Raw genomic sequence first — 56,453 nt, 5'->3', positions numbered from 1 at the left:
CCTACTGCATGCGAGTGAAGCCGGTGAACGCGGTCATGGCGGGCAGACGATCGCTGCTTCGGTCAAGCACCGCTCTCGCTTGGCCCGTTCCACGAGACCTGAGACCGGAGATGTCCATGATCGGTTATTCCTCCGCCTTGCCGAGCATCCTCTTGCTGGCGACCACCTTCGGGATTTTCCAGCTATGGCAAGGACGGTCGAACGCCGCGTCGGCGAGTTCGCCACCTGCACGCAACGCCGCGATAAATGGAATGCGCGCCTTTCTTGCGATCAATGTCGCCGTCAGTCACTTGCTGCGCACCCACAAGGCCATCGAGACGGGCGAATGGGAAGGCATGATCGGCTATTTCGAGTCCTTTCCACTGTTTTTTATGATCACGGGGTTCGTCTTCTGGGAAAAGATCCTTCAGGCCGGCATCAAGACGGATTGGTTGCGGTTGTATATAGCGCGTCTGTTTCGCATTGGTCCGATGTATTTGTTCGTTGTCGGCATCATGCTGCTTGTCGTCTTTGCGCGCACCGGCTTCGTACTGCGCGAGCCGGCAGGCAGCGTCGCCTACCAGGTGCTGAGCTGGCTCGCCGTGGGCATCGTCGACGTGCCGCATACCGTGAACGGCCACCCGAGGGCTGATCTGATTCTGGCCGGCGTAACGTGGACATTGCGTTGGGAGTGGCTCTTCTACGCGTGCCTGCCGGTGCTGGCCCTGCTATCCGGAAAGAAGACCCGCGTGCTCTTCCCGTTGCTGGCCCTGACCGTCTGCCTGCTGGTTGCGGGGCTGACGAGCCACAAGACGATGCCCATGTTCGCCTCGCTGTACCTTGTCGGGATGAGCGCTGCGTCGCTTCATCATGCGAGCCGCCGGATTCATCTCGACAACCGCATGGCGTCGTCTGCCGCTTTGTTGCTGCTTGCCGCGATGTTTGCTGCGCCACAGGCATTCGAGACACTGTCTCCGATGTCTGTCGCGTACTATGCGCTCCTCTTCTATCTGATCAGCTCCGGCGCTACCGTATTCGGCCTACTGACGAGCCGGTCCGTGCAGATGCTGGGACAAGCGAGCTATAGCATCTACCTTGCCCAAGGGCTGTTCCTCACGCTGTTCTTTTCCATCCCCGCCATCCGCTCGTTTGCATTCACCAGCATGCAGGCATTCTGGCTTGTCGGTCTTGCCTATCTCGTTCTGCTCTGTGCAAGCGCAGCGCTTACGTATCGATTCATCGAATCGCCATGCATCTCGTTCGGCAAGACGCTGAGCACCTCGGTGCACCTGCCGGGGCGGCCGCATCAGCGGGAGATCGACCGCGATGCGTCGCCGCGCCGCGACGAGTTGCACGGCGAGCACGATGGACTCTCGCGGGCGGCCGGTTCGGAAAGTTGACGCGCGCCTCGAGCGCCGCCCTCTCGCACCGCTAGCGCAAGTTCGAGTCGCTGCCGTTCGCCGGGGAATTCTTTATCCTCGTGCGCCTTATTCGCTGACTTCCGCGAGCCTATTCCTCAGGCTCGTTCATTCCAGGAACATTTCCCGGTAAATAAATCCTGATTTTTTTATAAGGATTTCCTTGCTTCTTCATAGACCATTGCTGAAATTTGATTGATATCCGGCGACTTGCCTCAAGCCAATGAATTAGCATCGGCTTGCGCTCTTCAGAATGACCGGTCGTGGCCGTATACCATGGAGGAGCGCGGATCATCGGCAGGCGCCGCCAGCCGCGCTCGTCACGGCTTTATTCCGGCGGCGCAGCGATGTCCTGGCTTAGTATCATCTATCGATATCGCTTGATTGGATGCGATATCGGCAGTCTTAAACGATCGAAAAGAATCAACCGGTATTCGCATTCAGATTCGACGTCGCAGCACAAAAGCGTATCGTGACAAACCATCCGGCAAAACAGAAAACATTACCGATTACTGAACGCGCGTATCAAAACCTGAGTGACACCATCAGGGTTCACTGAACTGCAACAGACAAACAGGTCGTGATGATTTCGTTCGCCGGTTGGTACAGGCGAGGAACATTGCGGCCGCGAGCGCAAACGTTTGCCAACTATCGGCGACGCCCGGAATCGCTTCGTGAATCGACCGCCGGGCGCGTCCCATTCAGAGATGGAGCAAATATGAAGAGATCGAAATCGAGCAAAGTCGATATGCAACGAACTCACGTGAATCCAGACACTTCTGAAACATCGTCCGGACAAACGGATTCGTTCGCGATGCAGGCACACATTGCTGAAGGCATTTCGCGTCGTACATTCCTCTACAGCCTCGGTGCGTTGGCGCTGTCCGCCTGCGGCGGCGGTGGCGGCAACGCCGAAGCGTCATCCGGGTCAGCGCTTGCGGCGGCCGCGTCGCGCTCGGCGGTGTTAAGCGCTACCTCATCCGGCACGTTCGTCCATCCAGGTCTGTTGCACACCCAGGCCGATTTCGACCGGATGAGCCAAAAGGTCGCGGCGAATGGTTCGCCGTGGGTCGATAGCTGGAACCGCCTGATTGCGAACAGTCATGCCAGCCTGTCCTGGAACCCGAGCCCACAGGCGGTCGTCTATCGGGGTAGCGACGGGGTGCATGCGCAGAACTACGCCTTGCTGTTCAATGACATCGCGGCGGCGTACGCATGCGCATTGCGCTGGAAAGTCACCGGCAACACCGCTTATGCCGACAAGGCGGTGCAGATCATGAACGCATGGTCGTCCACGTTGACCGGGATCGGCGGCGATACGAACGCCGATCTCGCGGCCGGCATCTACGGCTATGAATTCGCCAATGCCGGTGAAATCATGCGCACCTATTCAGGCTGGGCGGCTGCCGACCTCGCGCGCTTCCAGAGCATGATGCGCAACATCTTTTATCCGATCAATCACGATTTCATCAACCGGCACAACAATACCGACGTGACTCACTATTGGGCCAACTGGGATCTGTGCAACATGGCATCGATCATGGCCATCGGCGTGCTATGCGACGACCAGGCGTTATTCGACGAGTCCGTCATCTACTTCAAGAGCGGCGCAGGCAACGGCGCGATCCAGCAAGCTGTGTACTACGTTCATCCGGGCTACCTTGGCCAATGGCAGGAATCGGGACGTGACCAGGGGCACGCCACGCTCGGCATCGCGCTCGGGGGAGCGATCTGCGAAATGGCCTGGAATCAGGGAGTCGACCTCTATGGCTACGACAACAACCGCTTCCTGATGGGCGCCGAATACGTTGCGAAAAGCAACCTGATCCAGTCGGGCACGACCTATTACACCGTGCCGTACGTACGCTACAACAATGTCGACAACGTCAACCAGACGGTATTTTCGACTTCGGCTCAAGGTACGCAGCGGCCTTGCTGGGCGCTGGTCTACAACCACTACGTCAACCGCAAGGGTTTGGCCGCGCCTTATACGCAGAAATTCGCGGCACTGGTCCAGCCGGAAGGTGGCGGAGGCGACTATGGGCCGAACAGCGGCGGCTACGACCAACTGGGCTACGGAACGCTGACCTGCACGCTGGACGCGATCGCAAGCGGTGCGGCGCCGAGCGCGCTGAGCGCAAGCGCGAGCGCGGGGCAGGTCATCCTGTCGTGGTGGGGCACGGCGTATGCGACGAGCTATAACGTCAAGCGCGGCACCACGTCGGGCGGACCCTATACATCCATTGCGAGCGGTGTCACCGATCTGCTCAGCTATACGGACAGCGGTCTTGCAGCCGGCACCTACTACTACGTCGTGACTGCGGTGACGTCGTCCGGTGAAACGGCTGCGTCGAACGAGGCTGTTGCGGTCACGGCTGTGCAACTGCAGACCTGGCTGACATTCGACGAAAGCAGCGGCACGAGCGCGGCCGATTCGAGCGGGAACGGACATACCGGTACGCTGGTCGGTGGTGCGAGCCGGGCGGCCGGCAAGAAAGGCAATGCCGTGTCGCTCGACGGCAGCACGGGCTATGTCAGCCTGCCGGGCAACCTCGTGGCCGACGTGTCGGACTTCACGATCGCGGCCTGGGTCTACTGGAACGCGGCGAAGACCTGGGAGCGCGTATTCGACTTCGGCTCAGGCACGGGCCGCTACATGATGCTGACGCCGCGCGCCAATAGCGGGTTCGCACGCTTCGCGATCACACTCAATGGCGGCGCCGGCGAGCAGGACATCGACGGCAACGTCGCGCTGCCCACGGGGCAATGGGTTCACGTCGCGGTAACGCTGTCGGGCAATGTCGGCACGCTGTACCTGAACGGCAGCGAGATCGGCTCCAACACGGCGATGTCGTTTGCGCCGTTCCGTCTGGAAAGTACGAACCAGAACTGGATCGGCCGTTCGCAGTTTTCAGCCGACCCGTATTTCAACGGCTTGATCGACGAGTTTCGCATCTACCGTAACGCGCTTAGTGCTGCGCAGATTGCGGCATTGATTGCCGCGTAGCGACACGCGGGCCAGATGCCGGTGGCGCGGCATCTGGCAACGTTTGCCGTTGGCGGACATGCACCGGACCAGCCTCGGCGCCAGGCAGACTCAATACCCCTCAGGCGCACCCCCGTATGTGCCGCTCGCTCTCACCGGCTTTGTCCGGGTTGCCGGGCGTTGCGGAATCAGCATGACGCACGCAACAATGAAAACCAGCAATATCACCGACGCATACAGCCGACTGACGTGCAGGCCGCCATCGGCGACGGGCTTGTCGAGGAAATCTCCAAGCGTCGCGCCAAGCGGACGCGTCAGGATAAAGGCGGCCCAGAACAGCAGCGTGTGCGAGATACGCTTCCAGAAATAAAGACCCGCCACAATCGCCAGGCCGCCGCCGAAAATCAGCGCGCCGTACTCGTATCCGAGACCCAGGCCGCCGCGATCCGAGCCTGCTACCCAGTCGCCCAGCGCGGTACCCAGCGTCTGCGAAAAGAGGATGGTGATCCAGTAGAACCACTCGGCCTTGGGCGTCGTGATGCTCTGGACCGACACACTGCCCTCCACCTTGTACCAGATGGCGAGGCTCGCAAGCAGCAGTGCCGACACGATGGCGACGCCGCCCGGATAACCTACACCCATCGATCGATCGAAGAAGTCGGCCATGGTCGTGCCGAGCGTCGTGGTCGCGACGATCGTCGCCCAATACAAGGACGGATGAAACCGCTCGGCCTTGATTTGTCCCGAAACGAGTCCGATAAAGATGACCGCAAAAATGGCCGAGCCGATCAGATAGCCCAGGTTGAGCGACATCGTCACCCAGTCGCCGCCCGTTTCTCCAAGCGTAGTTCCGGCAATCTTGACAACCCAGAAGCCGAATGTGACTTGCGGGACTTTGCTGACCGCATGTTCCAATATCTGCCGCGCGTCGCTTTTCATATTGATGAATGCCCTTATTCATAGTTAAACAGAAACCATAACCAAGCATGACAGACAGTCGCTTAACGTCTGCTTAAGGGAGTCAAGGGCAGATTTCGCTTGCTGCAGGCATGGCAGTCATTCCGGGCGGATACCTGCCTGAGCGACGAGCGTTTCAGGACGATGGAGTGCAGGCCGAACACACGGCTCGCCTCATCGCAAAGCCGATTCAGAACGATCCGCTCAACAGCGAACGCTCATGTCGCTGCAAGATAGACGAGACGCTTTCAAGGCCGACTTCAAGGCGGGCAAGCCGCCGCTCAATGCATCGCCGGAAATTTACCCTGTCATGGAGCGCGCAACCGCGGAGCCAATCTCGAGCGGCCAGGCAGGCCGCGCAATCAAAGCCGGCGACCGCGCTCTTCCTGGAAACCTCGGGTGGACTGGGTGCCGAAATACATAACGTTTAGTTTATCGTTATCGTTAAAAACATTAACTATCGCAAATCGTTAGCCGATCCTACTCTCTAATCAACTCCCATCGCACTTCGGTCGCTGCACTCCAGCCGCCGATAGCGTGACCGGAGGGGCGAGGTCGAAGGAGAGGGATCATGAACACCGCCGAGAAGTCCCTGCACTATCTGGTCGACAAGTGGCTCGCACCCGCTGCGTCCATGCGGATCCGCGTAGTGCAGTTTGGTCGTATGCGTGGAGACAGCGGACGCTACGTCCATGTCGAGGCGTTAGCTCCGGGCGGCTCGCGGGCAATATTCTTCTTTCGCCATCGTGACGGCTGCTGGTGCGTATTTCCGCCCCAGACCGCCCGACCCGCGATGAACGGTTACCGGCTAGCCGCTTGAGTTTCGTGCCTGAGTTTCGTGCCTGAGCTGCGTGCTTGAATTGCGTGCTTGAATTGCGTCATGGGCCGGAAAACTCACCGGACGCAAACCGAAACGGCACCGTTATGCACTCGCATAGATGGGCTGCCTCGAATCCGGATCACACCGTGCTGGTCCCGGTAGCTCACAATACCTGCGCGCGTATTCGCTGCTGCGTATTCGTCAGACCAATAACAATCATCATTGAGGGCGGCGAAGACGAAGAGCAACCTTTGTCCGACCGCTGACCCATGCGACACGCGCCTGGCGAGCGTGAACAATCCTGCAGCTTTTTCGATTGCAGCCTTGCAACGTGCGCGGGTAGCAAAGCACCTCGTTGTCACTTACCCTTACGCACGGACTTTTGTAAGGTCAGCATGCAAGAATCCAAAAGACATTTCCGTCGGATAGGAGGGCGATCAGTCATGAACCAGCCCACCATCAATCTGACTGCGCCAATCCTCTTTGCCGACTCTACCGTGTTGTTTTCGGCGTATGGCTTCGGCTGGGGATATTGCGCCTTTGCGCTGCCTAGCGAAGTCGTTTGCAAAGAACTCGGTGCTGCGAACCCGACTCCCAGACAATTGCTGCTCGCCTTCGAGCTTGGCAAGCGTCGGCTGTTGCACGCTGTGGAGGCGAAAGCAGCGCCGGACACAGGCGAACGTGTCACGCTATCGGCCGCTGACCTTTAACGCAGGACTGCAGGACTGCAGCGCCGCGACCTAACGCACGGATCGGCTGCCTACGTAATACGAAAGGAATTAATCCGATTCGAAGCAATGCCGGCGGCTGGATCTGCGAGCTACGGTGCGTCGCCTTTCAACGGTTCGACGAGATCCGGCCCATCGGGTCCGGACCGGTTGACTTTGCGGGACACGGGAAACCACGTGAACGCCTCCGGTGGTTCGGCAGCGCTTAGGGCGAGGTGAACGGCGCGTTCGGCGGAGGTTGCCGGGTCCAGGTACTCGCGGGCGACCTTGGCGGAGAACACGACTGGCCGCCGGTCGTGGACGTCGACCAGCCCGGCGCCCGCCTCTGCCGTCACGATCACAAAACCGTCGCCTTCGCATTGCTCCGTGTCCGGGCGAACATTCGTCAGGCCGGCGACGTACATCGGTTCGCCGCTTTTGGCCTGAATGGCATAGGGCTGCTTGCCGTCGCTCTCCGATTTCCATTCGTACCAGTAGTCGGCCGGCACAATGATGCGGCCGTTTTTCCACATCGCTGCCCATGCCGAACTGGTCGCCTTCTCGACCTTCGCATTGATCATCTGCGGTAGGCCTCTTGCGACGGCCCATGCAGGCCGGTACCCCCAGTGCACCAGCCGTACCGCGCCGTCCGGGTAGATCACGGGCTGGCGACTGCCCGGCGCGGCATTCCAGCTCGGGGTATCGGCGGGTGCCGATTCGTTCAGGAGCGGCCAGCGAGTATCGCGATCGCTGGCGAGAGGGATCAGGTAATCGATGCCGTAGCGGGCTCGAGCATAGCGGCCGCACATGGGATGCTCCCGGTCGTGGGCAGGACGGGTCGAAGGGACCTGCAGCGGATGATGGCACCAACCCGTCATCGCCGTCCATTGCGGACAACACCGAAGTCACCTTGAACGCGCCGCACCAGCGTCACGCCGACGAGCGGCTTGCGCTATGGCGTCGGCCCGCAACAGCCAGTCCCCTCCGAGGTTTTTGCGTGACCATCAAGGCATCAGCACCGTGTCGACGACATGAATCACGCCGTTGGATTGCATGACGTCGCCGATCGTCACGTGTGCGATATCCCCCTTGTCGTCGGTGATGACCCAACCTTTGCTGTCCTTACTGACGATCAGCGAATCGCCCTCGACCGTTTTCAGGTTTGCCTTGCCGCCCCCCTGTTCGACCGCCATGGCGAGGTCGTGCGCGGTGATGCGACCCGGTACGACGTGATACGTGAGCACTTTCACGAGTGTCGGCTTGTTCTCGGGTTTGAGCAGCGTCTGGACTGTTCCGGACGGCAACGCCGCGAAGGCTTCGTTGGTCGGCGCGAACACCGTAAATGGCCCCTTGCCCGACAGCGTATCGACGAGACCGCCGGCCTTGACGGCCGCAACCAGCGTCGTGTGGTCCTTCGAATTCACCGCGTTATCGATGATATTTTTTGACGGATACATCGGCGCGCCGCCGACTTCCACGGTGTTATCAGTGGACATCGATCCGGCCGTAGCGGCCGGCGTCACCACGCCCAAGGTCAGCGCGAGCGCGAGCATCGCGCCGATAGTCTTCATATCGTTGCAGGATTGCATTTCGGTTCTCCCCGAAAGATCGACGCTTCCGGACTGGAAGCAATCGAAGATACGGGTCAAACGAACCGGCGGATGCAGGCGTTTCGATTAAATACGGGTAACCGTATTTCGTGGTTACCTAGTGCGCGAGCATCGCGCCGAGATTGAGTTCATCTGCAACTTTCTTCAATCGCTTATCGCGCGTCCAGATGGTGATGCCGGGTTGTAGGCGCGCGGACGCCAACAGTGACGTGTCGACATATCCGATTCCACGATTGAACAAACCTTCGCGCTCGATCAGATAAAACGTTTCCTCCGGTGTTGCAACTGGCGCGCGCGGCAGGTCGAGCATCGCGCCAAGCACGACGTCACGGTCACGCAGACTACCGAGCGAAATCTCGCCTATCACATAGGGATGAGCAAGCACACGCTCCCCGGCAAGCAGGGTAATCAACATAGGATCAGAAGCGTTGATGTGGTCAATCCAGACCGACGTGTCGACAAGAATCATTCGACGTCCTGCCGGCGACGCAGCGCGCCTTTGATGCCCGGTTGGCTACCGCCAAGATTCGCGAGTCGTTTGGCGGCTTCACGCTGGATCAAGGCCTTTAGCGCTTCGCGCACGAGTGCCGTTTTTTCCTCCACGCCCGTATAGGCTTGAGCCTTGGCGATCAAGTCGTCATCAAGTGCAATAGTCGTACGCATGGGAATCTCCGCAAGTCTGAGCACTAATTATAGCATCGTTTGATGCTTATAATGCTGCATTCTGTAGTCTCGTAATGAGCGCGTTTTGCCGCAACATTCCGATGCAGTTGCGCGCGCGAACGGCGAAAGCCGCCCGCGAGCACAGACCAGATATCGCTTCCTCGGAAAAACCGGCTCGCTAGATTCCCCGCGAAACCAAACACCGACGCTCATCCGGCCGCCGCCCGCGGCTCAACCGTCAACCACGAAATACGGATACCCCTTAAATCCAAACACACGCGACGAACATTGCGGCAAGGCCGCCTCACGTCCCGCCGACAACCCCTTTCGCCAGTACCGGCCCGGTCGGTTGTCCGGTAGGCGACCCGCCGGCCGGCTCCAGCGACACAGCCAGGATCGCACGAGCGTTCAACTGCGCGAGCCGTGCCTGCGGCAGCGATACGATCGTCGGCCGGTCCGCGGCAATGACGCCAAGCGAGACGGGCCGCGCACCCGGCGGGATAATCCATAGTTCGGTGGAACGGTCGGCCACCGCCGGTACGTTGTCTGCGGGAACGATCACCATGCGGGCACGCTGAACGTCGACGGTGGCGGTCCATCCCGCACCCCCGCCTTGCCGGAGGATGCTGGCGACCATGTAGTCGCGATTGCCCGGCGCCGTAACGGGCGCCCGTCCGACCGGCAACACAGACACGATAGCGAGCGCCACAGCCACGACGCTCGAACCGATACCGATCAGGCGCCACAAGCGAACGTTGTCCCATAGCCTGACGCGTGACGCGCGCGGCGCCAGCCGCGCGAAACCCAGTTCGGACTGAATGCGCGCCCACACATGGGGAGGCGCCGCGATCTCGCCGATCTCCTCGCTCAGCGGCATCAAGCGGTTCTGCCAGCGAGCCACGTTAGCCGCCAGACGAGGATCGTGTCGCATCGCCTCTTCGATCTGCCGGCGCTCGGCGGCGTCGAGCACACCCAGGGCGTACTCGGCGCACCGCAGATCGTCGTGGTCGTGTGAAGGCGTATTCATTGCTCGAGACAGGCTCTGAGCTGAATCAGGCTACGCCGGATCCAGCTTTTCATCGTGCCCAGGGGCACGCTCAGGCGCTCCGCCAGCTCGGCATACGTCGCGCCCGTGAAAAAGGCTTCCCGTATGATCTTGCCGTGCTCGGCAGGCAGTCTTTCCAGACAATGCTCCAGACGCCGACTCTGCTGGCTGCGCTCGGCAATTGCGGCCGGTGACGGATGCTCGTCGACGAGGTCTTCTTCCGTCGACTCATCCAGCGATTCCTCGCGGCGGCTGCGCAAGCGGTCGATCGCCCGGTTGCGCGCGATCGTCGCGAGCCAGGTGACGGCGCCGGCCATGCCAGGGTCGAAGATCGCGGCTCGGCGCCATACCGTGACATAGACGTCCTGAAGCACGTCCTCGGCTTCACTGCGATCGCGCAGCATCTTCACGCAAATGCCGAACAGCTTTGCAGAAGTGCGCTGATAGAGCGTAGCGAATGCTGCCTGGTCGCCTTCGCCGGTGCGCAGCAGAAGCCGGTTGAGTTCGTCGCGGCGCCGGGCCTCGAAGTCATCCGTCATACCGTCGCCGGCGGCCGCTGCATGTCCTTGCATAGGCATCGCGTTCTCTGCAGGTTGGCCGTACATGATCGGGAATAGCGGTAGTTTAGCAGCGGAGCGGCCAGTCGAAACGAGTGCGTGCTGGAGTCCTCGCCATCGCATCCCGAGACTCTCCTTGAGCATAAGACCGCGCATTCGATGCGCAATGCACGAAGCGGCAAGTCCTCATCGACCTATACGGATCGAGCGGCACGTCGGATGCAAACTGGCCGAAAAAATTGTTTTCTGCAGGCTGTGGACGCATGGCGACGTGTCGATCCTCGTGGTGCTTGACAGCATCAACGTCTTCCCGACGTTCAGCCTCTCGCTGCTCGGCCTGTGCCTCTACTGGTGGCGGCACCGTGGCGACGGCAAGCATAGGCGCAGACATTTCGCGCTTTCAGCGCTCGGCCTGTCGGTGACCAGCACCGTACTGGTCATCACGCTGATGGAAAAGCTTACCGCGGGTGGTTGGCTCACCGTGCCGGTGACGAGCGGCGTTGTCGCGATCTGCTTCCTCATCAAACGGCACTACAGCGAAACGCGCGCGTCGGTGGCCAAGGAAGATGAGCTGTTTACCGGCGCGCCGCCCGACACCGGCAACGCTTCGCTGCCGGGCGAACCGGATCTCCCGCACCGTCAAATTTAGGAAACTCGGCGTAAACGCAGCGCTAATACTGGGTGGGGGTTTCGTAAAAACGGCGATGTTATATGCGGAGATGGCGCGTGCCGTCGCAATGGCAGTGTCATACGCGGGGATCGCGCGTGCCTGGCAATGGCAGTGGTTACAGCCAAGGGGGACCGGATATGCTGGCCGCACCGCGACGACGATCATCTAGCAAGAGGCGCGCATCTCGCGTTTTGCGGCGCGAGATGCACGGATGGAGTTCGGCGCCGGCATATGCCGGCATTTGCCAGCATGCGTCGGCGCCGAACGGCGAATCTTTGGGTGAAGCGAGCGACCGGGATTTGACTACTGCGTACTCGCGGTTGTCGTTTTCGCCACCGGCGTGTCCTTCATCTTCCGAACCGCGTCAGCCGCCGAAGGCACGAGTTTTTGCGCTGTCAGAGACGCTTCGAAGGCGTCGTGGCGCGCCTGCTTCGCCTGCTCATAGTCGGCGTCCAATTCGACGATCCGGCGGTCGTACCAGCTCTTCACGCACGCCTCGTCGGTGCAGTGGTGCTGCCGCCAGAGCCATTGCTGGGTGCGCGCCGCTTCGAGTGCTGCGGGGTCGATCGTGGTGTCTTTTGCGCGGTGCCAGGAGGCAGCGAGACGGTCGTCGAGTGCCGACAGTGCCGGATCTTGACAGACGATCTTTTCCGACGCGGACGACTTGGCCGTGCACTTGAAGCTCGCCGCGGATGCATCGGCGACGAGCGTAGCGCCCGCTGCCAGCATGCCGATCGACAGCAAAGCCGACGGCTTCGCGAGGCGCTGGAAAGCGCGGGAGAAAACAGTGTTGAAAGTAAACATACCGAGCCTCTGTTCAGGGGAGTCACCAGGCTGAGGCGTGGCGGAAAATCGTCGCGACCTGCCGCCATGCTTTCAGGAATACGGTTTCTGTGCGAACAGGATAGTGCGGGCGCGATTTGGCGATTAAGGGAGAAAAACCCGTGATCCGGAAGTGATTACAAGAACTTTCCACGCGATCCCGGCGCGCCATTGAAGAGGATTGTCCGCGTCACCTGTGGGTGCCTTTTCGGGAATGAAGCGGCCGCTTCACCCGATCGGCGGCTGCGAACGGCCGCTCTCAAAAGTGAGGCCTGTCAGTCAAAAAATCGCTAAAGGTTCAAGCGCCGTTGGTCGTTAACGGGTGTACTACACGGTTAACCTTGCCCCTCCGGCAGCTACATACCCATGAAAGTTTCGACCAAACTGGTTTTGATTGTCTGCACCGCGCTGGCAGGTGTCGTTAGCATCGCTGCGATCGCGCTTTCACAACTCGACCAGGCCCTCATCGAGAGCCGTCAGACGCAGATCGAAGCGCTGCTGACCAAAGCGGAACATCTTGTGTTGTACTACCAGTCGCTCGAGACAAGCGGCAAGATGAACCACGACGACGCGCAGGCCGCCGCCAAAACGGCGCTCGGTCAGTTGAACGCGAACAGCAAGAGCTACTACTGGGCGACGACCACCGACGGCATCAATCTGGTCCACCCGAACCCGAGTCTTGTCGGCACCAAGACCGGTGGCAACAAGACGAGGTCTGGCGATCTCACCGATACGCAGGCCTATCAGCAAGGACTGGCAAAAGACCATTTTGCGCTGGTGGACGTCCTGATCAAGCGCTCTCAAAACGGCCCGCTCGAAGCCAAGCTGCAAGGCGTGGTCGCGATCCCGGCATGGCAATGGTGGATCGGCACGGGCTTCTTCTACGACGACATCAACGCGGCGTACTGGAAGCTCGCGAAAACGCTGATCGCGATCTCGCTTGCGATCTTCGCCGCGGTCAGCGGCATGGCGTGGGTCATGACGCGCAGCGTGAAGCGTGAGCTGGGCGGCGAACCGACGGAGGCCGCTGCGTTTGCGGCGCAGATCGCCTCGGGCAATCTGGCGGCCAATATCAAGCTCGCGCCGACTGACCGTTCGAGTTTGCTGTACGCGTTGAGCGAGATGCGGCAGAAGCTGCGCGAACTGGTGCAAGGTATTCAGCATTCGAGCGATTCGATTGCGACGGGCTCGGGTGAAATCGCGCAAGGCAACACGGATCTGTCGCAACGTACCGAAGAGCAAGCTGCGTCCTTGCAGGAGACGGCGGCGAGCATGGAGCAATTGACGGCCACCGTGAAGCAGAATGCCGACAACGCGCGGCAGGCGAGCCAGCTGGCGGAACTCGCCACGGCAGCCACGCAGCGCGGCGGCAATGCGGTCGAAGAGGTGATCGGCAAGATGCAGGGCATCGCCGACGAATCGCGCAAGATCGGTCAGATCATCGCGGTAATCGAAGGCATCGCGTTCCAGACCAACATTCTCGCGCTCAATGCAGCAGTCGAAGCGGCACGGGCGGGTGAAGAAGGTCGCGGCTTCGCGGTGGTCGCAGGCGAAGTGCGCACGCTCGCGCAACGCAGCGCGGCGGCCGCGAAAGACATCAAGGAGCTGATCCAGTCGTCCGTGGCGCGTGTTGACGACGGCGCGGATCAGGTGGCGGTCGCGGGCGAACGGATGAGTGAAATCGTTCAGTCGATCCGGCGCGTCAACGACATCATGAGCGAGATTGCCGCAGCGTCGCTCGAGCAGAGCACCGGTATCGAGCAGGTCAACCGCGCGGTCTCGCAGATGGACGAAGTGACGCAGCAAAACGCGGCGCTGGTCGAACAGGCCGCAGCGGCTGCGGCATCGCTTGACGAACAAGCCGCACGGTTGCAGACGATGGTCGGCACGTTCCGTCTGCAGTAAGCCAGATACTTCTGCCTTTCGAATCCTGAACAGTTCTTTCCCTATCCCTTTGTAGGATATCTACCCATCGGAGCCGTCAAAGGCGCGCGCGATAATCGGCTAGAACACACCAGCCGGCGCGCGATATCGCCTTCATCATGCCGAGCCTTTTCCATTCGAAGATTGGCGGCATTCTCAGATTGCTTGCAATCCTGATGGCGATATTCGCACCAACGGTTTCGCAGACCCTTTCGGCCGATCAGCGTTTCGACGTGATCGCAGGTGCTTTCTGCTCGCAGCGAAACGGCCCTGACGTCGAAGCACCCCGGCAAGTTGCCTCTCCAGCCTATCAAGGAGTGTCCGACCGATAGCACGCTGATAGAAAACGCTGTACAGGTCCGCTATCCGATGGATAGAATCCTGGCAAATTTTTTGACTACCATGAAGCTCCGCGCTCGCAAACACACTGTCGCATGGCTGGGTCTCGTGGCCATGTGGCTCGTGGTCCTGGCGCCGCTCGTGAGTCAGTTGATCGCAGCAGCCCAGGCGGATGGGCCTTTCAGTGCCGTGTGCTCGGCCGTCAGGAGCGAAGGCTCTGCCCCCGCGCACGATGTATCGTCAGACCAGTGGAGCGCATGCGGATACTGCGACTTTTTCGCGCATCACGTACCGGCCGCCAACGTACCGCCTCCAGAACCGGTTGCCACCGTTTTTGTAGCACGTGCACAGGTATCAAAACCGTCTGAATTTGTCCCTTACGCCGCGTTCCCATCTGGCCGGCCTCGCGATCCTCCCGCCGTTTCCTGACCTTCCCCTTCCCAGACCGCCTCTCCAGTTTGTTCCGTAACCGGACAGGCAGACTCTGTTCATCCCTGCAGGAAACACGTTCGTCCATTCACCCGGCGAGGGTGGTGCGCGCGCGTTCGCATCAAGCGGAGAGGAATCATGTCGATCCACAAGAACACTTTGCTGCGCTATACGTTGCCATGGGCCGTGCTCATGATCGCGCCAGTCGCGGCTCACGCCTGCGCCAGCTGCGGCTGTGCCCTCAGCACCGATGCCGCATTGGGCTATTCCGCCACCCCGGGCTGGCGGATCAATCTCGAATACGACTTCATCAGCCAGAACCAGTTGCGCAGCGGCACTGGCGCCGTGTCGAATACCCAGCCCGCCAGCATCAATGATGCGGGAGGCAGTCAGGAGGTCGAGCGCCAGACGATCAATCGATACCTGACTTTGGGAATCAGCTATAGCCCGAGCGTCAGCTGGAATTTCACTGCGCTGGTCCCTTACGTCGATCGCAGCCATAGCACCTACGGCAACGCGACCACCGACAAGCTCACGCCCGACAACATTAGCGGCGCGACCAGCAAAGGCCTGGGGGACATCAAACTGATCGGCAGCTATCAGGGGTTTCTGCCGACGCATAATCTCGGCGTGCAACTCGGCGTCAAGTTACCCACGGGCCGTTATGGCGGCCAGAACGTCAATACGGGGGCAACCGTGGGACGCAATCCCGTGTTCTTTTCGAGCGGCCCCAATGCGAGTTCGGGTCAGGCGCTCGACACCAGCCTTCAGCCCGGCACCGGCAGTACTGACCTGATCGTCGGCGCGTACTACTATCAGGCGATCAGCCAGAACTTTGACGCCTTCATCAACGGCCAATTCCAATCCGCGGTTGCGGAAAACCTCAACCAGCCCGGCGGCGATTTCCGTCCGGGAAACATAGCCAATGTGAGCCTTGGCCTGCGCTATGAGGCAAACCCGAAGATCGTGCCGCAATTGCAGGTCAACGTTTATCGCAAGAGCCACGACCAGGGCGCGCTCGCCGACACCGCGAATACGGCTGGGACAGTCGTTTATGTCAGCCCGGGCATCACCGTTAGCGTGTGGAAGAACCTCCAGGTTTACGGCTTTGTGCAACGCGCGATATACAGCAAGCTCGATGGCTATCAGCTGTTTCCGCGCTGGAGCGGCAACGTGGGGATCAGCTATGCGTTCTAATCTGCCTCAGGTGTTGCAGGTGCCTCAGGTGTTGCAGGTGCCTCAGGTGTTGCAGGTGCCTCAGGTGCCACGGCCGTCACCGGCACGCACCGGCCAGGACTCGCCGGCGCACGCCGCGCGCCGCACCTGGTTACGTGCCGCTTTTGCCTGTTCCCTGGGCGGGCTGACTTCCGGCTGGTTCACGGAGGCACGCGCCACCACACTGGCCGTGGGTCAGCCTGCTCCGCCCCTCGTGCTGCATACCCTGAATGGGCGCAGCATCGACACCCGCGATCTGCTCGGACAGGTGGTCGTCCTCACTTTCTGGGCAACATGGTGCGAGCCTTGCCGTGAAGAACTACCGCTGTTATCCGCTTACGCCGCGCAGCATGCGGCCGAGGGGCTGCAGGTGCTCGGCTTCAGCCTGGACGGGCCGGATGATTTACAGGCAGTACGACAGACCGCCTCCGGCCTGAGTTTTCCCGTTGGACTACTGGGGAGCGCGTGGGCCGGAGACTACGGGCGCATGTGGCGTATCCCGGTAAGCTTCACGATCGACCGCCTGGGACTTCTGGCCGATAACGGATGGGACGACAAATCCCCCGTTTGGACATCCGAGCGCCTCGCGCGCATCGTCACGCCCCTCATGAGGCAATCCGCGCGTTAGAGGGTGGTGGGCGTGGCGAACGACGCCAAGGATCGCGTGCGCGGAGCCTATCGCCCACCAGCAACAGGCTCCCGTTTCCGTGCAGTCCCGGACGTTGCGCTTGCGTGGCTCACGCCGGCGCCTACACTCGATTCTCCGACGACGAGGGACGCCGCACCCGAAATCCGCCCGTCGCGTCTACACACCCGCCAGCGCCGGCAGCTCCATGTCATGCGACAGGCACTCGCGCCGGCTGCTCATCGGCGTCTGACGTGTCTCGTGGCTCGGGTGCGGCGCGATTTCGACGCGCGTCGCTACGCACACCGGATAGCGTGCGTTCTTCCTCTCGAGAATGGCCCGGCTCAGAAACTCGGCGCTATACGCTTTCAGCAAATGCGCATGGTGCGCTTCGATGTAAGCGGTGATCCGAGCCTGTTCACCGTCGATCAAAGCCAGCAACGCGAGCGTTTGCGCATCCCAACGGAAACGCAGGCCGAGTTCGTCGAAAGCGGTGTTATAGGCGCACAGTTGCGCATGGACTTCCGCATCTTGCGCGCTGTCGCCGGCGTCGAATTGGGAGGGGTTCATGGTCGTCTCCTTGAGGCAGATGGCATGGACCAAGAATAGAAGCGAGCATAAATAAACAACAGTTAAAGTTACTTCGAATAACGATAGCTTTTTGCTTATGCATTTTCGCCACCCCGAACGACGAACCCACGCTCGGAACTGGTCAACCATGTATTAGGGATGCCTAATACAAACCATAAAATGTTTTGACTTTCACTGATTGCTGTTCACGCGCAGCATGCCCCCAGACTCGCCGCACGCACAGCTGCTTTTACCCAGCGCTTTTTCTCAGTTGTCGCGCGATCAACGAGGTAAGGGTTTTCGATAGTGGAATTCCCTCTGGCCGACCATTGGCGCTTCATTGCCGGCACACTAACCGGCGATCAGGCGATTCGATTACTCGAGTCCAACGTGCCGCTCGAGCGCGACGGACGGGACCGGAGTAAGCGCTAAAGCGCTAACTCCGGTCGACAAAGGAGACAGAGACATGGGCTATTCCAACGTAGCCGGAAGAGGCAAGACGGCGTTCAGGCATAACCGCTGGGTGCAACTGGCGATCGGCATCGTGTGCATGGGGCTCGTCGCGAACCTGCAATATGCGTGGACGCTTTTCGTCGTACCAATGGACAACGCGCACCATTGGGGCCAGGCGGCGATTCAGACCGCGTTCACGATCTTCATCGTCACCGAAACGTGGCTCGTGCCTGTCGAAGGCTGGCTCGTCGACAAGTTCGGGCCGCGGCCGGTTGTGATCGGCGGTTCGCTGTGCGCGGCGCTCGGCTGGATCATCGACGCGCATGCGAGCAGTCTCGCCGCGCTATACGTTGCGGCGGTGATCGCGGGTATCGGTGCGGGTTGCGTGTACGGCACCTGCGTCGGCACGGCGCTCAAATGGTTTCCGGACAAGCGCGGTCTCGCGGCCGGTTTGACGGCGGCCGGTTTCGGCGCCGGCGCAGCGGTCACCGTGATTCCGATCGCCAACATGATCCAGCGTTCGGGCTACGAGCACACGTTCATGTTCTTCGGCATTTTCCAGGGCGTCTGCATTCTGCTGCTCGCCACCATGCTGATACGGCCGAAGCCGCCCGCAACCGCGGTCGCGTCCAAACGCGTGGTCGCAACCAGGATCGACTACACGCCTGGCGAGATGATCCGTTCGCCGCTCTTCTGGGTGCTGTACCTGATGTTCGTGTTCGTCGCGGCCGGCGGCATCATTGCGACCGCGCAGCTTGGGCCGATCGCGAAGGAGTTCGGCTTTGCCAAGCTGCCGGTGAATCTGATGGGCATCACCCTGCCGCTGCTGACGATGACGCTGTCGATAGACAACCTGTGCAACGGCTTCACGCGTCCGTTGTGCGGTTTTCTGTCGGACCGCATCGGCCGCGAGAACACGATGTTCATGATCTTCCTCGGTGAAGGCGTCGCGCTGCTGGGGCTCATGCAGTTCGGCCACGACCCGTACGCATTCATGTTCTTCGCAGCCGCCGTGTTCCTGTGCTGGGGCGAGATCTTCTCGATCTTCCCGGCGACCTGCGCGGACACGTTCGGCAGCAAATACGCCGCGGCCAATGCGGGCACGCTCTATACCGCGAAGGGGACCGCGTCGATGCTGGTGCCGATAGCATCGGTGCTGTCGGCGAACGGCGGGTGGAGCACAGTGTTCATTGCGGCGGCGGTGGTGTCGATCGCGGCAGCCGTGTCCGCGAAGTTCGTCCTTGCACCCATGAGAAAGCGCTGGATCGAGCACGCCGGCGCGTCGGCTGCCGTGGTCGTCGCTGAAGCGCGGCTGCAGCCGTTGTCCGGCGGCCCGCGTGAATGAATGACAACGTGAGCGCGTAGCTCACGACCCAACTGGGTTCGCCTGCTGCCGCAGCATAGGCTGCGGCGGCGGCAACCCTGCCCTCGCACCGCGTTCGACGGTGCCGCGAAGCGACCTGCAGCTTGCTGCAAGGTCGCTTTCTGCGCTTGCCCATCTAATAGGTATGGCGCGTGCGGAACGGCACGCGCTTCCCAGCTAAAACCCGTGGATTACACCACCTGGACTAATGGCCGTATGTGATATATGGTATTAAATATATTTAAATGACCCGCTCGCGCGTCCCGAGCAACGAATTCTCTCAAACTGGGAAGCACTGTCCATGGCTGATGCACAAACCGATGTTCTTCCAGCGGCTCCGCCACTGACGCTCGTGCCGATCAACGCGACTGCTTCGCTGCGCGACCAGGCCTACGCCAAGTTGAAGCAGGCCATTGCCGAAGCCGACATCTATCGCTCGCGCGAGGAGATCCGGCTCGACGAAAAAGAACTCACCGAGGCGCTCGGCGTCAGCCGCACGCCGGTTCGCGAAGCGATGACGCTGCTCGAGCAGGAAGGGTTTCTGCGTACCGTGCCGCGCCGCGGCATCTACATCCAGCGCAAGACGAAGAAAGAGATCGTCGACATGATTCACATGTGGGCGGCGCTCGAAAGCATGGCTGCGCGCCTCGCCACGCAGCGCGCGTCCGACTCCGAGATCGCGGCGCTCAGGCGCATGTTCGACGACTTTCGCGACGCCACGCCGGCCGAGCATATCGACGAGTATTCGGAGGCGAACATTACGTTCCATCAGTCGATCGTGCAGTTATCGCAATCGCAGATTCTGCTCGATACGATGAAAAATCTGTTCGTCCATGTCCGCGCGATTCGCAAAATGACGATCTCGCAGAGCGACCGGGCATCGCGCTCGATTGTCGATCACATGCGCATCATCGAGGCGCTGGAGCGGCGCGATACCGAACTGGTCGAGAGCCTCGTGCGACAGCATTCGCTCGAGTTGGCGGCGTTCGTCGAAGCGAACTGCGATTTCCTCGACTGAGCCTGAAATCATCTTCGGCGCGACATAAACGCTTCGCCCAGGAGCCGGTTGCCGCACCTCGTCAGAACCGCCAGGCACTGCAACGCGTTCAGCGTTGCAGTGCTTTTTTTATTCGCCCTCGCACGGTGCCGGACCTCGACAGAGCGCCGGCCAACGTCCTCTTTCGTCATCCCCGCCCGCCAAACCGGTAGCCAAAAATGCAGCGCTCGCCCAATTCCGGCTCCGCCGGCGATTTGTGCGACGCAAACGCCCACACCCCGCCCCAGCCTTTAAATACAAGCCCGCACAGGCAAGCTGCAGCGCAGCAATCCGATCAGCTTCAAAAAACTCGCTTGACTAATACTGTGTGTGGCATATTGTATATCACGAACCACACCACGCCCCAGTCTTGGAGGAGAGACGTCATGGCAGAAGCCGACAGCACCACAGCAGAAGAGACATTGAATCAACAGACCACCGAGACGACCGACGGATTCCACATCGTCATCGATGCGCTGAAACTGAACGACCTCAACACCATCTTTGGACTGGTCGGGATCCCCATCACCGACCTGGCGCGGCTGGCGCAAGCGGAAGGGATGCGTTTCATCGGCTTTCGTCACGAACAGCACGCGGGCAACGCGGCGGCCATTGCCGGCTTCATGACGCAAAAGCCGGGCATCTGCCTGACGGTGTCGGCGCCGGGCTTTCTGAACGGTCTGACGGCGCTCGCCAACGCGACCACCAACTGCTTCCCGATGATCCTCATCAGCGGCTCCAGCGAGCGCGAGATCGTCGATCTCCAGCAGGGCGATTACGAAGAAATGGATCAGCTGAATGCGGCCAAGCCGTACGCGAAGGCCGCGTATCGCGTGCTGCACGCGGAAGACATCGGCATCGGCGTGGCGCGTGCGATTCGAGCCGCGGTGTCGGGCCGCCCGGGCGGCGTGTATCTGGACTTGCCGGCCAAGCTGCTCGCGCAAACGCTGGATGCCGTGAAGGCGCAGCAGTCGCTGGTGCGCGTGGTCGACGCCGCGCCGCGTCAGCTGCCGGCGCCGGAATCGGTCAAGCGTGCGATCGATGTCCTGAAGAGCGCCAAGCGTCCGCTGATCCTGCTCGGCAAGGGGGCGGCGTACGCGCAGGCTGACGCGGAGATTCGCGCGTTCGTCGAACAAAGCGGCATTCCGTATCTGCCGATGTCGATGGCCAAGGGTCTGTTGCCCGATACGCATGAGCAGTCGGCGTCGGCGGCACGCTCGTTCGTGCTGCAGGAAGCCGACGTCGTCGTGCTGATCGGCGCGCGGCTGAACTGGCTGCTGGCGCATGGCAAGGGCAAAACGTGGGGCGCGGAGCCGAAGAAGTTCGTCCAGGTCGACATTTCGCCGACCGAAATCGACAGCAACGTCGCGATTGCCGCGCCGGTGATCGGCGATATCGGTTCGTGCGTCGCGGCACTGCGCGCCGGGCTCGATGCGGGCTTCGCGAAGCCGGGCGCCGAATGGACCGGCGCGATCGCCGAGCGCAAGAACAAGAATCTCGCCAAGATGGCCGCGACGCTCGAGAAGAACCCGTCGCCGATGAATTTCCACAGTGCGCTGCGCGCGATCCGCGATGTGCTGAAGACACGCCCGGACATCAACGTCGTCAACGAAGGCGCGAACACGCTCGACTACGCGCGCAGCATCATCGACATGTACGAGCCGCGCAAACGCTTCGATTCGGGCACGTGGGGAATCATGGGCATCGGCATGGGCTTCGCGATCGGCGCGGCGGTGACGAGCGGCAAGCCGGTTGTCGCGATCGAAGGTGACAGCGCGTTCGGATTCAGCGGCATGGAACTCGAAACCATCTGCCGTTACGACTTGCCGGTCTGCACGATCATCTTCAACAACAACGGCGTGTATCGCGGCACCGACGTGAACCCGACGGGCGGCAAGGACGTCGCGCCGACCGTGTTCGTGAAAGGTGCGCGCTACGACAGGATGATCGAGGCATTCGGCGGTGTCGGCTACAACGCGACCACACCGGAAGAACTGACGAAGGCGCTGCTCGAAGCGATCGCATCCGGCAAGCCGACCTTGATCAACGCTGTGATCGATGAAGCGGCGGGCACCGAAAGCGGCCGCCTGACCAATCTGAATCCGCAAAGCGCGGCGATGAAAAAGTAATCCAGAGCAACCCAGGAGATATCAAAGTGACCAAACCACTCGACGGCATCAAGATCATCGACTTCACCCACGTTCAGGCTGGTCCCGCGTGCACGCAGTTGCTCGCCTGGTTCGGCGCCGATGTGATCAAGGTTGAAAGACCCGGTTCGGGCGACGTGACGCGCAACCAGTTGCGCGACATCCCCGACGCGGACGCGCTGTACTTCACGATGCTCAACAGCAACAAGAAGTCGCTCACGTTGGACACGAAAAAGCCCGAAGGCAAGGAAGTCCTCGAAAAGCTGATCCGCGAATCGGACGTTCTGGTCGAAAATTTCGGCCCGGGTGCGTTGGACCGGATGGGCTTCTCGTGGGAACGCCTGAACGAACTCAATCCGAAGATGATCGTCGCTTCGGTGAAGGGCTTCAGCGACGGCCATCACTACGACGACCTGAAGGTCTACGAAAACGTCGCGCAATGCGCAGGCGGCGCGGCGTCCACCACCGGCTTCTGGGACGGTCCGCCGACCATCAGCGCCGCGGCGCTCGGCGACAGCAACACCGGCATGCATCTGGCGATCGGCATTCTGACCGCGCTGTTGGGGCGCGACAAAACCGGCAAGGGCCAGAAGGTCGCCGTGTCGATGCAGGACAGCGTGCTGAACCTGTGCCGCGTGAAGCTGCGGGATCAGCAGCGGCTGGAGCGCGTGGGTTACCTCGAGGAATATCCGCAATATCCGCACGGCGAATTCAGCGATGTGGTGCCGCGTGGCGGCAATGCGGGCGGCGGCGGTCAGCCGGGCTGGGTGCTCAAATGCAAGGGCTGGGAAACGGATCCGAACGCCTACATCTATTTCACGATCCAGGGCCATGCGTGGGAGCCGATCTGCCGGGCACTCGGCAAACCCGAGTGGATCGATGACCCGGCCTACAAGACCGCTGAAGCACGTCAACCGCATATCTTCGAGATCTTCGGAACCATCGAAGCCTGGCTCGCCGACAAGACCAAATTCGAAGCAGTCGACATCTTGCGCAAGTTCGACATTCCGTGCGCGCCCGTGCTGACGATGAAGGAACTGGCCAACGATCCGTCATTGCGCGCGAGCGGCACGATCGTCGAAGTGCCGCACAAGAAACGCGGCACGTATCTGACGGTCGGCAGTCCGATCAAGTTCTCGGATCTGAAGCCGGAAGTCACCGCGTCGCCGCTGCTCGGCGAACACACGGACGAAGTGCTGGCGAGCCTCGGCTACAGCAAGCAGGAAATCTTCAACCTGCGCGAAGTCAAAGCGGTTTAACGGTGTCACGCAGGCCCGGTTGTACGCTCGGGCCTGCGGATACACCGCCCCGGGCGGCGCCGTGTCCGATTCAAGAATCCACCTTTTACATTCGGGGGAATGCCATGCAAAGCGCCATCGACTTCCAGCAACTCGTCAACGCAATCGGCGACGCGATCATCATTTCCGACGCCGGCGGCAGCATCACATTGTGGAACCCCGCGGCCGAACGCATGTTCGGCTTTACGCAAAGCGAGGCATTGGGAAAGTCTCTGGACCTGATCATTCCGGAACGATTGCGCGGCCGCCATTGGGACGGCTATCACAAGACCATGGCAACGGGCGAAACCCGTTATGGCAACGACGTACTGCGTGTCCCCGCCGCGCATAAGGACGGACGGTCACTATCGATTGCCTTTACGGTTGCGTTGCTGCATTCGCCGCAAAACGAACTCACCGGCATCGTCGCCGTGATCCGCGACGAAACCAGCCGCTTTCAGGAAGATCGCTTGCTGCGCAAGCGTCTCGCGGAACTGGAAGCATCTGCGGGCGCGTGAGCGGCCGCACAGGAGAATTCCGATGCACGTAGAAGTACTGGGGAAATACCGGCTCGAGTTGTCCGCGAGGCAGTGGATCCACCACGGCGGCTGGGCCGCCTATGTGGCGATTCGCACCGTCGAAGAAGATCACCTGGCACAACCCGACCTGCTGCCGTATCAGCAGGTCGTCGATGGCGCTGTCTTTGAAAGCGAAGCGGCGGCGATTGCCGGCGCGCGCCGCGTCGCTATGGCGCTTCTTACTCCCCCGAGCCGCACACGCTGACGCTAGCCGGGCAAAAGACGCCCCGGCAGATCGGAGCCGCGACACGACGAGCGCGACATTCCATAGCGCGATGTCACGCAAGCCAGTGCCCGGAGGTCAAGGTCGCCACGCAAGGGCGGTGCCTGGTCGATAGCGCGCACGAGCCGACGTATCGTCTTCGATCGCCGCCGCCTCGGGTTCCAGCCCGCCAACCGCCGGTGCCTGGCGCTCGCCGATAGCGCCCTCCGTGGGGAAGGGCCGAACCAGGCCGAAGTCCGCTCATGCTGGTCGGACAGTGTGCGGGCCGCTATGCATTTGCCACCAGCAGTTCTTCCGCATTGTTCGGCGGGCGCAGATCATCTGTCCTGCCCGCGAAGTAGCGCCGCGTAAGATCGGCCGCCGAGACGTGCCGTGCTTCTCTAAAGCCGGCTTCGCGGGCCAGCGCCATGATCTCCGGCGGGGTGAAGAAGCTCAGGAAAGGTGTCCCGCTTGCTCGCGCGCCCTTCTCCGCCATCTCGAGCCCGGGACGTACCTCGGGGTCCGCCAGTTCCAGCGGGAGCAGGAACGTCATGGCGAGCGTCGATCCTGGCGCGAGGGCCGCGACCTGGCGCAGCGTGGCCGCGTTCGCATCCTTGGTGAGATACATGCTGACGCCCGTGGAGACCACGATTGCCGGCTTGCTGTCATCGAAGCCGGCAGTCACGAGCCCGTCCCGCCAGGTCCCTCCCGCCTCGAAATCGACCGGCACGAAGCGCAGCCAGTCCGGCACGCCGAAGCCGAGCTCGATCAGGCGCTGACGCTTCCATGCCTGGGGACCTGGCCGGTCGATCTCGAACACCCTGAGGCGGGACGCGATCTCCGGCCTTCGCTGTGCGAAGCTGTCAAGGCCCGCGCCGAGGATCACATACTGACTAAGCCCGCGGCTGGCCTGTTCCACGACCAGGTCCTCAATGAAGCGGGCACGAGCCACGATTGAGGCGCGGAAGGGACGCGTGAACTGCGGGTCCATGTCGCCGCGGCGGCGCCAGCCCTCGTCCGGGGCCAGCAGCTCGAGGCCGATTTCGTCTTCCAGCACATGCGGCGGGGGGTCGGCTTCGACATGCAGAGCGCGCCACAAGGCGACTCGCGCTGCTGTGCTGTCTGGCGCTACATCTCGCTTGTCGTTCATGACTTTCGATCCCGTTTGTTCGTCCCCGCCTGAAGCCGGCCTACTGGTACTGCGTCACGCCATGCAAGAAAGCGTGGTTGCTTCGGCCATTTGGTAATTCTTTGGCGATCGACAGAGAATGTGTCATACCGCATCAGCATGTGGGTATGCGGTGAGCAGCAAGAATATCACCCGCTCGAACTCGGCGACGGAGCGCGTCCGTGCCTACGTCCGCTGGTAACGATTGAGCCGACGTTCGAATATTCATCTCCACCTATTGCGCAAGAACGATCAAATGGCCTTCGCGGCAAGGGCATATAGTGCGTCCTGAACCCTGACATGAAAGTAACGAATCCTGCCGCGCAAGCAGGCCGGTTCATCGATGTCGAATAGTGATGAGGATAACGATATGAGCTTCAAGAACGCTCGTGAAATGACACTCGCGTTGCAAGCCCGCGAGATATCAGCCGTCGAACTGTTTGACGAGGCCGTGGCTCGTATCGAACGTTACGACGCCAAGACGAATGCCGTCGTGGTGCGAGACTTCGAGCGTGCGCGTCTGGCCGCGGCAGCGGCCGATGCCGCCCTCATGCGAGGCGATCGCCGTCCGCTGCTCGGCGTGCCGATGACAGTGAAGGAGTCCTTCAGCATGGCGGGCTTGCCGAAGACCTGGGGAGTGCCCGGCACCGAGACAATCAGGATCGACGAGGACGCGGTCGCCGTGCGACGCCTCAAGAATGCAGGCGCCGTCATCCTGGGGAAGACCAACGTCGCAACGATGCTGGGCGATTGGCAAACCTACAATCCCGTGTACGGCGTCACAAGCAACCCCTGGGATCTCACACGCACGCCCGGCGGCTCGTCCGGTGGCTCGGCGGCCGCGTTGGCCGCCGGGTTCGTTCCGCTCGAACTCGGCAGCGATATTTACGGCTCCCTGCGAGTTCCGGCACATTGCTGCGGCATCTATGCGCATAAGCCCAGCCACGGCCTTGTGCCTCTGCGCGGCGCTGGCCCGCCAGGCAGTCCGATGTTATCGGTGAGCGTCGATCCCGACCTCGTCGTGGCGGGACCCATGTCGCGCAGCGCCGGCGATCTCGCGCTGGCCCTCGATGTGCTGGCCGGCCCCGACGACGCACAAGCGGCAGCCTACCGCCTCGAGCTACCTCCCTCTCGCCATACCCGACTTGCCGACTTCAGGGTGCTCATGCTCGAAGACCATCCGGTGGTGCAGATCTCGAACGAGGTACGCGCGGCAATGCGACGTTTTCGTCAGCAGCTTGAGGGAGCCCGTTGCACAGTGGGGACCGGGAGTGCCTTGCTGCCCGATCTGGGGCTCGTGATGCACACCTTGGGCCAGCTATTTTTGTCATTCATGGGCGCAGACATGCCGCTTGACGATTATCGTGCTCTTCAGGAGCAGGCCGCCGGCTTACCCGGAAGCGACACCAGTGACGCGGCGATGGAGTTGCGCGGCCTGGTGCTCAGCCATCGCGACTGGATTGCTGCCGACCGCGCCCGAGTCGCCCTGATGCATCAGTGGCGTCAGCTCTTTCGGGAATGGGATCTCGTGCTTTGTCCGGTACTGCCGACACCGGCCTTCACGCATGACCATTCCGACATCCGCTCCCGCCGTTTGGAAATCGACGGCAGGCAGACTGCCTACACTCATCAGGCCCTATGGCAGAGTCTCGCGACCTTGACTGGATTGCCCGCGACCGCGTTTCCAATCGGCTTGGGCGAAAGCGGCTTGCCTATCGGGCTCCAGGCGATAGGCCCCTACCTCGAAGACCGGACCCCCATCGCCTTTGCTGAACTAGCCGAGCGCGAGTTTGGCGGATTCGTGCAGCCCCCGGCCTTTGCCGAATCGTGACGTACTCGGGGACTGGATACGGTGGACGGCGCAGTCTCGACGATTTCGCGCCCGGAAGCGCCGGAACACGAAACACCGTATGCGTTCCGCGTGGCCTGGCGCAGACCGCCGACATCTAAACATTGTTAAACAATTTGCCATGACCCGGACGCAAACCTCGCATAGGATATTGACGGCACACGTATCGGAAACGGTACGGTGTTTCCCTGAATTACCAACCTGTTGGGAGCATCCAGAATGAGCATCTTCGGCGATATTGTGAACAAGCTGTTCGGCAAAGCAAAACCGGACCAACCACCGCCTGCGGCGGAGCCGACACCGGATCCCGCGGCAGCCCAGGCTGCCGCCCCGGATGCCACGCCTGCACCTGCGCCTTTGACTGACGTCGACGTCGAAGCCGTGATGGATCAGCTTGTCAGTGAAAGTGGGCAAACGCTGAACTGGCGCACGTCTATCGTTGACACCATGAAGGCGCTCGGCATCGACAGCAGCCTCGAACATCGCAAGCAGCTCGCCCAGGAACTCAAGTACGACGGCGACATGAACGACTCGGCGAGCATGAATATCTGGCTGCACAAGCAAGTGATGCAGGCGCTGGCGGCGAACGGCGGGAAGTTGCCGCCCGACCTCGCCGCCTGACTTCGCTTTGGGCGAGCATCTCGCCGGGGGTCTTTCGCCGTTTGCCTCGTCAATTGAACGGGCTGAACCCTGAAAGATCCGTGAACCCTGTATAGGTGCGCAATATGTTTGCATATACAGTTCCGGAGACCGTGATGGAGCGTCTGGTGCGGCAACGACAACTTCCCGGAGACCGTAGGGCGTGTCCGTAGGCGCGCCGGCTACAAACGCACCGTTACACGAAGGTCACCGACTGGCGCCGCCGACAGCCTGTATGATGGCGGCGGCGCCGGACCGAAAGCCCGCGCAGGCGGCCCGCGCAGATCGCGCACCGGTCGCTGCCGCTACGCGGCGCCAACTCATCCATTCACGATGCCTCTGAGGAAGACCGCCATGACGGCCGCAACGCAATTCGATCAGGTTTCCATTATCAAACGAGCCAACGTCTACTTCGACGGCAAGTGTGTCTCGCACACCGTCCTGTTCGCCGACGGCACGCGCAAGACGCTCGGCGTGATCCTGCCCGGCGCGCTCAACTTCGGCACCGACGCGCCGGAACTCATGGAGGTGCAGGCCGGCCAATGCCGCATCCGCCTCGCAGGCAGCGACGAGTGGAAGACGTACGGCGCGGGCGAGTCGTTCTCGGTGCCCGGCAAGAGTCGCTTCGATATCGACGTGATCGAAACGCTCGACTACGTCTGCAGCTATCTGTAACGACGGACGGGCGCAGGGCGCCCGGCGGTAGACACTTCGAAAGTACATCTCGAACACCGGAAACAACAGGCACGCGATATCGGAGAATTCTGGAGGATAACGAACTACGTTGATCGAACTACCCGCCTGGACCTCGACAATGTGCGCCCCTGTTATGAAGCTATCGATTCGGATTTGAATCGCGTCCTGTTACCGGAAATTTTTATTCGCACACCAGAACCGACCGACGCTCCATGTCCTGCCGGAGCAGCTCTCGCTTGTGAACATCGCGGAGAGCGCACGTCGGAGGATCGGACTGTATCCCGTCGGTGCAGCTCTCCCGTCCCTCCAACTCATGCCTTGACAAACTGCAGGCCGCCAAAATTCTGGATGGTGGGAATATCGACCTTCGTGTACGTGTCAACCTGGGTGACCGGCGCCACCACGATGGCTGGGCTGGCGAAACCGCCGCCATAAGCAGCGTTGACGTTTCCGAGGTTGTAGTTGTTACCACCGCGTACAGCCGAAAGGGCCTTGGCGGACAGTTCTTCGGAATGTGCGAGGTCTTTGATCATCAGCGCGGTCATGGTAAATCTCCTGGGTTTGCTTCGGTTTGGAAATACGCGATTCTTTGCAAGCGGTGGAGAGTCCCCGTAGGGCGAACGGTGTCACCGATCGGAAGGACTCTCCAATCTGCTTAACTCACAGTGCAACAAACTGCAGGCCACCAAAATTCTGGACGGTCGGAATTTCGACCTTCGTGTGCGTGTCGGTCTGGGTAACCGGCGCCACCACGATGCCCGGGCTGGCGAAGCCGCCACCCACCGCAGCGTTGAGGTTTCCGACGTTGTAGTTGCTGCCGCCGCGTACAGCCGAAAGGGCCTTGGCGGAAAGTTCTTCGGAGTGTGCGAGGTCTTTGATCATCAGCGAGGTCATGGTAAATCTCCTTGGGTTTGCTTCAATCTGGAAAAGCGCGATTCGGTGCAAGTGGTAGAGAGTCCCCGGAGAGGGGTGAACGGCGTCCCCGGTCAGAGAGACTCTCCGATCCGCTTGACTCACAGCCCGACAACCTGCAGGCCGCCGAAATTCTGGATGGTCGGAATCTCGACCTTCGTGTGCGTGTCGGTCTGGGTGACCGGCGCCACCACGATGCCCGGGCTGGCGAAGCCGCCGCCCAACGCAGCGTTGAGGTTTCCGACGTTGTAGTTGCTGCCGCCGCGTACAGCCGAAAGGGCCTTGGCGGAAAGTTCTTCGGAGTGTGCGAGGTCTTTGATCATCAGCGAGGTCATGGTAAATCTCCTTGGGTTTGCTTCAATCTGGAAAAGCGCGATTCGGTGCAAGTGGTAGAGAGTCCCCGGAGAGGGGTGAACGGCGTCCCCGGTCAGAGAGACTCTCCGATCCGCTTGACTCACAGCCCGACAACCTGCAGGCCGCCGAAATTCTGGATGGTCGGAATCTCGACCTTCGTGTGCGTGTCGGTCTGGGTGACCGGCGCCACCACGATGCCCGGGCTGGCGAAGCCGCCGCCCAACGCAGCGTTGAGGTTTCCGACGTTGTAGTTGCTGCCGCCGCGTACAGCCGAAAGGGCCTTGGCGGAAAGTTCTTCGGAGTGTGCGAGGTCTTTGATCATCAGCGAGGTCATGGTAAATCTCCTTGGGTTTGCTTCGGTTTGGGAAAGAGCACTATTCGTTGCGCTCACAGGCACAAACGCATAGGGTGTGCCAAGCTCAAATCGCGAACCGGGGAAATTCTTCTAACCACATGAAAACAAAGACAAATAAATATTTCGCATGAGTCGTTTCGAAGCTTTCGAAGGGCTGGAGAAAAAAAGATGTCCTGCCGTGACAAACATATCCCCCAGTGACTGTTTGTTTTGGGACAACAGGTCTGCCCAAGTCGAGTTCAGATGACATGACGGCGCTTCCCGGTCCTCCCGGCGAGCGTCGCGTGCAAGTCAAACGCCGATGCGTGTCGGGTATGCGGCTTGTGCGGGACCGCGGGCGGCACGCCTGACAAGATCCCATTCGACGTTCCCTACGGCGCGACGATTAGCCTGGATGCCGCGAAGCGGCTGCTCGCAATTGCAGAAGCCGAAGCGAAGAAACACGACTGGAAAATGAGCATTGCTGGCGTCGACACGCATGGCGAACTCCTCGCGTTCGAACGAATGGACGATGTCCAGTATGGGTCGACCACGATCTCACAAAACAAGGCTCGCACGTCGGCAAGATGTCGACGTGAAACCCGGGTCTACTACAACCAGTTTGAGACGGGACATGCCTACGTGAGCACGCTCGATGCGGGGCTGGTGGCGTCGCCGGGAGGGTTTCCACTCGTAGAAGGAGGAAAGCTCGTCGGCGCGATAGGCTGTAGTGGCGGCACAGGAGATCAGGACGCCGCAGTGTGTAAAGCCGCCGCGGATACGATCAAGTAATGCCGACTGAGTCGTCACCGCCCTACCCCATCGCCACAGCGGAAACAACTATGCACGTCGCATGGAGGGCGCTCAAGACGTGATGCGTTGACACCTGGGCGCGCGAGCCGTCGCGGCTGACGACCGTCGGCTACGGTATCGGTCAATTTCAGATGGCAACTGCACGGAATATCAGGAGTCGATGGCACGACCGATGTGTTGCCGACGCGAATCGCAGTCCGTGCTTGTCAGATGAAACCTGACGCTTATACTTCCAATTGCCTGAAGGTAGTCCACTGCGCGGTATGCCTGGCTCTGCACGACGGCATGATCCCGCGTCCGAGTCGGCCGATTCACGCGTCAATCGCTCGGCAATGCGAACAACCACAGCAATATTGTCGGAGACGGGCACATGAGTACGACTATCTCCATCGAACAGCCGCCCCGCCTCATCGGGACCGTGACCAGGATCTACTCGGCTTTGTTGGTCATTGGTTTTGCGCTTGTTCCCGCCTACCTGATTGCTTATCTGGCTTTCTTTCAGGACCCGAGCCTGAAGTTCGAAAACCACGTGTTCCACGAAATCGCGATCGCGGCGGCGACGCTCGAGGGGCTGTTTGTCACCTATGTGACCTGGCGTTGTTATCTGTCCTCGGGTGAACCGCTGTTGCGGTGGCTGACGTTGGGCTTTCTAGGCTTTGTGCTGATCTACGCGCTGCACGGCGCGTTCACCGGCATGGCTCACCACAATATCTGGCTGTTCCTGCTCTACGGACCGGCATCGCGTCTGGTGATGTCGGTGCTGCTGCTGGTCGGGCTTCTCTCGTATCACCGCGCGCCGGACGCGGTCGAGCGGCGCTCGAAGCCGCGCCCCTGGCTGACCGCGATCGCCGCGTTCGCCCTGATCGACCTGGCCGTTGCACTCATCGCGAATTCGCCGATCGCGGGCAACCTGGCAGTGCGACTGTCGATGGAGGGCGGGGCGCTCATCTTCTCGACGCTGAACGTCATGGCGCTGATGCTCCGTCGCATTCGCTCGCCGCTGATGGTGATCTACGGCATCTCGATCACCTTCTTCGGGCTTGCGTCTCTCGCGTTCATTCTCGGCAAGCCCTGGAATCACATGTGGTGGCTGGCGCACGCGATCTTCGCCGCCGGTTTTTTCCTGCTGAGTTACGGTGTCGTTCAAGCATTTCGCACGACGCAGTCCTTTTCGGCGATCTACAGTCAGGAAGAGCTGATGGCTCGCCTCGCCGAGGCGATGGCACGCACAGAAAGCGCGCTGCAGGAGCTGCAACGCACCAATCACAAGCTCGAGCACCTCGCCGCGACCGATCCCCTGACGGGTGCCGCGAACCGGCGCGAGTTCATTCAGCAAGTGGAGGCGGAAATCGCGCGTGCCAAGCGAGGCGGTGCGCCGTTCTCGCTGCTGGCGCTGGATCTCGACCACTTCAAACTGATCAACGACAACTACGGGCATCAGGTGGGTGACGAGGTGTTGCAGCGATTCGTGCAGAAATGCCTCGATGCCATTCGCCCCTATGACGGCGTGGCGCGGGTCGGTGGCGAAGAGTTTATGGTGCTGCTGCCCAAGGCCGCGCTGGACGTGGCCCGTTCGATCGCGGAGCGCGTCCGGGGCGCCGTGGCTACCGAGGAGCTTTATACGGCAGCTGGGCGGGCTGTCGCCGTTACCGTCAGTGTCGGCATCTCCGAATTCGGCCGCGACGGCGACACGATCGACACCCTCTTACGAGTCGCCGATGAGCGGCTATATCGGGCCAAGCACGACGGCCGCAACCGCGTGGTGGCTGGATAGAGGCGTTTAACCAGACTCAGGGAATTCCTCCGCCGCCACGCAGCCAGCCGAAGCAAAAGCCGGGTTGCAAGCAAGATCGGATCTGCGGCAAAGTCCGCATCTTATTTGGCTTCGCCCATTCAAAGCGGAGGACGGTTCAGTTCGACCCATCGCTGCACCGAGGGTCTCTCCCACTGACGCGCGGCATAGTCTACTAACCTTGTTGGTACCGGATCGCCATTCAGGATGAGGCGATTGAGCATTAACGCCAGATCCGTATCGGCGATGCACCACGTCCCAAACAGATTTGCTGTATCTCCGGAAAGCAAGGCGTCAGCCGCAGAAAACAACTTCTGTACCGCTGCGACGGCCGCAGGGGTAAGCGCCGCACCGGGCGATCCGTAGAACACCACCTCCGTCGAGCGCTCCTGCCGGATGGGCATCAGGTCACTGCGCAGCCAGGCTTGCACCTGGCGTGCCCTCGCTCGAAGATATCTATCTTGTGGATAGACGAGCGTTTCCGGAAATGCATCGTCGAGATATTCAGTGATTGCCGACGACTCCGACAAAGCGAAGTCCCCATGCATCAGCGTGGGTACGCGCTGCGTCAACGACTTGGCTGCATAGCTCGCTTCATGATTGGCGCGACTCCCGAGATCCACGGTTGCAAGGTCAAACGACATACCAGGCATGAAGCGCGCAACGTTCGATCGCGTGCGGTATTCCTGAATGATTCGAAAATCGGTGCTGTCCTCAGGGTTTTACGACGGAATATTTCTTCCTGCCAGCCGTTTACTCATCTGCATCCGCGTTTGCCATCGGACGATCCAGCTCCGTTGCGCATGAAATGGAGCACGCCTCGCTTGCCACGCACCCGCCGGCAAGGGATCGGTATTTGCCCGGTTTGCAAGATTCGCCCCACCGTTGCCGACGCTGCGCGACGTGCATTCCGTTCGAGTCGCAGGACGGCGGTGCTGGTGCCCATCGCATAGGCACGGGGTGAAGTTCGCTAGCGGCGGCCGGCACGCATTGCGTGCAGCGACAACAACGCGCCAGCCCCGCGGCTTTCTTGGAGAGCCCAGTCATGAACCCCGTCGTAAACGGCTTCAATCCGACAATCGACCGGCAACCCTGCCAGCGCGTTGCCCGGTCAAAAGGCCGCACGCTGAAACACCTGCTGCTGGCCACGCTGTTCGGCGTCAGTTTCGCCCTTTCCCCAGCGTGCTCCGCCCTTGCCGGCGAGCTCACGCCGCTGCTCCCGCCGTCGTTCGTCACCTCGTCGACGGTGCCGGCCAACGGTGATCTCAATCCGTACGGCGCCGCCTTCGTGCCCGCTGGATTCCCCCGTTTCGGCACGATCGCCACAGGCGACCTGCTCGTGTCGAATTTCAACAACGCGCAGAACCTGCAGGGTACCGGCACGACAATCGTCAAGATCGTGCCGAACGACAAGCCGGTCACGTTTTTCCTGGGTGCACCCGGCCTCGGCCTGAGCACCGCGCTCGGTGTACTTAGGGGCGGTTTCGTGGTGGTCGGCAGCGTACCGACCACGGATGGCACCTTCGCCACGATCAAGCCCGGCGTGCTGCTGGTGCTGAATCGAACCGGCGGCATCGTCGCGCAGTGGACGCCTGCAACGGCGAAGATCGACGGGCCCTGGGATCTGACGATCTTCGATCAAGGAGACCATGCGAAGATCTTCGTTTCGAACGTGCTCAACGGGACGGTTGTGCGCCTCGATGTGAGCGTCGGCGACGACGGCGTCCACCTCAATCGCGCCACGCAGATCGCCTCTGGTTACGCGTTTCGCAGCGATCCGGCGGCATTGGTCGTAGGTCCGACCGGACTCGCCTACGATCCGCAGCGTGACGTACTTTATGTCGCGTCCACTGCCGATAACGCGATCTTCGCGGTATTCGGCGCGGCCAATTCGCAGCACGACGGTGGCAAAGGAGCGCAGATCTTTGCAGACAGTGCTCATCTCCACGGCCCGATCGCGCTAGCCCTCGGACCGAACGGCCATCTGTTCGTCGCGAACGGCGACGCGGTCAACAGCGATCCGAAGCAGCCGAGCGAAATCGTCGAATTCACGCCGCAAGGCCGCTTCGTCGCGCAGCTTTCCATCGACCCGGCTCCAGACGGTGCATTCGGACTGGCGTTCACGCAGCCGCGTCAAGAGTTCGTCAGCTTTGCTGCGGTCGACGACAACACAAACACCGTGACCGTCTGGAAGCTGCCTTTCGAGAATGCCGGCCAATAATGCGCGACGCAACGGCTTTGGCGCCCCCTTCTCTCGCGCCAAACGTTTGCGCCAGTCAGTCTGCATGACGCCACCACGCCTGATCGTTCGCGCGTGCTAGAGCTAAAGGTTTGCGTCCTGCATGTCGTTATACAGTCAAACAAATCGGGACCATCGGACAGCCTCGCGCCTCGGGAAGGCGCGGGCTGAACGAGGAAATAGCTCTTCGGGGGAATGAATCTTGAACCATCAACGATCGCCATGGTCGCGGACAGCGGCTCCGGGCGAAATCATCTATTCCGAAGGCTTCGCGGGCGACGCCGTTATCTACGTCATCGCCGACGGCAAAGTCGAAATCTCCACGCAATGCGACGAAAAGAAGGTCATTCTTGCCACGCTGGGAAAGGGCGAGTTTTTCGGCGAAGCGGCTTTGTTGCCGGCCGAACCGCGAGCGCACACCGCGAAAGCGCTTAGCTTCTGTCAATTGACCGTCATCGCGGCAAACGTGGTGGAAGAGGAGCTCGAGCGCGTATCGCCGCTGCTTCGCCATATCGTGCGCACCCTGATTCGGCGGGCGAAGAAGAAGGACGATGTCCTTGCCACCTATACGCATGCGGATTTCCTGCCTGGGGTGCTCTCGTATGCTCACGTTCTGGCGCTGATGGCGGGTAACGAGAACACGGACAGACTGGATGGACGCATGCGCCGCGCTCAAGGCGAAGAATGCTCGGTGCCCTTGCCCGACGTCATCAAGAAGTGCCACGCGATCGCAGGCCATTCCCGTCCGCATGTGATGGCCATACTCAAGCGGATGGAGAAACTCAACCTCGTTACGCTCGCACCGGGCGGATCCGAGCGCCTGAACAACACCTCGGCGCGCTATTCAGCGCAGGACGGCGCAACGAGCCGCCAGCTTGTCACGTTCGATCCTGTACGGATCACGGAGCGGGCTCAGCAGGTGGCGGACCACGATCTCGACATCTCGATCGGCAGTGAACTGGAACTGATCGAACTGGCCGACCTGGAAGCCCTGATCGGCGTCGAGAAGAAGCTGATTCTCAACAAGCTCTCCCACGGGGAAATTGCCGAAGACATCTTCGCGTTTCGCAAGACCAAGGTATTGAATTACGTCGAGGAAAAGGGCGTCACGTATTTTTCCCGGCGAAATTCCCGTGCGCCGGGCGACCTGAAATCGCTGGACGATCTGGAGTTTGTCGACCAGCGAGCCTTGTTCGAAGCCGTGAGCGCTTTCGATACCTACGACCTCGCGAAACTGCTCTCCACCCTGACGGATCAGCCTGTCGCCGAGCGCCTGCTTTCGGTGATGACCGAGGCTAGAAAAAAGGAAGTGTCGTGGGTCATGCGGCGTGACATCAAGATCGATCCGATCGAAATTGCCGAGATCGAGCTGCGCTTCCTCGAGACCGTGCGAGCGATCAAATCTCCGGCGGCCAATCCAGCGCCGCTTTCCAGGCTGGATGCCTGACACCCGGTACACGGACAACACGCTGTTTTCGCTTCGTGTCCAATGGCTGGGGCAGCCGTTCGAGAGGATGTATGGATCTTTTGACGCTATTTGGCGCGTTGTTCGGCGTGACCGCCATCGTTGCCGGATTCTCGCTCGAGGGTGGGCACTTCACCTCCCTTTTTCAGCTGGAGGCATTTGTCATCGTCCTGGGCGGGACCCTCGGCGCGGTGATGATCCAGAATACCTGGGCAAGGTTTTATGACGGCATCAAGCAGTTGCGCCTGGCTTTTGTGAAAGCGCGGCAGGTCGACCGGGAAAGCTTGTCCGTCCTGCTCGAGTGGGGCGATCAGGCGAAACTGAACGGCATGCTGGTGTTCGAGTCGATAGAGGCCGGCGGAATCAATCCTTTTGCCAAAAGAGGCTTGGAGCTTCTGGCAAACGGCGTATCGACCGCCGTGCTCGAAGACGCCTTGCAAAGAGAACTCGATGCGTATGAGCGCAATCACATGGCGGCTGCGCGGATATGGCAGCAGGCAGGCGGCTACGCGCCGACGTTCGGGATCCTCGGGGCCGTGCTCGGCCTCATTCAGGTCACAGGCCATATGCTCGAGCCCGCGCAGCTCGGGCAAGGTATCGCCGTCGCTTTTGTAGCTACGCTTTACGGCCTCGCGTTGGCCAACCTGGTCTTTCTGCCGTTGTACGGAAAGATAAGGGCGCAGGTGGATAGCGAGTTGCGCTTCAGGCGCTTATACGTCGACGGCCTGCTCGCGATATCACGCAAGGAGTCGCCCCACACGATCGAAACCAGGCTGGCGGGCGACGTCCGCGAAAGATCGGCTGAGTTGCTGGGATAACCGGTCTCGCCCGGTTGGCGAATGTTGCCTGGACGCCCATTCAAACGTAATCTGGAAACAGACGTCTCGTGTATGAACACCTCCTTGGGTAACAAGCGCCTTGCGTCAGATAAAGCCGGCTATCAGAAAGGCGACGATGCCGAGGAGGAGCAATCCGGGCGCTGGCTGATTTCCTACGCCGACCTCATCACCACGCTCATGGTGTTGTTCCTTGCGCTCTATGCGCTGCAGTTGGCGAAAAATAGAGAGCTTGAAATAAAGACTCTCGAACGTCACGCGGTAAAGGAAATGAAGGGCGCCGCTAGTGCCGACGCTGCTGTTGCCGCGCCCGCAGCGCCGGATGCCGCAAGAAGGCAGCTTCTTTCGTTGTTAGAACCGCTTCGAGAGAAACAGCAGATTACGATTTCGAATGCCACACAGGGCGTTGAAATCGCAATCAACGCGAAGGTTTTGTTCAATTCGGGCGACGCGCGTTTGTTGCCGGAATCTTTCGACGTGTTGAACCAGGTCGCCGTGGTGCTGCGCGACCACTCAAAGAACAACATCCTCGTAGAAGGTCACACGGACAGTCTGCCGATATCAACCGCGAAATACGAATCCAACTGGGAACTGTCGTCGGCACGGGCAGGCGCCGTGGTTCGATTCTTTGCCGACAAAGGGATCGAAGCGCACAGGATGGCCGCGATCGGCCGGGCCGATAACTTTCCCTTGATCATCGGAGACGCGCCGGCAGCGCGAGCTGCGAATCGCCGCGTGACCATCCTCGTGGAATATTGAGTCGCCTCAGACTGGTCGGTAGACCGCGAGCTTGAGCACCCCGGTCGTCGTGTGTTCGATCCGCATGTCAATAACACTCGATGATCTTCTGAAGCTCTGCGGGAGAGGCCACCAGCCGTTGAAGCCTCACAGTCGCCGCGGCCGCATCGCCCCGTTCGAGCAGCGCAGCAATCGACAGCAGCTCGCCGAGTACGCCGTCACCGTTCAGGATGGCCTCGCGGATGGAATCAGAAACGGGTAACTCATCGACAAAGGCGCGCAGTTCCATGTGACAGGCCACATGGAGTAGCGACAACATGCCCGTAAGATAGGCCGTGGCCACCAGCGAACGCGGTCCGTCCGTCATCGCGTCGATCGCCTGTTCCATGAAATGTGCCCGTCGCTGTGCGAGCAAGGCGAGCGGATCTTCATCGACCGGAAGCCCGTCCCGGTTAGCGTAAAGCAGAAGTCCGCACCACTGCAGAAGCCTGCTGCTGCCGGCTATCGAGAGAGCCTGCTTCAGCGACGAAATGCGCTCCGCTTTACCGTTAGGCTGTTCGCTGCTGTTTGCCAGCCGCAACAGTTGGGCGACCAGCATGGGCGTCTCTTTCAGCGCCCGGGCAATACTATCCAACGGGGCATCGCTGCCGACCAGATCGAACACATGAAGGATGGCCTTCACCGGGGGCATCGAGCGCTTGCCGGAAAGAATCTGCGGCTTCGCGAAATAATAGCCCTGCAGCAGATCACAGCCGAGGTGGCGGGCAAGTTCCGCGTCCTCCGCTTGCTCGACCTTCTCGGCAAGCACGACCTTTCCCGCACGTTTGAGCTGGCTGACCAGCTCCGGCAATTCGGCGCGCTCCACGAACGGCCAGTCGATCTTGACGATGTCGACGGACGGAAGAAACCACCGAATATCGCCGGTCATGGTCCTGACGTCGTCCAGCGCCAGCTGGAAGCCCGCGCCTCGTAACTCGCTGCATCGCCGCGCGAGGGCCGAACTCGGTTCGACCGACTCCAGTATCTCCAGGACGAAACGTGAAGCCGGCAGCACATCGGGGTAGTTCGAGAACAGAAAATCGTGTGGGCAGTTAAGAAAGGCGGCCTTGTTCCCGACCAGCCGCTCGAGACCGATCGAGCCCACTGCGCGCTCCACCACCGCTGTCGTGCAGCGCAGGTCGTCGTCGATCCGGCCCACACCGGTAGGCCCGTCCCTGAACAGAAGTTCGTACGCGACAACGCGACCGGCCCGATCCATAATCGGTTGACGCGCCACAAACACAGCCGTGTCACCTGGCGCTACGGCCTCGACGGGTACGCTGATCAAAACTGGCTCCGGCTGGAAAATCTACGGTAGATGGGGCGACGTGTTTCTGCCATCCTTCGTCGACCCGCACGCGAGAGGACTGGCACATGAATCTGGTCGGCCCATTTGCAAAGTTAGTATGGTAACCCGCTGACCAGGAAGGCATGTAAGAGCCGGTAAGGAACCCGCTCTTACGACACTTGTTCCCGATCCTGGTCATGCCCGCGGGACATCGCTATAGCCACCCGGGAAGCAGAAGGTACGCTACGGGTGCACACGAATCTTCGCATCATATTCCGAAATCAATTTTTCCCGCCACCCATGATCCGTCTGAAACTATCGCTGCGAGATTGCCAAAGGCGCAGAAACGCGTTCAGTGATTCGGCCGTCAACGGCCGGCATTCCAGCAACCGTCACTGACCACTGCTTGACAGGACGCCGCGCTACGACGGCCATTGGAAAACCAGATCGGCGCGCGCTCGCGTCGACTCAATCAAGACCGCGTTGACCTCGTCAGTTTGCTGAACCCAGTTTCTGGCAGCGTCTTCATCACGGCCGAACATCATATGGCGGCCAACCAGCCGCTTCCTCCGCAACGCCGGATCGACATCGACATACCATGCTTCGTCGAGCAGTTCACGAACGCCCTTCCAGTGTCCGTGCTCCAACAATAGATAGTTGCCTTCGGTCACGACCAGCGGCGTGTCCGGCATGACCGGGATGGCCCCGGCAACGGGTTCCTCGATCTCGCGGCGAAACGTTGGGGCGTAGATACATTCGTCGTGACGTTGTGCACGCAAACGGCCCAGCAAGGCAACGTAACCCGCACTGTCGAACGTATCCTCAGCACCCTTGCGGGACGCGCGGCCAAGACGCTCGAGTTCGACGTTCGCAAGATGAAACCCGTCCATCGGCACGACAACCGCGCGGCCTGGCAGTGCGTCGAGAATGGCCTGCGCCAGCGTCGATTTACCGGCGCCCGGCGCACCGACCAGCCCAAGGATGCGGCGCCGACCGTCAGCGACAAGCTGCTGCAGCCGAACAATAAAGTGATCCTCGATCATCAGGACAGTCCTAAATGGATTTGGGAAAGGCGTGCTGGGCAGCGAGACAGGTCACGCTTTGCACGGATGTCTCGCCGGGGCGGGCTGCAAGATGTGCAGAGGTTGGACTTCCTGGTTTGCGCCGCGCGCCCAGCACGGCGGCGCAAACGCCCTAATGGTGAGCCTTTGCTTTGGCTGCCGCGTTGATGCCGCCAGCCATGAATGTCTGCGCATGGATTGCCAGATCCATGCTGTCGTCCCACAGGTTTCGCCAGATCGCCAAGGCGTTGGACAACTGCTCGTTCACGACGGTGGAAGAGAAGCTCTCGAACGTGACGACGCCTTGGTAGTCGATCATCGCAAGCGCATGGAAGAACTGCGCAAAGTCGATGGTCCCGGAGCCGAGATAACCCCGATTGCTTTCGCCGATATGAACGTAGCCCAAATGTTTTCCGCACGCCAGCACCGGCTGCATGAAGTCCGATTCCTCGATGTTCATGTGATAGGTGTCGAGATGAACGACGACATTCGGCGCGCCAACGTCATCCAGCATGGCGAGCGCTTGCGATGCCGTATTGAGCAGGTTGCTCTCATAGCGATTCACCACTTCGAGCCCAAGGGTGATGTTCTTCTTCAGTGCGAAGTCGGCGATGCGCTTGAGCGAATCCACCGCATTGCGCCGCCCCCGCGCGGTAAGCGGTTGCCCATACTTCGCCATTGCGCCGTACAGGATGCCGCCGAAGTAACCGCCCCCCAGTTCCGCGGTGATGCTGATGCCCTCTTCCAGCAACGCGAGACCGCGTGCGACCGTCGCCGGATCATCGCTGGAAACGTCGGCATCCAGCGTGAGGCCGCGCGAGCAGCCCACCTTGAGTTCATGCTCCTGAAGAAGGTCGCGAGTCATCGCGAGGTCCATGACCTTGGGTCCGTGCAGCGACAGTTCGACGAGGTCGAAACCGGCGGCTTTGGTCTGGGTGATGACCTTGCGGGTCGACTCCGGCGTCAGATCGCCGGCCCAGACCAATGCGTGAACACCTAACGGATTCATTGTGCAACTCCTCCCGAAGCGGTCACGCGACTGCGGACCAAGGACTGAAAAAAGCCATTCGCCCACGCCCAACGGATGAGCATCACGGCAAGCAGAAACACGCCCCACAAAGCGGTGGCGAGGTGCTGGTTGGCGCCGAGCAGGTTGAGACCCGAGGCAATCACCTGCAGGATCACAAGCGCGATCACGACCGGAACGACACGCCCGAAGCCGCCAAACGGATCGACACGGCCAAGGAAACAGGCGAGCACGGCGATCAGCAGGAACGCTTCGCCATGACCCACCCGCACCGAATTGAAGCGGGCTGCCATCACCACCCCAGCGACACCGCACATGAGACCGGACAGCATGTAGATTCGCGTGACGGCGCGCGTGGTGGCGATGCCGGAATACCGGGTTGCCTCGAGGTTGGATCCAATCATGCGCGTGGCGAAACCAAGCCGCGAACGCGTCATCACGACGTGCCAGAGCGCTGCGCATCCAGCGAAAATCCACAGCGGCACTGGAACGCCGAGCAACACGCCGTTGCCCATCTCCCGCACAAAAGGTGGGAATCCGGAAATGTCGCCGCCGTGGGTCAGGAACTCGCCCAGTCCGCGCAGGAAGATCATCATCGACAAGGAGACGAGAATCGGGCTTGCACCGGTTCGCGCAATGATGGCGCCCATCACCCATCCGGAAGCCGCACCGGTGGCCAGTGCCGCGGCGATCCCGAGAATGATGGCTCCCGCGCCGGCATCTGCGCCACCTTGCGAATGAATCACCCAGGCCATCGCCAGGCCGGCGATGTTGGCAGTGAAGGTCACCGCCAGGTTGAAGCCGCCCGAGATCAGCGGCATCAGCATCGCGAGCGTAAAGAGTCCCAGTTCCGGCAGTTGAAAGGCCACCGAGACGAACGTGCTGGCGGAAAAGAAGCGATCGGAGGCAAAGCTCATGACCGCGATCACGAAGGCGAGGAAGCCGAGCAGGCCGACGACGTCGGCGGGCACGAACGGTACGCCGGAACGTTTGGATGACGAAATTTTCATGATCAGGCCTTTGCGCTTTGCGGCGTGAACCGCGATCCGACGAACCTGGCGAAGCCGCCGCTCGACACCGTGATGGCAAGCAGAATGATGGCGCCGATGATCATCTTGAACGCGTACGGCGAGATCCCGAGCAGGTTCAGCCCGTTCGCGGTGATGGCGGTCAGCAGAATGCCGAGGATGGCGCCGAGGATCGTGCCTCGTCCGCCGCCCAGTCGCGCGCCGCCGAGAACCACAGCGGCCAGCACGTCCAGTTCACGACCGTACAGCGCGTTGGGCACCACCTCCTGTACGTAGTGGGCCTGCATGAGCCCGGCGATTCCGGCCATCATGCCGAGCCAGCCAAACGCCACGTAATGCATGGTGCCGATGTTGATGCCGACGCGGCGGGCTGCCTCCGGGTTGTCGCCCATAGCGTAGAGCTGCCGGCCCGTGGTCGTGCGACGCAGCAGGAACCAGGTGGCCGCCACCATGACGATCATCACCGCAACGGGTAGTGCGAGATCCGCGATGCCGCTCGAGGTCTTCAACTGGATGAGTGAAACGCGCTGCGTCCACCAGTCAGGCAGGTCGTAAATCGATACGCCGCCGGTCAGGAACATCAAGCCGCCGAAGAACACGTTGAAGGTCGCAATCGTCACCACAATCGAGACGATGCGGAACCTGTAGATGATGGTGGCGTTGATGGCGCCAAGCAGAAAACCGAACACGCCGGCCGTGACGAAGCCGATCGCCCAGTTGCCGCCACCGAGCCGCATCACGGTCATCGCCGTCAGATACTGGACCACGGATGCGCCCACTGCGAATGAGATGTCGATCCCGCCGGCGATGAGCACAACCAGCAGTCCCACGGCGAAGATGATATTGACCGAGCTTTGGTTAACAAGGTCGAACAGATTGGGCAGCGTGAGGAAAGTCGTCGTCGATACGCCGAGACCGATCACCATCACGGCGATGAGGAGTATCAGCAGGGCCTCGATCGAGCCGATCCCCCATTTGCGCAGATCAGGCATGGACGTCTCCTTCGATTTGGTCCATGGTTGTTGCGCTCGGCACGTATTGCGCCACAATGCGGCCATTGCGCATGTGCAGAATGCGGTCCGAGTTGAAATAGACTTCCGGGATCTCATCGGAGATCAGCAGGATGGCCATACCCCGTGCAGCGAGCTGATGGATGATGTCGAAGATGCCGGCCCGAGCGCCCACATCTACCCCTACCGTGGGTGAGTCCAGAATAAGCAGCTTCGGATTGGTCGCCAGCCACTTGGCTAACACGACGCGCTGCTGATTACCCCCCGACAGCGTCGACACCGCGTCTTCCGGCTTGCCGATCTTGATTGCCAATTTCTTGACCCAGTCCTGGATCAGCGCGCCGCGCTTGCCGGGATCGATCAACCGGGCCGGACCTAGCAGGTCGTCCAGCACCGCGGCTACGGTGTTGTCACCGATCGACTGCGGCTGCACGAGGCCAAGCTGAAGGCGATCTTCCGAAACGTAGGCGATGCCCGCCCGGATCGCCTCCCGGTTGGAGCGCAGCGACAATCGCGCTCCGTCGAGGCTGGTCGCCCCCGCACTCGGCCGCGACATTCCGAACAGCGACAGCGCAAGTTCCGTTCGTCCCGCGCCAAGCCGGCCGGTGAGGCCCACGATCTCGCCTTTCCTGATGCAGAAGGAGACTTCCTCATATTCACGCGGCCGTGTCAGACCCTCGACTTGCAGCACGACCGGCGCGGCGGAAAAATCGGTGGTCCGCACCGCATAGTCGAATGTGCGGCCAGTCATGAGTTCCGTGAGCCGTGTTTGCGTCATGCCGGCGGTGGGGAAGGTACCGACATACTGGCCATCGCGCAGCACGGTCACGCGAGTGCATACGTCGAGCACCTCGGCCAGCCGGTGGCTCACGAAGACAACTGCGATGCCATCGGCCGAAAGCCGCCGCACGATCGCCAGCAGGGCCCGGGTCTCGGCATGGGACAGCGACGCTGTCGGTTCGTCCATGAACACCAGCCGCGCGTCGGCTACGAGCGCCCGGGCGATCGCCACGATCTGTCGCTGGGCGATCGACAGGGAACGCACTGAGCGCTCGAGGTCAATGTCAACGCCAAGGCGCTCAAGGATGCGGCGAGCCGCAGCCTTCATCCGGCCGTAGTTGACAAGGCGCGGACGAGACCCGAGATTCTGTTCGAAAGCGATGTTCTCAGCGACTGTCATCTCGGGGAAAAGCGCCAGGTCCTGCCAGATCACCTGGATTCCGAGGTCGCGGGCCTTTGCCGGGTCCAGCCCCTCGATCGACTGACCGTCGAGCAGCATCACCGCATCGGCTTCCGGTTGATAGACGCCGCTGATGACCTTGATCAGCGTGCTCTTGCCGCAGCCGTTCTCGCCCGCAAGGCAGAGGACCTCGCCCGGCATGACGTCGAACTTCACGGCCTGCAGCGCCTTCACGCCGCCAAAAATTTTGGAGATGTTGTCGAGCTTGAGCAGCGCGGTCCGTTCGGCGACGGCTGCAGCCGGTACCTCGCTCGCGAAACCCCGCTGCCACGCGGGGTGATCCTTTGAAGCTGCTGTGATCATGGGAACGCTCCACAATACTGCCGACTTGCGGCCTGCCTGATCCGACGTAGTCTCTATCGGCCGGTGAAGCGCGCTCTCGCGGCTCTTCACGCGTTGCTCGATAACGTCGCTCAGAGGCCGGACTGGGCGAGTTCGTCGACCGTCTTCGCATTGAGTTCCACTAATTGGTCGACAATCAGGTTATGGCCATCGGGATGGACGACGCCCAGACCCGGGATGTTCGCGCCGTCCTTGACCGGTTGCCCCTTTGCGACCATCACACCCAGCGTCACGAACACTTCGCCCGCCTGTTCGGGATTCCACATGTAGCCGCCAGTCAGGACACCGTCGTGCACAAGACGCTTACCCTGGCCGGGCGAGAACGGCCCCAGCACCAGCACCTGTCCCTGCGCGTGCTTCTCCGCGACTGCGCGCGCCGCCCCGATCGGGCCCTGGCTGCCGAATGCAAGAATCGCCTTCAGATCGGGATGCGCCCGCATCAGGTCGAGCGCGGTCTTACGCGATGCGTCGACGTCTTCAGCCACGCCATAACGGTCGCCGACCAGCTTCATGTCGGGATAGTTGGCTTTCAGATAAGCCATCGCGGCGTCGGCCCAGGCGTTGTGAAGCGGCACCGTCAGCGACCCCACGAAGACAGCGTACTCGCCTTTGCCTCCCACGGCGGTTGCCAGTTTCTTCGCGTACGCTTCGCCGAAACCCTTGGCCGAGGCGAGTTCGAAATCCCAATCGACATTCTTCTGCTTGGGCGACTCGTGCGTGATCACCTTGATGCCGGCCGCTCGTGCCCGCTGCAGCACGGGCTCCAGCACTTCGGCGTCGTTCGGCACCACGCCGATGACATCGACGTGCTGAGCGATCAGATCCTCGACCGCCCGGACCTGCAGCGCCGGGTCCGCGCTGGTGGGTCCAACCATGAAGGCCTTGACGCCGAGTTGCTCGGCGCGCTTCTTGATCCCCGCCTCCATTGCGTTGAACCATGGGATCCCGCCAATCTTCACGACGACGCCGATGACGGGCTTATCGGGCGACGCCGAAGCCAGACTGCTCGCCAGAGCCAATGCGACGACACCTGCGCACAGGGTGCGCACCAAGTTCTTTGACATGTCTCCTCCGCTGAACCGCCGGCACCCTCGCCAAACGTCCAAGTAGGTAGTGGAAAGATCCCCTGCTAATAGACCTATTGTTTGCTAAATCCATTTAGCAGAAGGTGAAGAGAATGCTGAATCCATTCAGCTAGACGGTCAACGTAGCAAATACCCTAATATGGCGTTCTGCTACAGGAAGGTCTACCGTCTGCAGAACGTGAACAAGAGATGCTATTTGGAGTGACCGGGAGATGGCCCGCAGCAACCCTGGACGCAAGTCCACCATTTACGACATCGCCAAGGCGACCGGCTCCTCGACGGCCGCGGTGAGCATGGTGCTGAACGGCACCTGGGCGCGCTATCGCATCAAGGAAGAGACCGCTAACCGCATCCTCGCGAGCGCACAGCAGCTCGGCTACAACGTCAATATGAAGGCCCGCGGACTGCGGCTCTCCCGCTCCGGACTGGCCGGCATGATCCTCCCGCACTATCGCAACCGTTTCTTTGCAGGGCTTGCCGAAACCTTCGAGGACCACGCCAGGAGCCGGGGACTTTGCCCCATCGTCGTTAGCACTCAACGTGATCCATCCGTGGAGGTGAGCGTCACGGAGACGCTCGTCTCGCAACGGGTCGAGTTGCTGTTCATCGCCGGCGTGCTGGACCCGACGCCTCTTAACGCCATGTGTTCGGCCGCGGGCGTTCCGTGCATCAATGTCGATCTGCCTGGCGAAGCTGCGCCGTCGGTGGTGTCCGACAATCGCGGCGGCGCTCGCGCGCTCACCGACGTGTTGATCGACAAGATGCGGGCGCGCGGTGACGCTCCCGAAGGACTGATCTTCCTGGGCGGCGTCGCAAATGAATACGCGACGGAGATGCGCATCGCCGGGTTCCGCGACGCGTTCGAAGGTCGGCAGATACAGCCGGCATCCGATGCGGTGGAGTGCTTCGGATATGACGCGTCTTCTGCCCGGCAAGCGCTCGCCCGGCGCTACGAGCGTGCGGGCCGTCTCCCCGCCGGCTTGCTGATGAACTCGATTACCGCGTTCGAAGGTCTGGTTCAGTTCGCGTCGCGACTGCCGCGAGACGCCTGGCAGTCCACGGTGGTCGGGTGCTTTGACTGGGATCCGTTCGGCGCGCATCTGCCGTTCGAAGTGACCATGATGCGTCAGGACGTGGAGAAGATCATTTCAGAGGCGTTCGCATTGGCCGACACTTATGACGCGAATGCTACGGGTGCCAACCCTCTTGTGATCGTGCCGACCGGCTTCGGCCCGATGTCCGGCGAGGACGATCCAGCGATCGAGACAGCTTAAGACCGCTGGGATTTTCGTCGCGTATCGCCCGCAACAATAGACTCGATGGTTCGTTGAGCGAGTGAGGAGCCAGCACGATGAGAATCGCGCTGAAGCTCGCGCTTGCCAATGCCAAACCGCTCAGAGATGTCGACCGCGAACGGCGCCCGCCAACCGGCAGTAACGCCACTTTTTTCCGTCGCCGACAATATTTCTGATCGTGAATCGTCTACACACTTATGGAACCGCCGCGCACCCCGGACTCGATGATCGAACGAGATAGCGACATCACTGCAACTGTTTTGCGTGAGCGTACAAAGCTCGGCAATTTCATCCGGCGTCGCGTGCACGATCCGAGCGAAGCCGAAGACATCTTGCAGGATGTATTTCGGGAGTTCGTGCAAGCCTATCGGCTCCCTGCGCCGATTGAACAAGTTAGCGCATGGTTGTTTCGCGTGGCGCGAAACCGCATCATCGACCGCTTTCGCAAGCGGAAAGAGCAAGCGCTGACCGAAATGGAAGACGCCCCCGACGACGCCGAGTATCGGCTGGATCTCGCGCTGCCGGCCACCGACGCCGGTCCGGATGCCGTCTATGCAAGGTCTGTGCTGCTGGAAGCCCTGCAAGACGCGCTCAACGAATTGCCAGCGGAGCAGCGCGACGTCTTCGTTGCTCACGAACTCGAAGGGCGCAGTTTCAAGGAGCTGGCATCCGGGAGCGGTGTCGGCGTGAACACGCTGTTGGCACGCAAGCGTTACGCGGTTCTGCATCTGCGCGTCCGCTTGCAGGCCGTGTATGACGATCTGGATATCTAAAGGAGCAGGTAGATGAGTTTCAGACTGAGATGCTTCGGCAAAGCACTGTTGGTTCTGGTGGGCATTGCCGTGCTGGGATGGATGGTGATGCTGCTATGGAATTGGGTTGTCCCGGCGCTATTCATCGGCGGCCGTTCGATCGATTTTCCACACGCGTTGGGCCTGTTGGTCCTGAGCCGGATTCTCTTTGGTGGATTTCGAGGTCATGGCGGTTGGCACGGACGCAGGCATTGGCGTCGGTGGGAACGCATGACGCCGGAGGAGCGCGAAAATTTTCAGAAGAGCGTACCGCCCGCTAACGGCAAGCCCCAAGAGGATCGCGCATGAGCAATGCATCGGCCGCCGCTTGCAAGCAAACCGCAGGCGTGATTGTTCCCGTCGTCAATTTGAAGCGGTGTGAAGGCAAGGGCGATTGCGCAGTAGTCTGTCCCGAGCACGTTTTCGACATCCGCCGGATCGACACGGCCGACTACCAGCAGTTGGGAGCGCTGCAGAAATTCAAGCTGCGCGTACACGGAATGAAGGTCGCGTACACGCCGAACGCGGATGCTTGTCGAGCATGCGGATTGTGCGTGACAGCATGCCCGGAGCGTGCCATTACGTTAGCGAGAAGCGGGATGCTATGAGGCAGAAAGCCCTCACCAGGAGGGCTTTCATGTTCACGACTGGTTCCAGCTTGATTGCAGCGCCCCTCTCGTGACGCCGTAACAACCAACAGTGCGATGCTTTGCGACGCCCGTGAAGAAGCAGGCAGCTTCACCGACGCCGATCGGGCAACCATCGAATCGCGGTCGATCCGTATTTTCACTGACCGTTTATGCTTCACACTTCGCCGTGCAGCGCCGCCGCGAAACCGTCGACCAGCGTCGACATGCCGCGCCGGTACAACATCGCCACCGCCGTTGAATTGTCGGTGCCGGAGAGTGAGACGAAGCGCACGCCTGCGGGCGCAATCGAGCGCATGCTGGCGGGCACGAGCGCCACGCCCAGACCTGCCTCGACGAGGCTCAGCAGCGTGGTTTTGCGCGAGGTCGCGCGCGCCGCGCGCGGAAAAAAGCCGTTGCGCATGCACAATTCGGCCACGCGATAGCTGAGCCCGCCGCGCTCGCCGTGCGGCAACGAAACAAATGGCTCTTCGCGCAACGCGGCCACGGCCACTTCGCTCAATCCACTCAGCCGGTGCGAGGCCGGCACCGCCAGCATCAATTGCTCGGTGTAGACCTCTTCGACCCGCACCCCGGGAAACTTGATGTGGACCGGCAGACGCACCAGGCCGATATCGCTGCGGCCCTCTTCGATGTCTTCGCCCTGGTGCTCCGACGACATTTGCGAGATTTCCAGCGAAGCACCGTTGTTGCTCAGATAGGACTGAATTCGCTGCATCAGCGGGCTCGCGAGCGCCACCGAACTCGAATGCAGCACACGGATCACGCCTTGCTCGCCGCGATCGGCATGCCGGGTTTGCACCAGCGTTTCATTCAAATTGAATAACAGACGTTTCGCGCCGTCGTAAAACGTTTTGCCGGCCGGCGTCAGTTCGAAACGGCGCGCACCGCGTGTCAGTAATTGCACTTGCGCTGACGCCTCGAGTTCTTTCACCTGCCGGCTCAGGGCCGACTGCGCAACAAATAGACGTTCGGCGGCGAGGCTGTAACTGCCCGCCTCGACGATTTCCACGAAGTAGCGTAGTTGTCGCATCGACACCATGGTCTATGCCTTTTTTAGATATTTGATTGCGTATTTTATATTGGTCAGCCTCCGAATGCATCGATATATTGGTTTACCGCTCGCATCAAACCTTCCGGAAAATTATGCGGGAGGCGAATCGGCCGCCTGATGCCGTCAGAAGCGGCCAAAACGGCACTACGCAAAAATGACTAATACGTACCGCTCGCTTGAATGCGAGCACCACGTTTGCGTTCGCTGTTGAGCCGTTGACGGTTTATGCACGATTCATAACCCGTGCATTCAAAGCCGCACAAAATAAATATTCCATCATTATCAGAAAACGAGAGACCAAAACCGTGCTGACCAATTTGACCACCTCTCACCTGTCCATTATCTGGCTGGGAGTCGCATTATCATATGTGGTGTTCGGTATTGCGGGTTTCGGCACCGCGCTGGTGGCAAGTCCATTATTGGCACAATTCATGCCAGTTTCCCATATCGTGCCCTTGCTGGCGTTGCTCGATTTTTTCGCCGCATCGACGAATCTGGCACGCGACGGCCGCAAGGCTGAATTCAGTGAACTGAAACGACTGGTACCGTTAATGATGCTCGGCAGCGGAATTGGCGCACTGATTCTATTGTTCACCAAACCCGACATCTTATTGCTGCTGCTCGGCGTATTTGTGATCGGTTATTCGGCTTATTCGCTGAGCGGCTATAAACCCGTCAGAAAATTCGGGCCGGCTTTCTCGGTGCCGTTCGGACTGGTGGGCGGCGTGTTCAGCGCGCTCTTCGGCAGCGGCGGTTTTATCTACGCGATCTATCTGCAGAGCCGGCTGGACAGTAAGGAACATATCCGCGTCACGCAATCCACATTGATCGGACTGTCGACGTTGACCCGGCTAGTGATTTTCCTGGCGGCCGGCGTGTATGCCGACGTCAATCTGCTGCTGCTAGCCGCCGTGCTTGCGCCGAGCATGCTCGCCGGCGTCTGGCTCGGACGGCACATCACGCTGAAACTGTCGCGCGAACAGTTCGTGCGACTCGTGAACATCGTGATCTTCGTCTCCGGCATTTTTCTGATCGCCCGGTATTTCTCGTAGCCCCGTCTCGCAGCCCTTAGCCCAATCTCCGTCTCGCATTCCTGACAGGCGCGCAACGCCGCTTCAACGCGGCTATATCAACCTGTCGTCAGTCACGCACGCATCAACCTGGAGGAGCCCATGAGTCACAACACATCTGCCGCATTGAAGCTGGAAATAGCGGAGAAAAACGAGATGTTCACCGCCGCCGATTATCTTGCCAGCATCGACGACGGTCGCGAGGTTTTCATTTACGGCGAGAAGGTGCGTTCGGTCACGACCCACCCGGCGTTTCGCAACAGCGCGCAGTCGATCGCGCGACTGTACGATGCACTGCACGCGCCCGAATCGCGCGACACGATGACGACGCTCGACCCGAACGGCTACCGCACGCACCGTTATTTCACGCCGGCGCGTTCGTCCGAGGATCTTCTGAAAGCGCGCGACGCCATTGCTCACTGGTCACGGCTGTCGTACGGTTTCATGGGCAGAACGCCGGACTACAAGGCAGGCTTCACTGCGACACTGCTGTCGGACCCGGACTTCTACGACCCGTTTCGCAACAACGCGGTGCACTGGTACAACCAGACCTCGCGAAACGTGATGTTCATGAACCACGTGCTGGTGAATCCGCCAGTGGGCCGCGCGAAAACGATCGACAGCATGCGCGACATCTACCTGCACGTGGAGAAGGAGCGCGACGACGGGATCGTGGTGCGCGGCGCGAAGATGGTTGCGACCAGCGCGGCCATCTCGAACGCGACCTTCGTCGCGCAGAACAGCGCGACGCAATACACCGAAGGCCGCGAGGAGGATTTCGCGCTGTGCTTCATCTTGCCGATGAACGCGCCGAACCTGAAGATCGTCTGCCGCCGCTCGTTCGAAGCCTCCGCGCTGAGCCCCTTCGACAACCCCTTGTCGAGCCGCTTCGACGAAAACGATTCGGTGCTGATTTTCGACGGGGTATTCGTACCGTGGGAAAACGTGCTCATCTATCGCGACATTCCGAAGGCGCGCAGCTTCTATTCCGCGTCGGGCTTTCTGAACCGGTATCCGTTGCAGTCGGGCACACGTCTCGCGGTCAAGCTCGACTTCCTGTGCGGCGTGCTGATCAAGCTGCTCGAATCGAACGGCACCTATGAGTTCCGCGGCGTGCGCACCAAGGTCGCCGAAGTGGTCGGCTGGCGCAATGCGATGTGGTCGCTGACCGAAGCGATGTGCCTCGCGCCGGAATCGCGTAGCGACGGCTCGGTCGTGCCGCGTCTCGAAGCCGCCGCAACGGTCCGCTATTTCGGCGCGCAGATCATGTCGCAGATCAAGCCGATCTTCGACACGATCCTGGGCGGCTCACCCATCATGCAGGTCGCGAGCTACGCGGACATGAAGAATCCCGACCTGCGCGGCCTGATCGACACCTACTTCCAGGGCACCGATTCGAACGCCGAAGAGCGGCTGAAACTGGTCAAGTTGCTGTGGGACGCGATCGGCAGCGAATTCGGCGGCCGCCACGAGCTGTACGAGCACAACTATGCCGGCAATAACGAACAGGTACGGCTCGACATGCTGAACCACTCGACCGCGAGCGGCGCAATCGGCAAGTGCAAGGCGCTGGTGGACAAGTGCCTCTCCGACTACGGCGTCGAGGGCTGGCGCAATCCGGCGTGGCACTTCGACGGCCAGCGCGAAGCCAGCCTCATCGTCTAACCCCAAAGAGAGCAAATCATGATCTACGGTGGTAAATGGGATCGCGACGGTCTCGACTACAAGGCGTTGCGCAATCGGTGGCACGTGGTCGCGCGCGTCGACGAAGTGCGCGACGGCACGCCGCTACCGGTACGTCTGCTTGGCGAGGACCTCGTCCTGTGGCGCAGTCCGACTGGCATCAATGCGTGGAAAGACTACTGCGGGCATCGCGGCGCGAAGCTATCGCTCGGTTGCGTGCGCAACGGAGAGATCGAATGCCCGTATCACGGCTGGCGCTATTCGGAAAGCGGCCAGTGCGTGAAGGTACCCGCCCATCCGGATCATGAACCGCCGCAGCAGCGGCTCGTCTATCCGCATCGCGTCACCGAGCGCTATGGTCTCGTGTGGGTCAGTCTCGGACAACCGGAAGGCGACGTGCCCGCGTTTCCCGAATGGGACGACCAAAGCTTTCGCAAGGTGTACGCCGGGCCATATCGCTACCGCGCGAATGCGCTACGCTCGGTCGAAAATTTTCTCGATGCGTCGCACTTTCCGTTCGTGCATGCCAACCTGAACGGCGATCCGGAAAATCCCGATTCGATTGCGGACTACGAGGTCTTCAAAGGACCGCAAGGGCTGACGACCTCGGAAATTTCGGTGTTCCAGCCGTACGGCGATCATCGCGGGATTCCGGTGACGGCGCGCTACACGTATCACGTGTTCCAGCCCACCACCGCGTATTTCACGAAGAAGACCGGCGTCACCGAACGCTTCTGCACATTCCTGAACGCAACGCCCGCCGACGAAGACGAAGCGGTGCTGTACCTGATCGTCGCGATCAATTTCGGTGCCGACTTGACCGAAGAACAGATTCTGAGCCGCCAGGACCGCGTATTCGAACAGGACCGGCGGATCGTCGAATCGCAACGTCCGTACCGGCTGCCGCTCGATCTGCGCGAAGAAATGCACGTTCGCAGCGACCGGCTCGCGGTTGAATACCGCCGCTGGCTGAGAGCGCTCGGCGAAGCGGCGCTCGCCGTCAACACCACCACGATTACGATTCAGCCGGCGCCGGCCGATTCGTCGCGGAGCACTTCCTATGCTTGAACACTCCCTTGAAAGCGCGCCGCAGCACGCGCTGCCGCAGCCGCAGCCGCACGACGCGCCGCTGACTACGCTAAGCCTGCTCGCCGAGCGCGAATCGAATGCGCGCACTTATGCGCGATCGATCGACCGCGTGCTGACGAAGGGCGAACTCGCCGTCGTCCATGACAGCGAAGGCCGCCGCTATCTCGACTGTCTCGCCTGCGCGGGAGCCCTGCCGCTCGGCCACAATCATCCGTACGTCATGGAACGCGTAAACCGTTTCCTTGCGTCGGGTCACATTCTGCAGGGGCTCGACATCGCGACACCGGCCAAGTCTGCGTTTGTTGACGAACTGTACCGGGTGTTGCCGCCCGCCTTCGCGGCGAACGCCAAGGTGCAGTTCTGCGGGCCGAGCGGCGCCGACGCGGTCGAAGCCGCGATCAAGCTGTTCAAGACCGCCACCGGTCGCCGCTCGGTGCTGGCGTTTCACGGCGCCTATCACGGCATGACGATGGGCGCGTTGAGTCTGATGGGCAATGTCGAGCCTAAACGGGCGGTAGCCGGCCATATGTCGGAAGTGTTCTTTCTGCCGTATCCGAATGCGTACCGCTGTCCGTTCGGTGTCGGCGGCAACGCAAGCGATACGCTGTCGTTGTCGTACATCGACCACCTGCTGTCGGACCCGGAGAGCGGCATCGCCCCGCCCGCGCTGATTATTCTGGAGGCGGTCCAAGGCGAAGGCGGCTGCATACCGGCCAGCGCCGCCTGGCTTAAAGGTCTCGCGACACTGGCCGCGCGCCATGCGATCCCGCTCGTGATCGACGAGGTGCAGACCGGTTTCGGGCGCACCGGCACGATGTTCGCGCACGAACACGCCGGCATCGTGCCGGATGCGATCGTGATGTCGAAGGCGGTGGGCGGTGGCTTTCCACTCGCGCTGGTCGCTTATCACCGCCAGTACGACAGCTGGAATCCGGGCGCGCACGCCGGTACCTTCCGCGGCAATCAGATCGCGCTGGTGTCGGGCGCGGCCACGCTGCAGTATCTGCGCGAGAACGACCTGCCCGCCGCCGCGGCGCGACTCGGCGCGAAGCTGCGTGCCGGACTCGGTGCGCTGCAGCAGCGCTTCGACTGCATTGGCGACGTGCGCGGCCGCGGTCTGATGCTCGGCATCGAGATCGTCGATCCGCACGGCCCGCGCGACGCACGCGGCCTGCCGCCCGCAAACGGCGCGCTTGCCAAACGCATTAAGCGCGAATGTCTGCAGCAAGGGCTGATCATCGAAACCGGCGGACGCCACGGCGCGGTGTTGCGCCTGCTGCCGCCGCTCGTGTTGACCGACGCACAAGTCGAAGAGATCCTGACGCGCCTGAATCTGGCCTTCGCCGAGTGCACGGCGCCGGTCTGCCAGAACACCGGCACACGGCCTGCGGAGGCACTGTGAACCGCACCGCTGTCCCTTTCACCGCCACGCAGCAGCCGATGCTCGACGTCATCGGCATCGGCTTCGGTCCCGCGAACATCGCGCTCGCCGTCGCGCTCGAAGAACTCACCGAAGGTCTGCGCGTGCAGTTCCTCGAGAAACGCAGCGGCCCACGCTGGCAGGAAGGCATGCTGCTCGAGGAATCGGATATCCAGAATCATCCGCTGCGCGATCTGGTCACACCGCGCAATCCGCGCAGCCGCTACTCGTTCACGAATTTCCTGTTCGAAAACGACCGGCTATTCGAGCATCTGAACCTCGGCCTGCCGTTTCCGCTGCGCATCGAATACGAACAGTACGTGCGCTGGGTCGCGGGCTTTTTCGCACACCAGGTGCAGTACGACGTGAACGTGAGCGCCATTGAACCGCTCGTCGATTCCGGCACCGGCATCTTGCTAGGTTACCGGGTACGCGACGCGGCAGGCCGCGAATGGTGCGCGCGCTCGGTGGTGGTCGCACCCGGTCGAACGCCAAATGTGCCGGCGCAGTTCGCGCACGTCGACAGCGAACGCATCGTGCATCTGAACGACTATCTGTTTGCGTTGAAACGCGCCTGCGAAGGCGGCCGCAAGCCACGCGTCGCCGTGGTGGGCGGCAGTCAGAGCGCGGTCGAGATTCTGTTGCACGCACACGGACTCGGCTCGTGCGAGAAGGTGGTCGGCATCACGCGCAATTTTGGCTTCCGGCAGAAAGACACGAGTCCGTTCTCGGACGAAGTGTATTTCCCGCAATTCGTTCAAACCTTCTTCTTTGCCGATCAGCCGACCAAAGACCGCTTGCGCACCGAACTCGAGCCGACCAATTACTCGTCGGCGGACAAGGACGTGGTCGAAGCGCTGTACCTGAAGCTCTACGCGAACCGGATCTTGCAGCGCGACTCGCTCGCGGTGCGCACCAATACGGAAGTCAGCCATGTCAGCGCCGATGCGCCCGGGGTGCAGTTGACGTTGCGCGATACGGTGACCGATCGGCGCTTGGCCGAGGAGTTCGATCTGGTTGTGCTCGCCACGGGTTTTCTCGACATCGGCAGCGGTCCG

The 56,453-nt window shown here is 61.1% G+C and carries 56 protein-coding genes and 2 pseudogenes (1 of these 58 only partly in view); 35 read left to right on the top strand and 23 right to left on the bottom strand.

Annotated features, from left to right (window positions below):
- Window positions 1-116 precede the first annotated feature (116 nt).
- Together DLM46_RS10710 and DLM46_RS10705 are read left to right on the top strand one after the other, a co-directional pair.
- Entirely contained in the window at window positions 117-1,379 is a 1,263-nt protein-coding gene (locus DLM46_RS10710) for an acyltransferase family protein (RefSeq protein WP_165847947.1), read from the top strand.
- A gap of 832 nt (window positions 1,380-2,211) precedes the next feature.
- A complete protein-coding gene (locus tag DLM46_RS10705) occupies window positions 2,212-4,404 on the top strand; it encodes a LamG-like jellyroll fold domain-containing protein (protein WP_115100935.1) in 2,193 nt (730 codons plus the stop codon).
- A gap of 90 nt (window positions 4,405-4,494) precedes the next feature.
- Here the strand turns inward: DLM46_RS10705 and DLM46_RS10700 are convergent, their stop codons facing one another.
- Window positions 4,495-5,322 carry a COG4705 family protein gene (locus DLM46_RS10700; RefSeq protein ID WP_115100742.1) on the bottom strand — a complete coding sequence of 276 codons (828 nt, stop codon included), beginning with the start codon at window positions 5,320-5,322 and terminating at the stop codon, window positions 4,495-4,497.
- Between the two features lie 238 nt (window positions 5,323-5,560).
- On the opposite strand from DLM46_RS10700, the pseudogene DLM46_RS40165 reads away from it, so the two are divergent.
- From DLM46_RS40165 to DLM46_RS10685, 3 genes and pseudogenes are all read left to right on the top strand, one after another.
- Window positions 5,561-5,722 (top strand): annotated as a pseudogene (locus DLM46_RS40165) (peroxiredoxin-like family protein); the annotation flags it as partial.
- A gap of 189 nt (window positions 5,723-5,911) precedes the next feature.
- Window positions 5,912-6,160, top strand: coding sequence for a hypothetical protein (locus tag DLM46_RS10690; RefSeq protein WP_115100741.1), 249 nt, complete (start codon window positions 5,912-5,914; stop codon window positions 6,158-6,160).
- A gap of 443 nt (window positions 6,161-6,603) precedes the next feature.
- A complete protein-coding gene (locus DLM46_RS10685) occupies window positions 6,604-6,870 on the top strand; it encodes a hypothetical protein (protein ID WP_115100740.1) in 267 nt (88 codons plus the stop codon).
- Window positions 6,871-6,980: 110 nt separating this feature from the next.
- Here DLM46_RS10685 and DLM46_RS10680 read toward each other — a convergent pair whose 3' ends face one another.
- The 6 genes from DLM46_RS10680 to DLM46_RS10655 all read right to left on the bottom strand — a co-directional run bounded on the left by DLM46_RS10680 (window position 6,981) and on the right by DLM46_RS10655 (window position 10,724).
- Window positions 6,981-7,676 (bottom strand): SOS response-associated peptidase, encoded by a 696-nt coding sequence (locus DLM46_RS10680; protein WP_115100739.1) that lies wholly within the window; start codon window positions 7,674-7,676, stop codon window positions 6,981-6,983.
- A gap of 195 nt (window positions 7,677-7,871) precedes the next feature.
- A complete protein-coding gene (locus tag DLM46_RS10675; RefSeq protein ID WP_208866261.1) occupies window positions 7,872-8,456 on the bottom strand; it encodes a fasciclin domain-containing protein in 585 nt (194 codons plus the stop codon).
- A gap of 118 nt (window positions 8,457-8,574) precedes the next feature.
- Window positions 8,575-8,946: a type II toxin-antitoxin system VapC family toxin gene (locus DLM46_RS10670; RefSeq protein ID WP_115100738.1), complete on the bottom strand. Its 372-nt coding sequence runs from the start codon at window positions 8,944-8,946 to the stop codon at window positions 8,575-8,577.
- Window positions 8,943-9,140: a type II toxin-antitoxin system VapB family antitoxin gene (locus tag DLM46_RS10665; protein ID WP_115100737.1), complete on the bottom strand. Its 198-nt coding sequence runs from the start codon at window positions 9,138-9,140 to the stop codon at window positions 8,943-8,945. Before DLM46_RS10665 ends, DLM46_RS10670 begins: the two co-directional genes overlap by 4 nt.
- A gap of 304 nt (window positions 9,141-9,444) precedes the next feature.
- Entirely contained in the window at window positions 9,445-10,071 is a 627-nt protein-coding gene (locus DLM46_RS10660) for an anti-sigma factor (RefSeq protein ID WP_244306064.1), read from the bottom strand.
- A gap of 92 nt (window positions 10,072-10,163) precedes the next feature.
- The gene (locus DLM46_RS10655) at window positions 10,164-10,724 is read right to left on the bottom strand and encodes a sigma-70 family RNA polymerase sigma factor (protein WP_341868586.1); all 561 of its coding nucleotides are present in this window, start codon (window positions 10,722-10,724) and stop codon (window positions 10,164-10,166) included.
- Window positions 10,725-10,995: 271 nt separating this feature from the next.
- On the opposite strand from DLM46_RS10655, the pseudogene DLM46_RS10650 reads away from it, so the two are divergent.
- Window positions 10,996-11,370: pseudogene (locus DLM46_RS10650) on the top strand (amino acid transporter); the annotation flags it as partial.
- A gap of 345 nt (window positions 11,371-11,715) precedes the next feature.
- Here the strand turns inward: DLM46_RS10650 and DLM46_RS10645 are convergent.
- On the bottom strand, window positions 11,716-12,216 hold the full coding sequence (locus DLM46_RS10645; RefSeq protein WP_133300323.1) for a lysozyme inhibitor LprI family protein: 501 nt from the start codon (window positions 12,214-12,216) through the stop codon (window positions 11,716-11,718).
- A 384-nt stretch (window positions 12,217-12,600) separates the two neighbouring features.
- On the opposite strand from DLM46_RS10645, the gene DLM46_RS10640 reads away from it, so the two are divergent.
- The 5 genes from DLM46_RS10640 (at window position 12,601) to DLM46_RS10625 (ending at window position 16,768) form a co-directional block, all read left to right on the top strand.
- Window positions 12,601-14,139, top strand: coding sequence for a methyl-accepting chemotaxis protein (locus DLM46_RS10640; protein ID WP_115100734.1), 1,539 nt, complete (start codon window positions 12,601-12,603; stop codon window positions 14,137-14,139).
- Between the two features lie 137 nt (window positions 14,140-14,276).
- Window positions 14,277-14,489: a DUF2946 family protein gene (locus DLM46_RS41110; protein ID WP_341868585.1), complete on the top strand. Its 213-nt coding sequence runs from the start codon at window positions 14,277-14,279 to the stop codon at window positions 14,487-14,489.
- 37 nt (window positions 14,490-14,526) lie between these two features.
- Complete coding sequence (locus tag DLM46_RS10635; RefSeq protein ID WP_341868584.1) at window positions 14,527-14,925, top strand: DUF2946 domain-containing protein; 399 nt, start codon at window positions 14,527-14,529, stop codon at window positions 14,923-14,925.
- Window positions 14,926-15,117: 192 nt separating this feature from the next.
- Window positions 15,118-16,122, top strand: coding sequence for a transporter family protein (locus tag DLM46_RS10630; protein WP_425273978.1), 1,005 nt, complete (start codon window positions 15,118-15,120; stop codon window positions 16,120-16,122).
- A complete protein-coding gene (locus DLM46_RS10625; RefSeq protein ID WP_115100732.1) occupies window positions 16,112-16,768 on the top strand; it encodes a TlpA disulfide reductase family protein in 657 nt (218 codons plus the stop codon). The genes DLM46_RS10630 and DLM46_RS10625 overlap by 11 nt, the downstream gene beginning before the upstream one ends.
- 177 nt (window positions 16,769-16,945) lie before the next feature.
- Here DLM46_RS10625 and DLM46_RS10620 read toward each other — a convergent pair whose 3' ends face one another.
- On the bottom strand, window positions 16,946-17,335 hold the full coding sequence (locus DLM46_RS10620) for a hypothetical protein (protein WP_115100731.1): 390 nt from the start codon (window positions 17,333-17,335) through the stop codon (window positions 16,946-16,948).
- 466 nt (window positions 17,336-17,801) lie between these two features.
- Here DLM46_RS10620 and oxlT point away from each other — a divergent pair, with 466 nt between their 5' ends.
- The 6 genes from oxlT (at window position 17,802) to DLM46_RS10590 (ending at window position 24,394) form a co-directional block, all read left to right on the top strand.
- Window positions 17,802-19,133 (top strand): oxalate/formate MFS antiporter, encoded by a 1,332-nt coding sequence (gene oxlT, locus DLM46_RS10615; protein WP_115100730.1) that lies wholly within the window; start codon window positions 17,802-17,804, stop codon window positions 19,131-19,133.
- Between the two features lie 319 nt (window positions 19,134-19,452).
- On the top strand, window positions 19,453-20,169 hold the full coding sequence (locus tag DLM46_RS10610; protein WP_115100729.1) for a GntR family transcriptional regulator: 717 nt from the start codon (window positions 19,453-19,455) through the stop codon (window positions 20,167-20,169).
- A 404-nt stretch (window positions 20,170-20,573) separates the two neighbouring features.
- Window positions 20,574-22,316: an oxalyl-CoA decarboxylase gene (oxc, locus tag DLM46_RS10605; protein WP_115100728.1), complete on the top strand. Its 1,743-nt coding sequence runs from the start codon at window positions 20,574-20,576 to the stop codon at window positions 22,314-22,316.
- A 26-nt stretch (window positions 22,317-22,342) separates the two neighbouring features.
- Complete coding sequence (gene frc, locus DLM46_RS10600; RefSeq protein ID WP_115100727.1) at window positions 22,343-23,593, top strand: formyl-CoA transferase; 1,251 nt, start codon at window positions 22,343-22,345, stop codon at window positions 23,591-23,593.
- 104 nt (window positions 23,594-23,697) lie between these two features.
- Window positions 23,698-24,129: a PAS domain-containing protein gene (locus DLM46_RS10595; RefSeq protein ID WP_115100726.1), complete on the top strand. Its 432-nt coding sequence runs from the start codon at window positions 23,698-23,700 to the stop codon at window positions 24,127-24,129.
- Between the two features lie 22 nt (window positions 24,130-24,151).
- Complete coding sequence (locus tag DLM46_RS10590) at window positions 24,152-24,394, top strand: hypothetical protein (protein WP_115100725.1); 243 nt, start codon at window positions 24,152-24,154, stop codon at window positions 24,392-24,394.
- A 286-nt stretch (window positions 24,395-24,680) separates the two neighbouring features.
- Here DLM46_RS10590 and DLM46_RS10585 read toward each other — a convergent pair whose 3' ends face one another.
- The gene (locus DLM46_RS10585) at window positions 24,681-25,541 is read right to left on the bottom strand and encodes a class I SAM-dependent methyltransferase (RefSeq protein WP_115100724.1); all 861 of its coding nucleotides are present in this window, start codon (window positions 25,539-25,541) and stop codon (window positions 24,681-24,683) included.
- Window positions 25,542-25,929: 388 nt separating this feature from the next.
- Here DLM46_RS10585 and DLM46_RS10580 point away from each other — a divergent pair, with 388 nt between their 5' ends.
- From DLM46_RS10580 to ppnP, 3 genes are all read left to right on the top strand, one after another.
- A complete protein-coding gene (locus DLM46_RS10580) occupies window positions 25,930-27,390 on the top strand; it encodes an amidase (protein WP_244306063.1) in 1,461 nt (486 codons plus the stop codon).
- Window positions 27,391-27,627: 237 nt separating this feature from the next.
- Entirely contained in the window at window positions 27,628-28,029 is a 402-nt protein-coding gene (locus DLM46_RS10575; RefSeq protein ID WP_115100722.1) for a DUF3597 domain-containing protein, read from the top strand.
- A gap of 372 nt (window positions 28,030-28,401) precedes the next feature.
- The gene (ppnP, locus tag DLM46_RS10570; RefSeq protein ID WP_115100721.1) at window positions 28,402-28,722 is read left to right on the top strand and encodes a pyrimidine/purine nucleoside phosphorylase; all 321 of its coding nucleotides are present in this window, start codon (window positions 28,402-28,404) and stop codon (window positions 28,720-28,722) included.
- Between the two features lie 332 nt (window positions 28,723-29,054).
- Here ppnP and DLM46_RS10565 read toward each other — a convergent pair whose 3' ends face one another.
- The 4 genes from DLM46_RS10565 to DLM46_RS10550 all read right to left on the bottom strand — a co-directional run bounded on the left by DLM46_RS10565 (window position 29,055) and on the right by DLM46_RS10550 (window position 30,343).
- Window positions 29,055-29,288, bottom strand: coding sequence for a hypothetical protein (locus DLM46_RS10565; protein ID WP_115100720.1), 234 nt, complete (start codon window positions 29,286-29,288; stop codon window positions 29,055-29,057).
- A gap of 115 nt (window positions 29,289-29,403) precedes the next feature.
- A complete protein-coding gene (locus tag DLM46_RS10560; RefSeq protein ID WP_115100719.1) occupies window positions 29,404-29,637 on the bottom strand; it encodes a hypothetical protein in 234 nt (77 codons plus the stop codon).
- Window positions 29,638-29,756: 119 nt separating this feature from the next.
- Window positions 29,757-29,990: a hypothetical protein gene (locus DLM46_RS10555; RefSeq protein ID WP_115100718.1), complete on the bottom strand. Its 234-nt coding sequence runs from the start codon at window positions 29,988-29,990 to the stop codon at window positions 29,757-29,759.
- A 119-nt stretch (window positions 29,991-30,109) separates the two neighbouring features.
- Window positions 30,110-30,343 carry a hypothetical protein gene (locus DLM46_RS10550; protein WP_115100718.1) on the bottom strand — a complete coding sequence of 78 codons (234 nt, stop codon included), beginning with the start codon at window positions 30,341-30,343 and terminating at the stop codon, window positions 30,110-30,112.
- A 342-nt stretch (window positions 30,344-30,685) separates the two neighbouring features.
- On the opposite strand from DLM46_RS10550, the gene DLM46_RS10545 reads away from it, so the two are divergent.
- Window positions 30,686-31,135, top strand: a complete 450-nt coding sequence (locus tag DLM46_RS10545; RefSeq protein WP_115100717.1) for a GlcG/HbpS family heme-binding protein — start codon at window positions 30,686-30,688, stop codon at window positions 31,133-31,135.
- A gap of 391 nt (window positions 31,136-31,526) precedes the next feature.
- A complete protein-coding gene (locus tag DLM46_RS10540) occupies window positions 31,527-32,930 on the top strand; it encodes a GGDEF domain-containing protein (protein WP_115100716.1) in 1,404 nt (467 codons plus the stop codon).
- A gap of 119 nt (window positions 32,931-33,049) precedes the next feature.
- Here DLM46_RS10540 and yfcF read toward each other — a convergent pair whose 3' ends face one another.
- Window positions 33,050-33,640, bottom strand: coding sequence for a glutathione transferase (gene yfcF / locus DLM46_RS10535; RefSeq protein ID WP_425273977.1), 591 nt, complete (start codon window positions 33,638-33,640; stop codon window positions 33,050-33,052).
- Window positions 33,641-33,993: 353 nt separating this feature from the next.
- On the opposite strand from yfcF, the gene DLM46_RS10530 reads away from it, so the two are divergent.
- The 4 genes from DLM46_RS10530 (at window position 33,994) to DLM46_RS10515 (ending at window position 38,247) form a co-directional block, all read left to right on the top strand.
- On the top strand, window positions 33,994-35,169 hold the full coding sequence (locus DLM46_RS10530) for an NHL repeat-containing protein (protein WP_244306059.1): 1,176 nt from the start codon (window positions 33,994-33,996) through the stop codon (window positions 35,167-35,169).
- A gap of 220 nt (window positions 35,170-35,389) precedes the next feature.
- On the top strand, window positions 35,390-36,634 hold the full coding sequence (locus DLM46_RS10525) for a Crp/Fnr family transcriptional regulator (protein WP_115100714.1): 1,245 nt from the start codon (window positions 35,390-35,392) through the stop codon (window positions 36,632-36,634).
- A gap of 71 nt (window positions 36,635-36,705) precedes the next feature.
- Window positions 36,706-37,470, top strand: a complete 765-nt coding sequence (locus DLM46_RS10520; protein ID WP_115100713.1) for a flagellar motor protein — start codon at window positions 36,706-36,708, stop codon at window positions 37,468-37,470.
- Between the two features lie 72 nt (window positions 37,471-37,542).
- Window positions 37,543-38,247 carry an OmpA family protein gene (locus DLM46_RS10515; protein WP_115100712.1) on the top strand — a complete coding sequence of 235 codons (705 nt, stop codon included), beginning with the start codon at window positions 37,543-37,545 and terminating at the stop codon, window positions 38,245-38,247.
- 67 nt (window positions 38,248-38,314) lie between these two features.
- Here the strand turns inward: DLM46_RS10515 and DLM46_RS10510 are convergent, their stop codons facing one another.
- From DLM46_RS10510 to DLM46_RS10480, 7 genes are all read right to left on the bottom strand, one after another.
- A complete protein-coding gene (locus tag DLM46_RS10510) occupies window positions 38,315-39,553 on the bottom strand; it encodes an EAL and HDOD domain-containing protein (protein WP_133300322.1) in 1,239 nt (412 codons plus the stop codon).
- 422 nt (window positions 39,554-39,975) lie between these two features.
- Window positions 39,976-40,596 (bottom strand): nucleoside/nucleotide kinase family protein, encoded by a 621-nt coding sequence (locus tag DLM46_RS10505; RefSeq protein ID WP_115100710.1) that lies wholly within the window; start codon window positions 40,594-40,596, stop codon window positions 39,976-39,978.
- 151 nt (window positions 40,597-40,747) lie between these two features.
- Window positions 40,748-41,623, bottom strand: coding sequence for a sugar phosphate isomerase/epimerase family protein (locus DLM46_RS10500; protein WP_115100709.1), 876 nt, complete (start codon window positions 41,621-41,623; stop codon window positions 40,748-40,750).
- Window positions 41,620-42,651, bottom strand: coding sequence for an ABC transporter permease (locus tag DLM46_RS10495; RefSeq protein WP_115100708.1), 1,032 nt, complete (start codon window positions 42,649-42,651; stop codon window positions 41,620-41,622). Before DLM46_RS10495 ends, DLM46_RS10500 begins: the two co-directional genes overlap by 4 nt.
- Before the next feature lie 2 nt (window positions 42,652-42,653).
- Complete coding sequence (locus DLM46_RS10490) at window positions 42,654-43,661, bottom strand: ABC transporter permease (protein ID WP_115100707.1); 1,008 nt, start codon at window positions 43,659-43,661, stop codon at window positions 42,654-42,656.
- Window positions 43,654-45,222 carry a sugar ABC transporter ATP-binding protein gene (locus DLM46_RS10485; RefSeq protein ID WP_115100706.1) on the bottom strand — a complete coding sequence of 523 codons (1,569 nt, stop codon included), beginning with the start codon at window positions 45,220-45,222 and terminating at the stop codon, window positions 43,654-43,656. The genes DLM46_RS10490 and DLM46_RS10485 overlap by 8 nt, the downstream gene beginning before the upstream one ends.
- 110 nt (window positions 45,223-45,332) lie before the next feature.
- Window positions 45,333-46,325, bottom strand: a complete 993-nt coding sequence (locus DLM46_RS10480; protein ID WP_115100705.1) for a substrate-binding domain-containing protein — start codon at window positions 46,323-46,325, stop codon at window positions 45,333-45,335.
- A gap of 233 nt (window positions 46,326-46,558) precedes the next feature.
- Here DLM46_RS10480 and DLM46_RS10475 point away from each other — a divergent pair, with 233 nt between their 5' ends.
- From DLM46_RS10475 to DLM46_RS10460, 4 genes are all read left to right on the top strand, one after another.
- Entirely contained in the window at window positions 46,559-47,620 is a 1,062-nt protein-coding gene (locus DLM46_RS10475) for a LacI family DNA-binding transcriptional regulator (protein WP_115100704.1), read from the top strand.
- A gap of 218 nt (window positions 47,621-47,838) precedes the next feature.
- Entirely contained in the window at window positions 47,839-48,414 is a 576-nt protein-coding gene (locus DLM46_RS10470) for an RNA polymerase sigma factor (protein ID WP_115100703.1), read from the top strand.
- A gap of 12 nt (window positions 48,415-48,426) precedes the next feature.
- Window positions 48,427-48,741, top strand: a complete 315-nt coding sequence (locus DLM46_RS10465; protein ID WP_115100702.1) for a hypothetical protein — start codon at window positions 48,427-48,429, stop codon at window positions 48,739-48,741.
- Window positions 48,738-49,040, top strand: a complete 303-nt coding sequence (locus DLM46_RS10460; protein WP_115100701.1) for a 4Fe-4S dicluster domain-containing protein — start codon at window positions 48,738-48,740, stop codon at window positions 49,038-49,040. The genes DLM46_RS10465 and DLM46_RS10460 overlap by 4 nt, the downstream gene beginning before the upstream one ends.
- A gap of 196 nt (window positions 49,041-49,236) precedes the next feature.
- Here the strand turns inward: DLM46_RS10460 and DLM46_RS10455 are convergent, their stop codons facing one another.
- Window positions 49,237-50,121, bottom strand: coding sequence for a LysR family transcriptional regulator (locus DLM46_RS10455; RefSeq protein ID WP_115100700.1), 885 nt, complete (start codon window positions 50,119-50,121; stop codon window positions 49,237-49,239).
- A 188-nt stretch (window positions 50,122-50,309) separates the two neighbouring features.
- Here DLM46_RS10455 and DLM46_RS10450 point away from each other — a divergent pair, with 188 nt between their 5' ends.
- From DLM46_RS10450 to DLM46_RS10430, 5 genes are all read left to right on the top strand, one after another.
- Window positions 50,310-51,185 carry a sulfite exporter TauE/SafE family protein gene (locus DLM46_RS10450; protein WP_244306058.1) on the top strand — a complete coding sequence of 292 codons (876 nt, stop codon included), beginning with the start codon at window positions 50,310-50,312 and terminating at the stop codon, window positions 51,183-51,185.
- Window positions 51,186-51,305: 120 nt separating this feature from the next.
- Window positions 51,306-52,868, top strand: coding sequence for a 4-hydroxyphenylacetate 3-hydroxylase family protein (locus tag DLM46_RS10445; RefSeq protein ID WP_115100698.1), 1,563 nt, complete (start codon window positions 51,306-51,308; stop codon window positions 52,866-52,868).
- An 18-nt stretch (window positions 52,869-52,886) separates the two neighbouring features.
- Window positions 52,887-53,954 (top strand): aromatic ring-hydroxylating dioxygenase subunit alpha, encoded by a 1,068-nt coding sequence (locus DLM46_RS10440; protein ID WP_115100697.1) that lies wholly within the window; start codon window positions 52,887-52,889, stop codon window positions 53,952-53,954.
- The gene (locus tag DLM46_RS10435) at window positions 53,947-55,377 is read left to right on the top strand and encodes a diaminobutyrate--2-oxoglutarate transaminase family protein (RefSeq protein WP_115100696.1); all 1,431 of its coding nucleotides are present in this window, start codon (window positions 53,947-53,949) and stop codon (window positions 55,375-55,377) included. The genes DLM46_RS10440 and DLM46_RS10435 overlap by 8 nt, the downstream gene beginning before the upstream one ends.
- On the top strand, window positions 55,374-56,453 hold the 5' portion of the coding sequence (locus tag DLM46_RS10430; RefSeq protein WP_244306057.1) for a SidA/IucD/PvdA family monooxygenase. Its footprint extends 309 nt past the window's final position; only the first 1,080 of its 1,389 coding nucleotides appear in the window; the start codon lies at window positions 55,374-55,376; the stop codon falls past the right edge of the window. Before DLM46_RS10435 ends, DLM46_RS10430 begins: the two co-directional genes overlap by 4 nt.

This window comes from Paraburkholderia lacunae (assembly GCF_003353175.1).
GTDB classification, from domain to species: Bacteria; Pseudomonadota; Gammaproteobacteria; order Burkholderiales; family Burkholderiaceae; genus Paraburkholderia; species Paraburkholderia lacunae.
Note: the sequence above shows the minus strand (reverse complement) of the source record. Positions and strands in the feature narration are given on the sequence as shown.

Coding starts and splice junctions, on each gene's coding strand:
- DLM46_RS10540 (WP_115100716.1), top strand. CDS start 31,527: ATGAGTACGACTATCTCCATCGAACAGCCGCCCCGCCTCATCGGGACC.
- DLM46_RS10710 (WP_165847947.1), top strand. CDS start 117: ATGATCGGTTATTCCTCCGCCTTGCCGAGCATCCTCTTGCTGGCGACC.
- DLM46_RS10575 (WP_115100722.1), top strand. CDS start 27,628: ATGAGCATCTTCGGCGATATTGTGAACAAGCTGTTCGGCAAAGCAAAA.
- DLM46_RS10670 (WP_115100738.1), bottom strand. CDS start 8,946: ATGATTCTTGTCGACACGTCGGTCTGGATTGACCACATCAACGCTTCT.
- DLM46_RS10705 (WP_115100935.1), top strand. CDS start 2,212: ATGCAGGCACACATTGCTGAAGGCATTTCGCGTCGTACATTCCTCTAC.
- DLM46_RS10500 (WP_115100709.1), bottom strand. CDS start 41,623: ATGAATCCGTTAGGTGTTCACGCATTGGTCTGGGCCGGCGATCTGACG.
- oxc (WP_115100728.1), top strand. CDS start 20,574: ATGGCAGAAGCCGACAGCACCACAGCAGAAGAGACATTGAATCAACAG.
- DLM46_RS10475 (WP_115100704.1), top strand. CDS start 46,559: ATGGCCCGCAGCAACCCTGGACGCAAGTCCACCATTTACGACATCGCC.
- DLM46_RS10685 (WP_115100740.1), top strand. CDS start 6,604: ATGAACCAGCCCACCATCAATCTGACTGCGCCAATCCTCTTTGCCGAC.
- DLM46_RS10645 (WP_133300323.1), bottom strand. CDS start 12,216: ATGTTTACTTTCAACACTGTTTTCTCCCGCGCTTTCCAGCGCCTCGCG.
- DLM46_RS10440 (WP_115100697.1), top strand. CDS start 52,887: ATGATCTACGGTGGTAAATGGGATCGCGACGGTCTCGACTACAAGGCG.
- DLM46_RS10635 (WP_341868584.1), top strand. CDS start 14,527: ATGGATAGAATCCTGGCAAATTTTTTGACTACCATGAAGCTCCGCGCT.
- DLM46_RS10505 (WP_115100710.1), bottom strand. CDS start 40,596: ATGATCGAGGATCACTTTATTGTTCGGCTGCAGCAGCTTGTCGCTGAC.
- DLM46_RS10580 (WP_244306063.1), top strand. CDS start 25,930: ATGAGCTTCAAGAACGCTCGTGAAATGACACTCGCGTTGCAAGCCCGC.
- DLM46_RS10660 (WP_244306064.1), bottom strand. CDS start 10,071: ATGCGACACGATCCTCGTCTGGCGGCTAACGTGGCTCGCTGGCAGAAC.
- DLM46_RS10485 (WP_115100706.1), bottom strand. CDS start 45,222: ATGATCACAGCAGCTTCAAAGGATCACCCCGCGTGGCAGCGGGGTTTC.
- DLM46_RS10480 (WP_115100705.1), bottom strand. CDS start 46,325: ATGTCAAAGAACTTGGTGCGCACCCTGTGCGCAGGTGTCGTCGCATTG.
- DLM46_RS10590 (WP_115100725.1), top strand. CDS start 24,152: ATGCACGTAGAAGTACTGGGGAAATACCGGCTCGAGTTGTCCGCGAGG.
- DLM46_RS10515 (WP_115100712.1), top strand. CDS start 37,543: ATGAACACCTCCTTGGGTAACAAGCGCCTTGCGTCAGATAAAGCCGGC.
- DLM46_RS10585 (WP_115100724.1), bottom strand. CDS start 25,541: ATGAACGACAAGCGAGATGTAGCGCCAGACAGCACAGCAGCGCGAGTC.
- DLM46_RS10470 (WP_115100703.1), top strand. CDS start 47,839: ATGGAACCGCCGCGCACCCCGGACTCGATGATCGAACGAGATAGCGAC.
- DLM46_RS41110 (WP_341868585.1), top strand. CDS start 14,277: ATGCCGAGCCTTTTCCATTCGAAGATTGGCGGCATTCTCAGATTGCTT.
- DLM46_RS10675 (WP_208866261.1), bottom strand. CDS start 8,456: ATGCAATCCTGCAACGATATGAAGACTATCGGCGCGATGCTCGCGCTC.
- DLM46_RS10520 (WP_115100713.1), top strand. CDS start 36,706: ATGGATCTTTTGACGCTATTTGGCGCGTTGTTCGGCGTGACCGCCATC.
- DLM46_RS10610 (WP_115100729.1), top strand. CDS start 19,453: ATGGCTGATGCACAAACCGATGTTCTTCCAGCGGCTCCGCCACTGACG.
- DLM46_RS10690 (WP_115100741.1), top strand. CDS start 5,912: ATGAACACCGCCGAGAAGTCCCTGCACTATCTGGTCGACAAGTGGCTC.
- DLM46_RS10435 (WP_115100696.1), top strand. CDS start 53,947: ATGCTTGAACACTCCCTTGAAAGCGCGCCGCAGCACGCGCTGCCGCAG.
- DLM46_RS10555 (WP_115100718.1), bottom strand. CDS start 29,990: ATGACCTCGCTGATGATCAAAGACCTCGCACACTCCGAAGAACTTTCC.
- DLM46_RS10565 (WP_115100720.1), bottom strand. CDS start 29,288: ATGACCGCGCTGATGATCAAAGACCTCGCACATTCCGAAGAACTGTCC.
- DLM46_RS10495 (WP_115100708.1), bottom strand. CDS start 42,651: ATGAAAATTTCGTCATCCAAACGTTCCGGCGTACCGTTCGTGCCCGCC.
- ppnP (WP_115100721.1), top strand. CDS start 28,402: ATGACGGCCGCAACGCAATTCGATCAGGTTTCCATTATCAAACGAGCC.
- DLM46_RS10595 (WP_115100726.1), top strand. CDS start 23,698: ATGCAAAGCGCCATCGACTTCCAGCAACTCGTCAACGCAATCGGCGAC.
- DLM46_RS10490 (WP_115100707.1), bottom strand. CDS start 43,661: ATGCCTGATCTGCGCAAATGGGGGATCGGCTCGATCGAGGCCCTGCTG.
- oxlT (WP_115100730.1), top strand. CDS start 17,802: ATGGGCTATTCCAACGTAGCCGGAAGAGGCAAGACGGCGTTCAGGCAT.
- DLM46_RS10455 (WP_115100700.1), bottom strand. CDS start 50,121: ATGGTGTCGATGCGACAACTACGCTACTTCGTGGAAATCGTCGAGGCG.
- DLM46_RS10625 (WP_115100732.1), top strand. CDS start 16,112: ATGCGTTCTAATCTGCCTCAGGTGTTGCAGGTGCCTCAGGTGTTGCAG.
- DLM46_RS10680 (WP_115100739.1), bottom strand. CDS start 7,676: ATGTGCGGCCGCTATGCTCGAGCCCGCTACGGCATCGATTACCTGATC.
- DLM46_RS10445 (WP_115100698.1), top strand. CDS start 51,306: ATGAGTCACAACACATCTGCCGCATTGAAGCTGGAAATAGCGGAGAAA.
- DLM46_RS10700 (WP_115100742.1), bottom strand. CDS start 5,322: ATGAAAAGCGACGCGCGGCAGATATTGGAACATGCGGTCAGCAAAGTC.
- DLM46_RS10620 (WP_115100731.1), bottom strand. CDS start 17,335: ATGAACCCCTCCCAATTCGACGCCGGCGACAGCGCGCAAGATGCGGAA.
- DLM46_RS10655 (WP_341868586.1), bottom strand. CDS start 10,724: ATGACGGATGACTTCGAGGCCCGGCGCCGCGACGAACTCAACCGGCTT.
- DLM46_RS10640 (WP_115100734.1), top strand. CDS start 12,601: ATGAAAGTTTCGACCAAACTGGTTTTGATTGTCTGCACCGCGCTGGCA.
- DLM46_RS10550 (WP_115100718.1), bottom strand. CDS start 30,343: ATGACCTCGCTGATGATCAAAGACCTCGCACACTCCGAAGAACTTTCC.
- DLM46_RS10560 (WP_115100719.1), bottom strand. CDS start 29,637: ATGACCTCGCTGATGATCAAAGACCTCGCACACTCCGAAGAACTTTCC.
- DLM46_RS10460 (WP_115100701.1), top strand. CDS start 48,738: ATGAGCAATGCATCGGCCGCCGCTTGCAAGCAAACCGCAGGCGTGATT.
- DLM46_RS10665 (WP_115100737.1), bottom strand. CDS start 9,140: ATGCGTACGACTATTGCACTTGATGACGACTTGATCGCCAAGGCTCAA.
- DLM46_RS10465 (WP_115100702.1), top strand. CDS start 48,427: ATGAGTTTCAGACTGAGATGCTTCGGCAAAGCACTGTTGGTTCTGGTG.
- DLM46_RS10630 (WP_425273978.1), top strand. CDS start 15,118: ATGATCGCGCCAGTCGCGGCTCACGCCTGCGCCAGCTGCGGCTGTGCC.
- DLM46_RS10530 (WP_244306059.1), top strand. CDS start 33,994: ATGAACCCCGTCGTAAACGGCTTCAATCCGACAATCGACCGGCAACCC.